Below are 57,671 nucleotides of genomic sequence, written 5' to 3' on the forward strand. Positions count from 1 at the left end.
ATAAACGTAAGAAAGATTTACATATTTTGTTTTTTCTGTTAAGTTTTTCATTATTTTTTCTTGATCAGGGGTTAAATGTAAATGATTCAATGCTACCTTGGCTTCAATATACATTACTAATTTACTTGTATATTCAAGTGGATGGTCATTACTATCGAATTTGTTAATAACCAGTCCAATAGCATCGCGAATAGGACGATAGCGTCCAATATTCATTTCATTATAAATATTGCTGAAAAAACTATTATAGAATTTTTTTAAATCTTGATAAACCTCTTTGGTATCTGAGCTATGTTTAAAAATGCCGAACATCATAATCACTCCTTTAAAACCGGTAGGATTTGTGTTTTATGATTAAACCAACTTCTCTGCTCATTGGTTAAAGGAGTATCTGTTATTAAGACATCCACCTTATCCAATGGAGCGGACATATATGGAGAAGATGAATCATTAGTGAATTTATATTTTTCTGCTACTAAAACAACTTGATTAGCGCGTGCAATTGCCGTACGTACAATTTCCGCGTCTTCCATTTTTGGCGCATATACGCCATCTGCTCTAATGCGGGAAGCACCAATGAAAGCTGTATTGAAATGAATCTTACGAATCGTTTCAAGAGCGACTTCCGAGTAAATGTAGCGCTGCGACTTATTGATTAATCCGCCTAGCAATCTAACAGAAGGGATTTCGGTTGTTAACATGCTTAAAGCATTGTCGATTGAATTAGTAACTACTTGCATATCGATTCCGTTAAGCATAGGACAAAGTTGCTTCAAAATAGTAGAAGAACCAATAAAATCACATTGACCAGGATGAACGAATCGTTTAGCCATTTTAGCCATCTTGAGTTTGATTGGAGATTGGACTTCGTTTCTAGCTAAAAAATCAGGTACGCTATTTTGATTGATTTCCATCAGCCCGCCGTGTACTCGGATTGCTTGTCCAGTTGTCGTTAAATGAATTACATCACGACGTGCAGTATCAAAAGATACATTAAAATGTTGGGCAATCATTCTAGTTGAAAGCTGATGTTTTTCTTTCAATAGCTTTTTAATTTGAATTAATCGTTCTTCTTGAGTCATTTTCTCTCTCCATGAATAAATCTAGCATTTTTATAATAAATTGTAATTGCTTAATCAGTACTTTATATTTATTAATCAGTGCTTTTAAGCATATCAAAGTATAAACACTTATATTCAATTATAAAAAGATGATCAGTTCAACTATAAGGCTATTCGGATTTAAAAATTAAGACTTATTTAAATTGGTAGGATCCAATTATAAAAATGATTGAATTATGAATAATAATTGGTATGATATAAGTATAAAGAAAAGGATTACAAAATAGAGTACTTAAACTTGCTCAAAGGAGAAAAAATGACGAATTACGACTCAAAAGAATATTTAAAGAGCGTCGATGCTTACTGGCGCGCTGCCAATTATTTATCAGTTGGACAATTATTCTTAATGAAGAATCCACTACTTAAGAAACCTTTGACAGCTGAAGACGTTAAGCCAAAGCCAATTGGTCACTGGGGTACCATTGCTCCACAAAACTTTATTTATGCTCACTTAAACCGTGTCCTTAAGAAATACAATTTGGACATGTTCTACATTGAAGGTTCAGGTCACGGTGGCCAAGTAATGGTTTCTAACTCATACCTTGATGGTTCATACACTGAACGTTATCCAGAAATTACCCAAGACGAAAAGGGTATGGCTAAGTTGTTCAAACGCTTCAGTTTTCCAGGTGGTGTTGCTTCTCACGCTGCTCCTGAAACCCCGGGCTCAATCCACGAAGGTGGGGAATTAGGTTACTCACTTTCACACGGTGTTGGTGCTGTTTTGGATAACCCAGACGTAATTGCTGCCGTTGAAATTGGTGATGGTGAAGCTGAAACAGGCCCACTTGCAGCAAGTTGGTTCAGTGACAAGTTCATCAACCCAATTAAAGATGGTGCTGTTTTACCGATCCTTCAAATCAATGGCTTCAAGATTTCTAACCCAACTATCGTTTCACGCATGAGTGATGAAGAATTAACCGAATACTTCCGTGGTATGGGTTGGGATCCACACTTTGTTTCAGTATTTAAGGGTGGCCGTTTCGATGGTGAAAAGGATCCAATGCAAGTCCACGAAGAAATGGCTAAGACCATGGACGAAGTAATCGAAGAAATCAAGTCCATTCAAAAGCATGCTCGTGAAAATAACGATGCAAGTTTGCCACACTGGCCATTGATTATCTTCCAATGCCCAAAGGGTTGGACTGGTCCAAAGAAGGATCTTGATGGTAACCCAATTGAAAACTCATTTAGAGCACACCAAATTCCAATTCCTGTCTCACAAGGTGATATGAAGCATGCCGACATGTTGACTGATTGGCTTGAAAGCTACAAGCCTGAAGAATTATTCAACGAAGATGGTTCACCTAAGGAAATTGTTACTGAAAACACTGCTGAAGGCGACCACCGTATGGCAATGAACCCAATCACTAATGGTGGTAAAGATCCTAAGCGTTTGAACTTGCCAGACTACCGTGACTTTGCTCTTAAGTTTGACAAGCCAGGTTCAATGGAAGCTCAAGACATGGTTGAATGGGCTAAATACTTAGATGAAGTTGCTAAGCTTAACCCAACCACTTTCCGCGGCTTTGGTCCTGATGAATCTAAGTCAAACCGTTTGTTCCAACTTTTGGATAACCAAAAGCGTCAATGGGAACCAGAAATCCACGAACCAAATGATGAAAACTTGGCTCCAAGTGGTCGTGTGATCGATTCACAATTATCAGAACACCAAGATGAAGGCTTCCTTGAAGGCTACGTATTAACTGGTCGTCATGGTTTCTTCGCAACTTACGAAGCATTTGGTCGTGTAGTAGACTCAATGCTTACACAACACATGAAGTGGCTTAGAAAAGCTAAGGAACAATACTGGCGTCATGATTACCCATCACTTAACTTTGTTGCTACCTCAACTGTGTTCCAACAAGACCACAACGGTTACACTCACCAAGATCCAGGTATTTTGACTCACTTATACGAAAAGAATCGTCCAGATTTGATTCATGAATACTTGCCATCAGATACTAACACTTTGCTTGCTGTTGGTGACAAGGCCTTTAAGGATCGTGAATGCATCAACGTTTTGGTAACTTCAAAGCAACCTCGTCCACAATGGTTCTCAATTGAAGAAGCTCAAAAGTTGGTTGACAAGGGCTTAGGCTACATTGACTGGGCTTCAACTGATAAGGGTGCAAAGCCAGATGTTGTCTTTGCTTCAACTGAAACTGAACCAACTATCGAAACTTTGGCAGCCATTGACATTTTGCACGACAAGTTCCCAGATCTTAAGATCCGTTACATCAACGTTGTCGACGTGATGAAGTTAATGTCACCAAAGGACAACAAGAATGCTATTTCTGATGAAGAATTTGACCGCTTATTCCCAAAGGATGTTCCAGTAATCTTTGCATGGCATGGCTACAAGAGCATGATGCAATCAATCTGGTTCGACCGTAAGCGTTACAACGTTCACATCCACTGCTACGAAGAAAATGGTGACATTACCACTCCATTTGACATGCGTGTCTTGAATCACCTTGACAGATTCGACCTTGCAAAGGATGCTGTTGAAAGCGTTGAAAAATTAAAGGGCAAGCATGCAGACTTTATTAGTCACATGGATGACTTGCTTGAAAAGCACCACCAATACATTCGTGATAATGGTAAAGATATGCCAGAAGTTACCGAATGGAAATGGAAGGGCTTGAAGTAATTTCTAAATAAGAATAAATTAGACCTATGTTAGAAACATAGGTCTTTTTGTTTTTGGAAAGGAAAATATGGCAAGCGGATTGGTTCTAGAAGGTGGCGCAATGCGGGGACTTTTTACTGCAGGCGTGCTCGACGTGTTAATGGAAAATAACGTTACGTTTGACGCAGCGGTTGGCGTTTCAGCTGGTGCAGCTTTTGGCGTGAATATGAAGTCAAAGCAAATTGGAAGAGTATTGCGTTATAATCTGCGTTTTGCTGGCAAGCCTTATTATGCTAGCTGGAAGTCATGGCGCAGATCAGGCAATTTATATGCGGGGAATTTTTGTTTCCATATTATTCCTGATAAGTTGGATGTGTTTGATAAGAAAACTTTTGTTGAAAATCCAATGCAATTTTGGTGCGTGACAACGGATGCGGCAACGGGTGAGCCGGTTTACCATAAGTTGAGAGATGCTGGCTATGTTGACCTAGAGTGGATTAGAGCATCATCATCGATTCCATTTTTTGCTAATCCTGTTGCAATAGGCGGCAACTACTATTTTGATGGTGGTGTCTCGGATTCTGTTCCGTATGATTTTTTAATGAAAAATAATTTTGATAAAAAGGTAGTAATTACGACACAGCCTAAGGAATATCGCAAGAAGCAGAGCAAGCTGTTTCCGATTGAAAAGGTAGTTTTGCGTGAATATCCTGCTGTTTTGAAGAAATTGGCGACTAGAGCGGAGGACTATAACGCTGTTTTAGACGAGATACAGCGAGATGAGGATGATGGCCAGACTTTTGTAATTAGACCGCCGTATCCGCTTAATATCGGTACTGTCGAGTCAGATAAGAGTGAGATCAAGCGTGTGTATGAAGTTGGGCGTGAAGAAGGAAAAAAGATTTTGCCAGGATTGGTGGAATATTTGAAAGATTAATAGATAAAAAATGACCGAATTAGAATTCTTAGTCTTATTCTGAGCCAATAATTAGATAATAATGTTGAGCAAAGAAAAAGGAGAATGTAGATTGATGGATATAAAAAAGTGGAATATCTGGCTTAGGGCACTTGAAGCAGGAATTTTTGAGGAAACCTTCCGCTATTGATGATTATCGCATTGATTGCCGGTTTAGCTAAAAATAAGTATCGGCTGGAATGGACAATTATTATTAGTTCGGTGATTTTGGGGTTGATGCATTTTACCAACTTAGGGATGCAAAAATTCGCTGCAACCTTATCTCAGGCAACTTATGCTGAGCTGCAGGATTATTGTTTGCTGTCTTATATTTGTATACTGGCAAAATCCGGGTACCAATGTTGTTCCACTTTGCTAATGATTTCTTGAATTATGCTCAAGTTGGCGGCATGACGGCGCAAACTTGGAGAGGGGATGCAAACGACTGGCTCAATTTATTAGTTCAAGTGGTTGTTCCTATTGCCATAACTATTTGGATGCTAACAGGGCAAAGAAGATTGGTAATGGAACAAAATATTAGCGTTTGCTAGAAAAGTAGTTAATTGAATAAATAAAGAAACGAGTGTGAAATTTTGCACTCGTTTCTTTTGTTTCAGATAAACCGAAATATTTTGCATTTATTTTTATGTGTATTGATAGCTTATATGAATAGCATATTTCTTGACAGACCAAAAGCGTATGTAAAGCAAAATGTTAAACATAGACCAGTAAAGGGCTGAAAGACCTTGAAATAATTGGTCTAGATGGGCCATAAGCGTCGAAATAAATTTCGGCAAGTGAAATAATCCCGCAATGCTATGAAACACCAAGTCAGCATTTGTAAAAACGCTTACATAAGGAAGGAACTATGGTATAAATAAAATGTAAGCTAGCTACGAGAGATAGAGCAAGATCTAAATTTGATATCACTTAGGTTTCTATCTCGATCGATTTATTCGAGGAGTAATACTTATGAGCTATTTCATAAGTAGATGTTAGTTGTTCTTGAGCACCTTCCAACTAACTGGATTTAATGAAATAAGATATAGGTGTAAGTGCAAGAATCAGTTAATTTATTTAATTTCTTTCTTTGAGAGGTAAATTATTATGATGCAAAAGATTCAGCGGTTTGGGGCCGCTATGTTCGTCCCAGTTATGCTGTTCTCGTTTGCGGGTATTGTCGTAGCTTTAGGTAGTTTGTTCAATAACCCGACTCTGTTTGGTTCACTTGCCAACCCGGGAACTACATGGAACTCAGTTTGGGACACAATTTCAGCTGGTGGTTGGACAGTGTTCAACCAAGAAGGTATTTTGTTTACTGTAGGTTTGCCAATCGGTTTAGCCAACAAGGCTAGAGGTAGAGCAGCCATGGAAGCAGTTATTGCTTACTTGACTTACAACTACTTCATCGGTGCAATGCTTACCCACTGGGGTGCAGCATTTGGCATTCCTAACTTTGACAAGATTCAAATTGTTGCTAACGCTACTAACCACGGTTTAACTAACATTGCTGGTATCAAGACTCTTGACACTAGTATCTTAGGTGCCTTGGTTGTTGCTTTGATCGTTGTATGGTTACACAACAAGTACTTCGACAAGAAGTTGCCTGACTGGCTTGGTACTTTCCAAGGTTCAACTTATGTCTACGCTTTAGCATTCTTTGTAATGATTCCTTTAGCACTCATTACTTGCTGGGGCTGGCCAAAAGTTCAAATGGGTATCACCAGCATGCAACACTTCATCGTAGGTAGTGGATTTATCGGTGTTTGGATTTACCAATTCTTGAACCGTGTATTGATTCCTACTGGTCTTCACCACTTGGTATACATTCCATTCCAATTCGGTCCAGCCGTTGTTGCCGGCGGTTTGCAACCATACTGGTTGAAACACCTTGCTGAATACGCTGCAAGTACTAAACCACTTTCACAAATCGCTTCAGTTGAAGGATTCCAACTTTACGGTAACGAAAAGGTATTCTTAGTACCATTTATCTGTCTTGCCTTCTACGCAACTGCTAAGAAGAACAAGAAGAAGCAAACTTCAGCTTTGCTTATTCCAGCTGCTTTAACTTCTGTTTTAGCAGGTATTACTGAACCTATTGACTTTACTTATTTGTTCGCTGCACCTGTACTTTGGGTAGTTTACTCAGTATTGTCAGCTACGATGAACACTGTTATGTGGGCATTCGGCTTAAGAGGTTTCATGTCAGACGGTGCCATTGGTATCGCATCAATGAACTGGTTGCCACTTTGGGAACACCACTGGCAAACATATGTAATGCAATTTATCGTTGGTATTATCTTCGGTATCATTACTTACTTCGTATTCAAGATCATGATTGAAAAGTTCAACTACATCACTCCAGGTCGTGAAGCTGATGACGAAGACGTTAAACTTATCAACAAGAAAGAATACAAGCAAAAGATGGCTGCTAAGGCAGCAGGTAAGGATGCAAACGACCCTTACATCGCAAGAGCTACTGCATACCTTGACTTATTAGGTGGTGCTTCAAACATTACTGAATTGTCATCATGTGCTACTAGATTACGTGTATCTGTTGCTGATCCAAGCAAGGTTGCTCCAGATTCACAATTTAAGGCTAACAAGGCCGTTAACGTTGTTCACCACGGTAAAGCATTACAAGTTATTGTGGGTCTTGACGTTCCTCAAGTTTTGGACGAAATGACTCAATTGATGCAACAAAGCGGCGGTGACGCTAAGGTTTCAACTGAACAAGATAATCCATACATTGAGAGAGCTACAGGTATCGTTGACCTTCTTGGTGGTAATGAAAACATTAAGGACGTTATCGCTTGCTCAACTAGAGTAAGAACCCACGTCTTTGACACTAATAAAGTGGCTCCAGATTCTGAATTCAAGAAGATCGCAGATTCATACGAAGTACAACGCAGAGACGACAACGAAATTGACATTGTTGTTGGATTGGATGCCGATCAAGTTGTTGATCAGATGAAACAATTACTATAACTGTAAGCGCTTGTGGTATTATTAATATATAAATTATATATTGATAAGGACACAGCAATTATGGCAAATTTAAGATCAATGGTCTATAACAGTAATACTAAACTGAATGACTCTGAAAAACAGATCATTCAGTACGTATTAAATAATCCAAATGACTGTAGCAAATTAAGTCTAGCCAAGTTAGCTAAAAAGCTATATGTATCCGAATCAGCAATATTTCGTTTATGTAAAAAGCTTGGCTTGAGTGGTTACAGTGAACTGAAATTTGATTTAGTGGAACTCGCTGAATCAAATCAAAAGCCAATCAAAATTGAAAATAATTTTGCAAAAGAGCTTAGCAAGGTAAATATAGATGTCTTAAAGTATTTCAAACAACGAGACTTCAATAGTTTGTATCGTGATTTGGATAATGCAAGTACTATCTACATTTATTCTACTGGTTGGCAGCAAGAACTGATTGCACAATACCTAGCTCACGAACTCTTTGTGGTAGGTAAGAATGCAACAGTTTTGCCATCAGCTCTTGATGAGTTAAAAGCAGCAGCCCGTTTTGCTAAAAAAGGCGACGTCTTATTCATCATCTCTTTCACTGGTGATAACAACACCATCAATGAAGAGATTACGAAGTTGGAATTAATTAACGATAAGTTTAAATATGTTTCCTTCACTAACATGATGCAAAACAAATTAGCTTCGCTTGCTCAGCATAATATTTATTTTCCAACAATCGCTTTTACTGACGACGCTGATTTTAAGAGTGGCAAGGTTGCTTTTACTCCTGCTTACTATCTGATTGACTTGCTTATTAGTGAATATGTAGCTTGGCAACAAAACCAAGGAGAGGATGTTGAGATTAATGTGGGCAATTAGCAAACAAAAAGTGGAAAACTTTTTCGGCCGAATGACACAGAGCATGCATTTGGATGCCAAGAAAATTATTAATTGGTATTCTTACATACTTTTCATTGCTCCATTATTATTCTGGGCATTGATCGCGATGCGCAGTGGAGCTTCGAGAGAATCGATTCAGTCGATTATTATGAAGCAGCCGGCCGTCGCAATTGGGACAATCATTGCGATTATAGACTTTGTGTTAGGTTACTACTTACTGCTTAATAAAAAGAAGTTCATGGTTAACCGCCAGACTTATCGCTTCTTTATGGTGAGTCAGTTAATTGGACAGATTGTTGTCGGCAACTTGCTTTGTGCAATTTTAGCTGTCTTGGGAATGTACAAGGCAACTGCTTTGAAGAAGACGCAAGATAATGTAAATCCCGTGATTATAGCTATTTCAATCGCATCAGCTGTAATCCTTGCCGGATGTCTTGTGTTGATATTGTTACTTGAATTTTAGAAATCCAGAGGTTATGAATTATGTTTAATTTCTTTAAGAAAAAGAATAAAGGTTTAGAAGTAGATGCAGTAGTTGATGGTACAGTAATGCCAATTACTGATGTAAATGATGATGTCTTTTCAACAAAGATGTTGGGTGACGGTTTTGCAATTAAGCCTAATGATACTCAAATTTATGCACCAGTTGCTGGTACTATTTCAACGCTTTTCCCAACCAAACACGCCATTGGCATTAAGACTGACGAGGGATTGGAAATTCTGATCCACTTGGGTCTTGATACAGTAGAATTAAAAGGTGCTCCGTTTACAGTAGATGTTAAACAAGGCGATAAGGTGGAACAAGGCCAACCTTTAGCAACCATGGATTTCAAGCAAATTACAGATAAGGGCTATGATGATAGCTGTATCGTTGTTTACACCAACATGGATATGGTTAAATCAGTTACTCCTGTTGAAAAGGGTACAGTTGAACATTCCCAAAAAGTACAAACTGTTGAATTTAATTAGTTGCTTTCCCCCTCTCTTATATAGAACTTTTTATAGTGCTAATTAAAAAAAGATAGTTGAAAAGCTTAGCTTCTTAATGGAAGTTAAGCTTTTTTTTGGCAATTTTTGTTAAGATATAGGTAATATAGGAAGCGAGGGTTTAGCCGATGAAAAAATATCGTCCAAATACTAAGGCAATTATTGTAGGAATAATCTTTATGCTGGCAGGGATTGCTTGCTGGGTCATTAAGGCCTCATTTATACCCAATGGTGCCGTATTTTTATTTCCAGTAGGATTGCTATTAATTTGTATTGGCGGACTGACGATGACTATTACTGCTTTTGTTGCTATGCGTAAAAATGATCGGGCAATGAGTGCCTTTTTAAAGAAGCAAGAGCAAGAACGAAAAGAAGCAGAAAAAAAGTAAATATTGTCGAGTAATTTTTTAGAAAGATTTGGTGAAAAATGAATTTTAAAGAAGTTTTTCAAAATGAACATGTAACACGGAAATTTACCAACAGGAAAGTGCCTGAGAAAGCTATTGCTGAAATTGTTGAACAAGCACAACAATCTCCATCATTGCTTAACTCTCAGCCTTGGCGTGCATATGTCTTGATGGGGGATGCTTTAGCAGAGTTTAAAAAGGCCGCAATCGAAAATTCTGATAACAAGGTTAAGCCAAACGAAGATTTTGCTTCAATGCTTTCACTTGATTGGGATACTTTCCCAAGCAGCAATATGGCTACTATGGGTGCATCCCAAAGTTTCTTCTTTAGAAACAAGTTGAACTTGTTTACTGAAGCTAATAAGAACATGTTTAATGCACCAGCAATTATCTTTTTAACTATTCCAAGAAAATCACCAGCTTGGTCAGTTTTTGACTTAGGGATTTTTGCACAAAGCATTATGTTGTTAGCTGTTAACCGCGGTTTAGGTATTATGCCAGCTCACTCAATGGTGTCATATCCTGATTTGGTAAGAAAATATGCTGGTATTCCAGAAGATGAATACGTAGGAATGGCCATTGCCGTAGGCTACATCGATAAAAACGCGGAAATCAATGATCCAGTCTTTATTCCTAAGCGTGTACCATTTAATAAAATTTATAAAGTAAGTAATTAGAAAGTATAAAAGCAAGCTCTGTAGAATGAACTTTTTTGGTCATAAATGGTAAAATATAGATTAGTTAATGTTTGTAAATAATTTGTAAAAAAAGGTGAGAATGTTTTGAGTACAGCTCAAATAGTAACTAATTTAGTTGCAACTGTATTAATTTTTATAGTTGCTTCATTCTTTGTTGCTGCAGAATTTGCTTTAGTACAAACAAGACCAAGTCAGCTTGAAGATATGTTGGCTAAGGGTCAAGGCAATAAGAAAAAGCTGCAACGTGCACTTCATATGACGCACAACTTGAATGAATATTTGTCGACCACTCAGGTTGGTACTACTCTTGTTGGTGTAGTATTGGGTTGGTTCTCTGCAGATACGTTTGCAGTTATCTTGGAAGATTTATTCCATTTAACTCCAATGAGTGAGTCACTTATTAAGTCAGTAAGTGCCATTTTGGGTGTGATCTTGTTAACTTACTTGGAAGTTGTGTTAACAGAAGTCGTACCTAAGAATATTGCGATTGATAAGCCTGTGGGCATGATGATGATGATTGTAACGCCGCTACATATCTTCCACACAATCGTTTATCCATTTGTTTGGCTGCTTAATACTAGTTCTAACGGTATTTTGAAGTTGATGGGTTTTGCCCCAGCCGATGAAGAAAACGAAGTATATTCTCAATCCGAAATCATCAAATTGTCACGTAACGCTGTGCATGGCGGCTCTCTTGATAAAGAAGACCTCACCTACATGGAAAGAGCCTTCGAGTTAAATGATAAGATCGCCAAGGATATCATGACAGACAGAACTAGATTGTCTGTTCTTGATTCCACTGATACGATTGCCTATGCTTTGAAGAAGTACCTAGAAGAAGGCTACAGCCGTTTTCCTGTTGTCCGCGACAATGATAAGGATGATGTTGTAGGTTACGTCTACGCTTACGATATCGTCCAACAAAGCCAAATTGATGCTAAGGTTCCCGTAACAAGAATCATCAGAACAATCATTACTGTGCCAGAATCAATGCCAATTCAAGATATCTTGCATTTAATGATTTCTAAGCACACGCCAATCGTCTTGGTTGTTGATGAATACGGTGGTACCAGTGGTATCGTAACGGATAAGGATATTTATGAAGAACTCTTTGGTTCTGTTAAAGATGAAATTGATGATGTTTCTGATGACTACATCATCAAGGATAAGGAAGGTAATGTTCACGTTTCTGGTAAAACTACCTTGTATGACTTTGAACGTTACTTCCACACTGATTTGAAGGCCTTCCAAGATAGCGACATCATTACTATCGGTGGTTATATGATGGAACATTATCCTAATTTAAAGAAGGGCGAATCAGTTGAGCTTGAAGGCTACAAGTTCGTGCTTGACAGTATTGAGCAAGGATTCATGCGTTGGTTTATTGTGGAACCAATTAAGAAGAATAAGAAAGCCGATTCCGATCAATTCAAGACGGAAAAATAATGAATATTCAGTGAAAGCGTCGAATTTAACGCTTTTTTTGTATAAAGATGTTATAATTTCAATTATCAGAATAGTTAATTATATAGGATTGAAGGGTAGATTAAATGGTTAAAGGCGACAATATTAACGATATTATTGATCACAAGTTATTTTCTGAAGACGATATTCATGAAATGTGCGTGCGACTTGGCAAGCAATTAACTGAAGATTATGCTGGCAAGAAGCCATTAGTTGTTGGTGCACTTAAGGGCGCAATTTATTTCTTAACAGATTTAACCAGACAAATGGATGTTGCTCACCAATTAGATTTCTTAGATGTATCTAGTTATGGTGATGGCTTTGAATCAACTGGTAAGATCAAGGTTGTTACAGACCTTGCAGCTGATGTAAAAGATCGTGATGTATTAATTATTGAAGATATTGTTGATACTGGTCTTACTTTAAAGTTCATGAAGGATCTGATTAAGGGGCGTGGCGCTAAGAGTGTTAAGTGCTGTGCTATGCTTAATAAGGAAGCTCGTAGAAACGTCGATGTAGACGTTGATTACTATGGCTCAAAGGTTGGTAACGAATTCGTAGTTGGTTACGGCTTGGACTTCTTGAATATGTATCGTAATCTTCCTTACGTTGGTGTATTGAAACCTGAAGTTATCCAAAAATACGTTAACAAGTAATTTTAAAGAGCAAAAAAATATCTATCGCAAATTTTGCGATAGATTTTTTTAATTGCGATTTTGTTTTTGTTTGTAGTAGTAAATTGGCAAACCTAGCAAAGTCAAACCAATACCAATAAGCGATAGGATGAACTGATTGATAATCGTGGAAACGACGATGAAGATACCACCTATAATTGAAATAAGTGGAATGATTGGATACCAAGGTACTTTAAATGGACGAGTAAGTTCTGGTTCACGCTTGCGCAAAATGATCACGGCAATTGAAAGCATGGTGTTGAAGATCCACATAACGAAGACCAACATGTCGGTTAAGACTGTGAAGTTGCCTAGCAGAATCATGATGATGGCAATTGCATCGACGATTAAAGCACCAAAGACTGGCACACCGGTATGAATATTGGCCTTACCGATTTTTTCAGAGAATGGCAATAAGTTGTCTTGAGCCAAAATGTAAGGTGTCCGCATCCCCGTGAGCATAAAGGCATTAACAGCCCCGTAAACCGAGATCAGAATTCCTACCGTTACCAATTTGCCGCCGAACTGACCAAACAATTTCATCGAAGCCTCAAAGGCCGCATTATTGTTGTTAACAAGTTCGTGGATTGGCAAGATCGTCAAGAAAGTATAGTTGATTAAAATATAAATCAATGTGATCGCAGACAGACCAAAGATAATCGCTCTTGAAAGGTCACGTTCTGGATTTTTAACTTCGTTAGCCAAATTAGTAACGACGATCCAGCCTTCAAAAGCAAATAAAGCAGAAAGCAAACCTTGGCTGATTGCACCTGAGAATGATTTGCCGGCGCCAACTGTTAATGGCAAGAGCGGAGCAGCAATCTTATTTTGATTAAACATTCCCCAAATGATGATTAAAGCAATAGGGATGATCTTTAAAACAGTAATAACCGACTGCATTTTGCTTGAAAATTTAGTTCCAATTAGGTTGATGCCTAGTAAAAATAATACCAGTAAAATTGCGACTAGATTCGCATACTTGGCCTCAATGCCAAATAAGGAGACAAACTGTACGCCAAAGATTGAACTCAGCGCCCCGATTTGTGCAGGAAAGTAAACGATCATTTGCGCCCAGCCAAATAAGAAGCCCCAGACGCGGCCATAAGTATAATCTAAATACTTAATCGCACCATTAATTTTTAAACTCGCCGCAATTTCTGAAATGGTTAAGCCAGAAGCAATTGAAATAATCCCGGCTAGCACCCAAACAAAAATCGTCATGGAACTGCTGCCAGTTTGGGCCGTAATTACGCCGATCTTGAAGAAAACACCGGCTCCAATTACGGATCCAACTACAGTTGCCAATGCTTGACCAAAAGAAATTTGTCTTTTCACATACTTCACCTTCGTAAAATAAATATCTAAATTATTTTAGCACATCCATGTTACAAGTATTGGTGTGACGATTAGGTTCGGGTAAAATAATAGCAGGGGGAAAAGAAATGAAAAGGTATCATCATAAATATACTTTGCCAGCAATTATAACTTTACTGTTATTAGCGATTGCATTTCTTTTAATTGGCTTTTTTAATTTTAAAAGACAAACCACTCTTCCGCCGAATTCTAACTCGAGTGCAATTGGGATTCAGCTTAACCAAGATGTTGACTATGTGGATTTGCATAAATTGCAGGCGAACGGTATTTCCTTCGTTTATTTAAAATCAACGCAAGGCAGATCATACTTTGATGAAAATTATCTATCCTATCGTGATCAGATTTTGGGAACCAAGCTTGCTTTTGGCAGTATGATTCTATATAGTAATGAATCGACGCCCTTGCAGCATTACCGCTACTTTTTTGAAAAAGTGGGCGATAACACGGGCAGCCTGCCAATCCTGCTTGAGCCGGCCGTAACTAGCCGCAGCAAGCGTTATTTAGAGTCGATGAGCCAGTTTGCCAGCATGCTTGAGCAGCGCAAAAAAGAGGTAATTGTTGACGTGGACTATAAGTATCATAAATACTTCACGCCACAAACAAAATTTATGTCAGTCGATGGAAAAACGCCGGATAAATTGAAGTATTCATTTTGGCGTTATACAACTAACGGACGCGTCAAGAACGTCAATGGTCTAGAAAAAGGCGTTACAATGTATGCGTATAACGGAACCGTTGGTCAATATAGACAGAAATATGGACAATTAACACAATAATGTATCAAGAAGAAACAAAACAAGTATTAATTAAGCAACATAAAGAAAAGCCGACTTTGATTCAAAAAGAAACTTATGATGCCATTAGAAATGGTGCTTCTTTAGTCGGTTTAGCTAAAACTGGAACGGGTAAGACTTTGGCCTATGCACTGCCTAGTTTGGAAAGAGCGCAAAAAGGCAACGCCAACAGTGTAGTCATTATCGCGCCAACAACTGAACTGGCCGTCCAGATTCGCCATGCCATCAATCCATTTGTGCACGCGTTAGGCTTAAAGGGTGCAAGTCTAGTTGGTGCCGGCAACCGTAAGCGCCAAGAAGACAACTTGAAGAAAAAGCATCCAGAAGTAATTGTGGCGACGCCAGGAAGATTTTTTGATTTCTTTTCTAGTGGCCGAATTAAGCTTGGTCAGATTAAGACTTTAATTATTGACGAAGCTGATGATATCTTGGAATTTACCAAACTAGAATTATTGTCTTCATTAGGACAAAACTTGGGTCCCGACAGCCAAGTATTATTGTTTGGAGCTACTGATTCTGAAATCACTAGGGATGCAGAAGAAATCTTTAACCGTAATTTTCTTTTAGTCGATGTCAGAAATGAACAAAAATCTACAACAAAGCATTATTTCTTGCAAGTTGATAACCAACACAAGATTGAATTTTTACAAAGAATGACCAAGCTTGATCAATTCAAGGGGATTTTGTTCTTTGATTCAAACAAGACAATGATGCGTTTTGCCGGAATCTTTGGTCATACTAAGACTCGATTTGAATTATTATCAAACGAATTTGGTAAGCAAAAGCGTGAGCAAGCTTTGCAAGATTTAGCTACAGGTAAAACTAAATTGCTTTTGGCAACAGATTTGGCTGCACGTGGTTTGGATATTCCTGATCTTACTTATGTGATCAATTATGAAATTCCAAGTGAAACCAATACTTATTTGCACCGTGCCGGTCGTACTGGCCGTATGAATGCGGAAGGTTATGTCGTTACTTTAGGTGATGATCACGACTTCAGAGATTTAAAGAAGCTATTGGCAGATCAAATAAAATTGGAAAGAGTCTACTTTGCAGGCTACCATTTGACGACTACTAAGCCGAAGGATAAAAAGCAAAAAGACGAAGAAAAAGAAAAAGCGGCTAATGCTAACAAGGTAGTTAAGAATAAGAAAAAGAAGGGCAAAAAGAAGCGTAATAAGAATAAGGGTTATCACCCACATTATTTGAAGGTGAATAAATGAGTCGGTTAGTAAAGTGGCTAGAAGATTACGTGTTGCCGGTAGCTAACAGATTAGGCCAGGTAAGATGGTTAGTGGCATTGAGGGATGCCTTTATTTCTCTGATGCCAATTACAATTGCTGGCTCGCTGGCAGTCTTAATCAAAAGTTTAATCACGGCGGCTAAGGTTCATTTAGGCTGGAATACTTTTGCCTTTGCGATGCAGCCACTAGTTTCAATTAGCGATTTAGTTTGGCGTGGTACCTTTTCACTGTACGCCTGCTTCTTTGCACTCGCATTAGGTTATCAACTAGCTAAAAACTTTGAAGGCAATCGACTGGCTGCGGCAATTGTTTCACTGTCATCTTTTTCATTGAGCATTGCCAACTATGCCAAGGTTAGATTTCATGGTGAAAGCGTCGTAATTAAAAGCGCCTTTGATATCAGTCAATTTTCAACGACAGGTTTGTTTACGGCGATCTTGTTTGGCTCACTGGGGTTTGCTATCTATTATGCCTGCTACAAGGCAAGGTTTATGTTGCATTTGTCCACCAATTTGCCTCATGCGGAACAGGCTGCCTTTGATTCGTTGATTCCAGCGATGGTGTCTATTTTTAGTATCGGTGGAATTAATTATCTGTTCCAAGTGGCAACGGGCAACTATTTTGGCGATTGGCTATTAACTACCATCCAAATGCCATTAGTAAAATGGGGTCAAGGCTTCGGTACCGTATTATTAGTTACCTTGATGGTTCAAGTCTTTTGGTTCTTTGGTATCAATGGCTTGGGTGTGTTATCACCAATTCTTGATTCTATTTGGCTGACAGCTCAAAACGGCAACATCACGGCTGCGACTAGTGGAAAAGTGCCACCTTACGTTTGGGTAAGAGGCTCGTTTGACGTATTTGCCTGGTTTGGTGGTGCCGGTGGTACCCTGATGTTGATTGTCGCCATTTTGGTATTTTCAAAGCGAAGCGATTATCGTACGATTGCTAAAATTACGTTAGCACCAGGTATCTTTAACATTGGTGAGCCGATCTTGCTGGGACTGCCCGTAGTGCTTAATCCGGTTTACTTAATTCCATTTTTGCTGACGCCGGTTGTAAACGTTGCTTTTTCATACTGGGTTAGTGTCATGGGCTTGGTCAATCCGGTACAAGTGGCGGTGCCAAGCATCATGCCGCCGATTATTGGACCGTTTTTGGCATGTAACTATGACTGGCGTGCAATCGTTTTGAGTATTATTGATATGTTAATTGCGTTTGCTATTTGGAGTCCATTCGTAATTGCGGCTGATAAGATCGCAGATACCAACAATCCTAAGACTTTCTTTACTACACAATTTTAATTTAAGAAAAAAGATTAACTATTTACCTAATTTCTGGTAAAGTTAATCTTGTGTTTTGGCCCCGTAGTTCATCTGGATAGAACAATGGTCTCCTAAACCGTAGAGGTGAGTTCGAATCTCACCGGGGTCATCGAAAAAAGCCATCTGATTTTTTCAGATGGCTTTTAATTTAGCCCATTGGATTGAGCATGATAAAAGTAATTAGTCCCCAAACAAGGAATACGCAAATTAATGCAGTGTAAAGCAGTCTTCTTCTTGTTCTAGGTAGCTTGGATTTATCTAAGCCGAAGACTAAACAGAAACAACCGATGATGATTACAAGTGCGGTTGTAATTAAAACTAATAAACCATTATTCATAAATATACCCGTCTTTCTTTAGTGACATATTCATTAAAGCATATTGTATAAATGGAGTGCAAGATAGTCCTAAATCAGTTATAGTAAGATTAGGTTTTCGGAGGATTTTTTTATGCAAAAAATTAAAGTAATGACTGTTTTTGGCACGCGTCCAGAAGCAATTAAGATGGCACCACTTGTTTTGAAATTAAAAAAAGACGATCGCTTTGAAGAAGTGACCGTTGTTAGTGCACAGCACCGTGAAATGCTTGATCAAGTGCTTGATATTTTTAAGATTAAACCTGATTATGACTTCAATATCATGCATAAGAATCAGACTTTGGAAGAAATTACTTCTAAGGTAATGATTGATTTATCTAAAGTGATTAAAGAGGAAAAGCCAGATATTGTTTTGGTTCACGGCGACACGACTACAAGTTTTGCGGCAGCTCTTGCGACATTTTACCAACAAACGACTTTGGGTCACGTGGAAGCAGGGCTGAGAACTTGGAATAAGTATTCGCCATATCCTGAAGAAATGAACCGTCAAATGACTGACGATTTAACTGACTTGTATTTTGCGCCAACCGAATTGTCCAAGAGTAATTTGCTTAAGGAAAATCATAAGGCTGACAATATTTTCGTAACTGGTAACACTGCAATTGATGCTTTGGAACAAACCGTGCAAAAAGATTACCACCACGCAGTAATGGATGATATTACTCCTGGCAATAAAGTAATCTTGGTTACTATGCACCGTCGTGAAAACCAAGGTGAGCCAATGCGTCGCGTCTTCAAAGTGATGCGTCAAGTAATCGATTCACATCCTGATGTGGAAATTATTTATCCAGTGCACTTGTCGCCAAGAGTGCAACAAGTAGCTAACGAAGTTTTAGGCGGCGATCCTCGCATTCACTTGATTGAACCGCTTGACGTTGTTGACTTCCATAACTTGGCTAAACGCAGTTACTTTATCATGACTGATTCAGGCGGCGTACAAGAAGAAGCGCCTAGTCTTGGTAAGCCAGTGCTTGTATTGCGTGACACAACTGAACGTCCAGAAGGTGTGAAGGCTGGTACTTTGAAGCTGGTTGGGACTGAAGTAGATAAAGTAAGAGAAAGTATGCTTAAACTTCTTGAAAATAAAGAAGCATATGACAAGATGGCTAACGCCAAGAACCCATACGGTGATGGTTATGCTAGTGATCGCATCATGGATGACATTTACTACTACTTCCATAAAGACGAAGTAGCTAAGCCAGCAGATTTTGAATAGAAAAAAGAAGCAGTTTTTACTGCTTCTTTTTTGCTTTTTGTTCTTGAATGCGCCTTTTTGCACGTTCAATCATGGTATGTTCTTGTTTTTGAAAGACAGATCTAGTAGTTAGATAATTGAAAATTCCGACTAAAACTTGGTCAATAATTTTAACTAAGAGGGCATTTAAGTGAAGCCAGGACAAACCAACCAACATGATTAAGGTATCGGGAATTAAACTGATTACTCTGTAAGTAAAGAAAACAATTAGCTTGTGCCACGTACTGTGTTCATGATCTACGTTGTTAATAAAAACGGCTTTTTGGTTAAAGTAAAACGAAGCCAAGTTGGAAATGATGAACGCAATGGTGTTGGAAATCACCATTACGTTGTGCCACCAAGAGTGTAGAACCATGAAGACTACAGTATTGATCAGCGCAGCTACAAAGCCAAAAATCGTGTAGACCCATAAATTACGGTGCCTTTTGATTAGCTTTTGTCCTAATTTGCGAATCTGAGCTTGATCACCAATAGTAACTTCTTTTTTATTTTTAGTCATTTAATTTATCGGCCATTTCTTTTGCAGCTTGATCGATTAAATCGATCGCATCATCGTCAGGTGCGTTTTCGATGGTAACAGGTTTGGTGATTTCTGTGGCATGACAAGCCTTGAATGCCTTTTCGAAGTCGAATACATTCTCACAGAAGTGTTCGCCATAAGTCTTGTCACCTGATCCCATCACTGCAAAGTACTTATCGGTAAGATCAAGCTTCTTTAATTCGTCATAAAAGTCTGCAATTTCGTCGGTCATTACACCTTCACCGTAAGTGTAAGTGATGAAAATGCAAAGATCGCTATCTAAATAATCGCTTGCATCGGTGAAACCTACATCGCTTGTTTCAACATCAACGCCATAATCTTGTAGATCTTCCTCTAAAATATCTGCCATATCTTCATCATTACCAGTCATACTGGCGTAGACAATTCTTGCTTTCATGATTTTTCATACCTTTCACTGCGTTATACGACACCTTATTATACATGAAACTAGGCGTTTTTAGCTAAACTTTTAAAAATCTTCATTAAAACGTTATAATAGGAGAGAATATATTTTTTTAAAGGAGAAATTATTTTGATTACAATTAAATCAATTCGTGAACTTAAAGGCATGCAAGCTTCAGGCCACCTTCTTGCCACAATGTTTGAAGGCTTGCGCGATGTTATCAAGCCAGGCATCTCAACCTGGGAAATCGAAGAATTCTGCCAAGACTTCGTCAAGAGCCGTGGCGGCCGTCTTTCAGAACAAGGTTTTGAAGGCTACAAATACGGTACTTGTATTTCAGTTAATGATGAAATTGCTCACCAAACTCCTAGAAAAGACCGCATTTTAAAGGAAGGCGACATTGTTAAGGTGGATGTTACCTGCAACTTGAACGGTTATGAATCAGACTCATGTACTACTTACCCAGTAGGTAAAATTTCAGACGCTGATAAGAAGTTAATTGAAGTAACTAAGAAGGCTATGTATCTTGGTATCGATCAAGCCGTTTTAGGTAACAGAATTGGTGATATTGGTGCCGCAATTCAACACTGGGTTGAAGACGAAAACCATTACGGTGACGTTCGTGAATTAATCGGTCACGGTATTCAACCATCAATCCACGAAGATCCAGAAGTACCACACTGGGGTAAGGCTGGTCACGGTATCCGTCTTCGTGAAGGTATGACTATCACCTGTGAACCAATGGTTGAAGCAGGTGGCGATTGGCACATTGACCAAAGAACTGTTGATGATCCTAACGATGACTGGGTTTACTACGCAACTCCAGATGGTTCAAACGCAGCTCAATTTGAACACACCTTTGCCATTACCAAAGATGGTCCTAAGATTTTGACTTTACAACGTCCTTACGATGGTTTAGAAAAGTACATTCCTCACTTTGACGAAATGGACGATTAGGTTTTTGAATGAAAAATAAGAATCGACTCGATTCCAAGCTGGGCCAATTTTTTCTTACTTTACGTACCATTCTGTCTCAAGGTGAAATTCTCGATAGTTCGATCGTCATCGCCTACTATATTTTGTTTTCGATTTTTCCCATCATCATTATTATTGGGAACATTTTGCCGTTGTTTCACATTGATACGGCACCGATTGCTAATTATTTGGACTTTGTGTTTCCAGATCAGATATCAAAGTACATTATGCCGATTATTAATTCGCTGCTAAAAACGACTTCGACCGGATATATGTCTTTTGGTATTGTGTTGGCCGTTTGGTCGTTTTCCAGTTTGGTTAACGCGATTCGGTTAGGCGAAAATAGATTATATGGCGTCCGACAAATTGAACTTAAACTTTCCATAGTTAATTTCCTTTGGACTAGAATGATTACAATCGCATTTACGACGCTAATGATCATACTTTTTACAGGCGCTACTTTAGCATTAGTCTTTGGTCAGCAGCTATTGCATTTTTTGAGTCCAATTTTTCAATTGCCTGTAGAAGAAATCGACAAGATTTTTAGTTATCGTTATCCAGTTGTGCTTTTAATGATGATCTTGGCTGTTTACTATCTCAACTATGTATTGCCAAATATTAAGCTGAAGAAAAGAGTAATTTGGCCAGGGGTAATTGTAACTGTGATTGGCTGGCTAGCACTGTCGTTTTTATTTAGCTTTTATTTGCATCACTTCCCGATTACCTGGGAAAATTACGGCATCATTGGTACTTTTATTATCTTTATGCTGTGGCTAAATATAGCGGCAATCTTATTCCTGCTTGGCGTAGGCGTAAATGCGACAATCGTGCACAATCGCGAAGGAGAGTTAGAATATTCTGCTGGTAGGGTAGCAAGTTATATTCAAGATAGAAGAAAACAAAAGTAGCTGAAGATTAATAAATTTGCTATGATTATTTCATAAGATAGAAAAAAGAAAGTGTATTTGCATCAATGAAAGTAAGAAAAGCTGTTATTCCTGCAGCCGGCTTAGGTACTCGATTCTTGCCTGCTACTAAGGCTTTACCTAAGGAAATGCTGCCAATCGTTGATAAACCAACTATTCAATTTATCGTTGAAGAAGCTAAGAAGTCTGGTATCGAAGATATTTTGATCGTTATCGGCAAAAACAAGCGCCCAATTGAAGATCACTTTGATTCTAACCCAGAACTTGAACAAGACTTAGCTGAAAAGGGCAAGAACGAACTTTTGAAATTAACTCAAGGCATTACTAATCTTGGCGTTAATTTATACTACACTAGACAACCACATCCAGCTGGCTTAGGTGACGCTATTTACCGTGCTCGCAGTTTCGTAGGGGATGAACCATTTGTCGTTATGTTAGGTGACGACTTGATGGACGATGAAACGCCACTTACTAAGCAATTGATTGATCGCTACAACAAGACTCATGCATCAACCATTGCCGTTATGCCAGTACCACATAAGGAGGTTTCAAAATACGGTGTAATTGAACCAGAAAACGAAATTATGCCAGGTTTGATCAACGTTAAGTCATTCGTTGAAAAGCCAGACATTGATAAGGCACCTAGTGATTACGCAATTATTGGTCGCTACCTCCTTACACCAGAAATTTTTGGTATTTTAGCTCATCAAAAACCTGGTCGTGGCGGCGAAATTCAATTGACTGATGCCATTGATACGATGAACAAGACGCAAAGAGTTTTTGCTCATGTATTTAAGGGTGAACGTCACGATGTTGGTAACAAGGAAGGCTACCTTGAAACTTCAATTGAATATGGTTTGAAGCACCCTGAAATTAAGGAACAACTTCGTGCTTATATTCAACGCTTAGGCAAGCAATTTGAAGCTGAAGATAAAGCCAAAAAGTAAATGATCTTTAAAGATTCTGACAGACTACACGAAAGCGTAGTCTTTTTTATGTATTCTTAATAATTTTTTGTTATGATCATGTTTATCGAATTTTACATGATGGAGAGAATAAATAAGTGAAGGATATATATATTGTTGCAGCCAAAAGAACACCTTTTGGCAAGTATCGTGGCTTTTTTAAGGATACTTCCGCAATTGAGTTGGGAGTAATGGCATTAAAGGGGACTTTGAAAGCGGGAAATATTAATCCGCAAGATGTTCAAGCTCTTTTTATGGGTAATGTTTTAGGTACAGGTCTTGGTGAAAATATGGCCCGTCAAGTTGCTCTTAGTTCAGGGATGAAGCAAGAGTCAGCTGCAGTGACAATCAATGAAGTTTGTGGTTCAAGTTTAAAGGCTGTTCGTTTGGCCCAAGGTCAAATGGAAATGGGCGACTTGGATTTGGTAGCTGTTGGTGGTAGTGAAAACATGACACGCGCACCATACTTTGTTAAAAAAGAATACAAGGCTGATCCAGCAGATCACTTAACCAGTACGATGATCAACGATGCCTTAATGGATGCTTTTTCTGGCAAACACATGGGAATTACAGCTGAAAACGTTGCTGAGAGATATCATGTTTCGCGCAAAGAAATGGACGAATTCAGTTTACGTTCACACCAACTTGCAACAAAAGCAACTAAATCTGGCTTTTTCAAAAATGAAATTTTAAAGGTTGAACTTAACGGTCAAACCTTGGATCATGATGAATCAATTTGTCCTGATACTAGTCTTGAAGCCTTAAGCAACTTAAAGCCCGTCTTTAAGGAAGATGGTCAAGTAACAGCCGGCAATTCATCCCCATTGAATGATGGTGCCAGCATGTTAGTACTTGCTACTAAAGAAAAGATGGAAGAATTGCATTTAACTCCAATTGCTAAGTTAGGTGCATTTGCGGAAGCCGGTTTTGATCCGGCTTACATGGGCTATACTCCTTACTATGCCGTTAAGAAGTTGTTAGCTAAGACTGGCCGCAAAATTGATGATTACGACATCATCGAATTAAACGAAGCTTTTGCTGCTCAAGGCCTTGCAGTGGCAAGAGACTTGCACATTCCAATGGATAAATTGAATATTATGGGCGGCGCGATTGCATTAGGTCACCCATTAGGTGCAACAGGTACGCGTTTAGTAGCTTCCGCAATTAGTGGATTAAAGAATAGAAATGGCAAGAGAGCTTTGGTTACCTTGTGTATCGGTGGTGGCCAAGCGGTTGCTTATGAAATCGAGAATGCCTAATGAAGTTTTATCAATTACAGCCTGAGCAAAGAAGAAAACTTTTACAAGACGAAGGCCTTGAATTAGAAGATATTGATGACCAGGTATTAAAACGTTTGGATGAATTGAGCGAAAACGTGATTGGTCAACTGCGTTTGCCATTAGGTGTAGTTCAAAACTTGATTATTGATGGACAAAAATACATGGTGCCAATGGCAACCGAGGAACCATCTGTAGTCGCTGCTGCAAATCACGGTGCCAGTATTTTTGTCAAAAACGGCGGCGTAAGTACTGTCAGCCATAGGGATGGGATCTATGGTCAAATTGTTTTAAAGGTTGATGAACAATTTTCTTTGGCAGACTTGAAAGATGAATTTTCTAATTTAGTTGATTTGGCTAATCAAAAATTTGCCAGCTTGGTTGGTCATGGTGGTGGTACTCGCTCTATTTCGGCTAGACAACAAGGTAATTTAGTTTATCTTAAAGTTTTGGTAGATCCAGCCGAAGCTATGGGAGCTAATAAGACTAATTCAATTCTTGAATTTTTGAGTGCAAAATTAGGACAGTTGGATCATGTTGAAGAAAAACTTTTCGCCATTTTGTCTAACTATCCGAGTCAATTGACCAAGGCTGAAGTAAAAATTGATCCAGCGACTATCGGTGGCGAAAAAGTGGCTGAACGGATTGTTTTGCTTAGTCAAATTGGCTATGAAGATCCGTATCGTGCGGTAACCAATAACAAGGGGATCATGAATGGCGTCGACGCTGTTTTAATAGCGACCGGCAATGACTACCGAGCAATTGAAAATGCTACTGCCGTTTTAGCAAATCAAGACGGACAATATCGCAGTTTGTCAAAATGGACAATGAAGGATGACAAGTTGGTGGGTGAATTAACCTTACCGATGGCAATTGGTGTTGTGGGTGGTTCAATCAAGGCTCGCCGCGATGTCCAACAAAGCTTTGCCATTTTAGGTAAAGATATCACCAGCAAAGTTTTGGGTGAAATTATCACCAGTATTGGGTTAGCCAATAATTTGGCTGCTTTGTTAGCTATTTCAACAGTGGGCATTCAAGCAGGTCATATGAAATTGCAGGCTCGCAACGTAGTAGCTGAGCTGAAAGCGACTAAAGAAGAGAAAAAGACTGTTTTAAATAGGATGATTCAAGAAAAGAATTATTCAGAAAGTCATGCAAAGGATATTTTGGAGAAATTAAGAGAGGAAAAATAATGCAAGTAGGTATTGATAAGATTGGATTTTTTACGCCAAATAAGTATGTCGATATGGTTGATTTGGCACATGCAAGAAACCAAGATCCTAACAAATTCTTGATTGGAATTGGTCAAAATGAAATGAGTGTTGCTGACCAAACTCAAGATGCAGTTTCAATGGGGATCAACGCCACCATGCGTTATATTAACCGCATCGACAAGGATAAGGTTGGTCTGTTGGTCTTTGGTACAGAAAGTAGCGTTGACCAATCTAAGTCTGCTTCTTTATTTGTCAAAACCGCTTTGAAGTTAAAACCAGAAGTTAGAACTTTTGAAGTTAAGGAAGCTTGCTTTGGTTTAACTGCCGCCTTGATGATTGCGCGTGACTTTGTTAGAGTTCATCCTCATCAAACCGCTATAGTAATCGGTAGTGATATTGCGCGTTATGGTGTAGGTACTCCGGGTGAAGTTACGCAAGGTGCCGGCAGTATCAGTATGTTGATCAAGGCTGATCCAAGCATTGTTGCTTTAAACGATGGTCACAGTGCTTACAGCGAAGATATCAATGACTTCTGGCGACCAAACTTCTCACGTGTAGCGATGGTTGAAGGAAAATATTCAACTCAAGTTTACTTGGACTTCTTTACTAAGACTTTCAATGCCTACAAAAAGCAAAAGAATCTTAAGACTAGTGATTTTGATGCGATTACTTATCACATGCCATTTACTAAGATGGCGCTTAAGGCAAACAGAATTGCGGTAGAAGGTCAAGATGAAGAGACGACTAAGAAACTAGAAAATAGTTTTGAAGCTGCCAAGCAATTATCACGCCGCGTTGGTAATGTTTATACTGCATCATTATATTTGAGTTTGCTTAGTCTGCTTGAAAATGCCAACTTGGCCGCAGGTTCATTAGTTGGGCTATTTTCATATGGCTCAGGTGCGATGGGTGAATTCTACAGTGGCAACTTGGTCACAGACTATGAAAATGAAATTGATCAGGCCAAGGATATGGCACTACTCGACCGTCGTAAGAAGTTGACTATTCCTGAATATGAAGATGTCTTCAATGCTGCCTTAGAAGATCCAGAAGATGGTCAGGAATTAGATAGTGATGATGAAAAGGGTACTTGGTATTTCGCAGGTACTAAGGACCATGTACGTCAATACAAAGAAAAGTAGCATAAAGATAGAAAAATAAAACGTTTGGCTTAGCCAAACGTTTTTTATTAGAGCAAGATTGCTTTGCGTTCATCTTCAACTATTTGCAGGCCAAAAAGAGGATATTCTTTTTCGGCTACTACGGCGATAAGAGGGATGCCGCGGCCATGCATTTTGCCCACTAATTTTACTATTTTCTTTTTGGTTAAAGCTTTTTGTCCTGGATAAAGCAGACATTTTTCTCCTGCTAAAGTTAATTTGCCCCAGGGCATAGTTTTACCAGCTATTTTTAAATAAAAACTTGTATTGAGATTAAGATCATCAATTAATTGTAATAAGTCCGTTAAGCGCATTTTTCTCGTATAATTAAAGTAAAAATATTCAATATTCAATATTCTTTTGATAATTATAAAATAAAACAGCTTAATTTATTTAGAAAGTGCACGCATATGAAGAAAAAGCTATTATTAACATCACTTCTAGTAGCAGGTACTGGTTTTGCAATTGCTAGTGACTATTTCTTTAAGATGGCAATGACGCCATTTAATAAAAAGCCGGATTCAAAAAAGTTATCAGGTAAAGATTCACTTTATCGCAATAAAGTTTGGTTTAGAGATTTTCCAAAAGAAAAATGGAGTCTTGAAACTAAAAGTGGCTTGACGCTATTTGCCCAATATTTAAATCATGATTCAGATAAAACGGCTATTTTGCTACATGGTTTTATGAGTGATAGCGATAGCATGGGCGGTTTTGCCAAAATGTTCTATGATTTTGGTTATAATGTGCTTTTGCCTGATGCTCGTGCGCAAGGCAGAAGTGCTGGTAAATATATCGGCTATGGCTGGGTTGAAAAAGAAGATATTCGCAATTGGATTAGGCAAGTGATTGCCAAAAATGGTCAAGATAGCAAGATTATTGTGATGGGCCAAAGTATGGGCGGTGCTACTACAATGATGGTCAGCGGTATGAAATTGCCTAGCCAGGTTAAGGCATTTATCGAAGATTGCGGCTATTCAAGCGTTAAAGAGGAGATCATGTATCAAGCCGGTAATTTGTGCAACTTAAATAAGATTGCTCGTATGCCTTTGGTTGAAGCTGTTAGCGGAATCAATAAAGTTAAGAATGGCTTTTTCTTGGGACAGGCTTCATCGGTTGAGCAGTTAAAGAAGAATACCAGACCATTCTTGTTTATTCACGGTGGTAAGGATCATTTTGTGCCGACCGAAATGGTTTATCAAAATTATGCTGCAACTGATGCGCCAAAGGAAATCTGGATTGCGCCTTTAGCAGGACATGCCTTGTCTTATCCAATGTATAAAAAGGAATATCAAAAGACAGTTAAGGCTTTTTTGGATAAATATAAGCTCTAATTATTGCAAGCGGTTACACAACCGGATATAATTAATAGTGTGGAAGAGGTAGAAATAAAGTTAACAAATGTAAAATGAACAATAAGTTTTTATCTCCAGAATTGTATTATTGGAAACTTGAAAGATTCTCTATATGTAGAGGTGTCAGCCATAAATCACTTAATTAAATGTTATTTATTAACTGTCAGTGGCTGTTCGCAGAAAACTCCAATTCATTAAAAAGTTACGTTTTATGTAAAGACCCGAACAAGTGAATGTTAATATTGGTTGCGATAGCCATTGTTTTAACACAAATCAAACAACTGAAAATCGTGACTATCAATTGATGAGCTGCCTCATCCACTTGAAATTGCGGCTGCAAAAAGACAGTATTGTCCGGCAGCTGCTTTTTTATGGCACAAAAAAAGCCTAGTCGTTTGACTAGGCTTATTATTGTTATTATTTACGTAAAACTAATTTAGCAATAGCTTCACAACGAGGTGTTTGTGGCAACATATCGACATTTTGGATTAAGCGAACGTCGTATGCTTCGCTAAGTAAAACTAAATCTTGAGCTAAAGTTGAAGGATTACATGAAATGTAGACAAAGGTTTCTGGTTTAACGCGTAAGATTGTCTTGATCAAACTCTTTGCTAAACCAGTTCTTGGTGGGTCCACGATCAAAGCGTCGATTGATACGCCGCTGTTTTGCAATTCAGGCAATACCTTTTCGGTAGCACCTTGAATGTAATCAGCGTTTTTAATGTGGTTCAATTCAACGTTGTGTTGCGCATCCTTAACTGCTTCAGGAATAGTTTCAATACCGATAACTTGCTTAACGCGATCAGCTGCTAAAATGCCGAGTGTACCTACACCACTATAGGCATCGATTAAAGTTTGATCTGGAGTTAAGTCAAGGTATTTTAAGGCTTCTAAATAAAGGTTAACGGTTTGAACAGGGTTGAGTTGGAAGAAAGCACGTGGAGACAAAGCGAATTTCTTGCCCAAAATTTCTTCGACGATTTGGTTTTTGCCCAATAACTTTTCAGTCTTGTTGCCCCAAACTTGTGGGTTTTGCCATTCAGTTTCGTTTTGATAAACGCTGACTACATGATCGAGCTTCATGATTTCTTTTGCAAGTGGGATCAAGTTCTTGAGCTTGTGGTCGATAGTAATTAAGGTAACTTGAATTTCTTTAGTAGCTTCTGATTGACGAACAACCACTGTCTTAATACCTGGCAAGTGACGACGATAGTTTGCGACTGGAACGTGCAATTTTTCGATTAATTCCTTAATTTCACGTTCTGTTTTTTGGGTGTCTTCATTTTGGGTTGGCATCTTAGGCAAGTCGATTAGACGGTGAGAATTTGGTGCAAAAAGACCCAACTTGGTTTTGCCATGGACGCTTTCAATTTGATATTGTGCCTTGTTGCGGTAGTGCCATGGATCTGGAGCAGGAATAGTCTTTTTAACCTTGTATTTAGCGTAGCCACGTGGGTGATATTTCTTAAGTGACTCAAGCATATTGTTGCGCTTGAATTCAAGTTGCTTGTCGTAGGACAAATGTGATAGCTCTAAACCGCCGATTTCTGGATCAACGCCTTCAGGGAAGTCCACACGATCAGGGCTTTTTTCTTTAATGCGTACTAATTCGCCTTCAATGTAATGAGGGTAGCTCTTCACGATTTTGGCTACGACTACTTCACCTGGCAAAGCACCAGGGATGAAGATGATCTTCTTTTTGTAATAACCGATGCCTTCACCATTGATGCCTAAGCGTTTAATGGTAATGATGACATCTTTTTCGCGTTGTTTATTCTTGGAAAATTTTCTATTCATTATCCTTATTCTTTCTACTAAAAACTAAATTACATTGCTACTAATTGTACTACCTAAAAAAAGTTCTTAGCAAGCATTACAAAAATTTGCTAGCATGTAATTTAGAATATTGCGAGGTGAAAACAAGTGTTGATAACCAAAGTAAGTGCACAACGGCGCCCAGGACGTTATAATATTTTTTTGGATGGCAAGTATGCTTTTTCTGCTAGTGAAAAGACTATAGCTGAATTTGTTTTACTAAAAGGAAAAGAACTAAATGATGATCAAATTGAACAAGTTCGTCAATTTGATGCAGATGCTAAAGCCAGTGATTTAGCCGCTCATTTTTTGAGTTATGAGCCTCGAACCGTGTTTGAAGTTTTACAGTATTTGAAAAAGCACGAGATTTCTGATGAAGCAGCCAATAGCGCTGTTAGTCAGTTAAATGAATTGGGCTATTTGGATGACCGACAATATGTTAGACTTTTTATCAAAAATGACCTTCGTGTTGGTTCCGATGGTCCTAAGAGCCTGCTCCGCAAATTAACGCAAAAAGGTGTTGATCCCGAAATTAGTCAGGTAGAGCTTGATGAAATAGATGATGAGGATTGGATTGACGTCGGCCAGAGAGTGATTAAGTCAATGGTGCATCAAGTAGGAAAAATCTCACAAAGAGAAATTGAACGCAAGATGAGAAGCAAACTGCTGGCTCATGGTTTTGATGGCGGCATTAGCAGCGAAATCATTTCTTCTTTGGATTTGGCAGATGATGAAGATATGCAAATGGAAGCTTTAAAAAAGCAGGGCATTAAGGCGTATAAGAGATTCCGTCGTTTTGATGAAACAGAGCGCAAATTTAAGATCAAAAAGTATTTATTCAGTCATGGCTTTTCATCAGGAGAAATTGATGCTTTCTTAAATGGCGAAGTAATTGATTTAAGTGAATTAGCTGAATATTAGTTGAGGAGAAAAAATGAAGAAAACTATCGATGAAAAAATATTTGTAGGTCGTCCTTTTCCATCTAGCTTGATGAATGCACAAAAGAGTTTCATGGAAGCTAACCAACAAATGGAAAATGATGAAACTTTTCAAAAGTTTTTAGCTGACAACGACTTAGAAAATAAACGTACTGCATTGATCGTCTCAGGAGAAGATAATTTCATGTACTGGTACGGCGTGATCGCTAATGCAGATAGCAAAGTGCCAACTGGCTTGATGAAATTTGACTTGCCTAAAGCTGAAGTTGATGAAGAAGTTCAAGAAAATCAAAACCTTGTTTTCTTCAATTTGCCTTTAACTAGCACGGTTTCTACTTTTGTTAAAAAAGTAATGGACAACGGTGTTAAGGTTTACCAAAACTTAGGTGACAGCGATACACCATACATGGTTTGGGATCTTGATCTGGATACAAAAAGACTGACCCAAGATTTCTACTTAAAGGTCAGTAAATAAATAAAAATTAATGTTGTTGCGGATCGATTGATAAGTTGTCGTATTCGACGTAAGCTCCAAGACAAGTTGAAACGAACATAATCAACAACACGAATCCGATTGAATTGCCTACGATTTGGTCTAGGGTCATAATTGAACGGACTAGATATGTTGATGCAAAGCATAAAATGAAGTCTAGAACAATATTAGCGAACAGCAAGAAGTAGCGTCGTCTAATACTGAAGAAACGCAAAAGTTGTTTTAACAAGCCATCATTGGTTTGAACGGCTAATAAATCAACTGGACGTTGAATTGTTGCCTTAACAGCAAACATGATGATTGAGCCAACTAAAGCTCCGATGATCGTACGGCAGATCTCTGCTGAGTGCAGTACCAATGCATTATAGCCAATACCAATAATTGCTAGACTGCAAATATATGGGATAAGCAATAAAAATGTGAAAACAAGCAAGACGTGGCTTTTTTTCATTGTATCCAACCTCCTTAGTCTTATGTGCTATTTTAACATAATGACACTTGCTGTATGCTATAATATCTTTATTTAGATGACTTTTTAAGAAAGAGAGTATACAAATGAGTAGTGATCCTGGAGCGGATAATTTTTTTGACCGCTTGAAAAATAAACTATCAGGCGATAAAAAAGAAGAAACTAAAGATCATTTAGAAAAAGAAATCGTTAATTTACATGATAGTCATAAAATTGACGACAAAGAATTTTCAATGCTTGAAGGAATCCTTGAATTTCAAGGTAAAACGGCCCGTGAAGTAATGGTGCCAAGAACGGATGCATTCATGGTTGATGCGGAAGTGAGCCTTCAGGATAATTTGGATGAGATTTTACGTGAGCCTTATTCACGTGTCCCAGTTTATAAACGAGATAAAGATAAGATCGTTGGCGTCATTCATATCAGAAGCGTTTTGCGCATGGCTAAGCAAAAAGGCTTTGAAAATCTCGATTATGAAGACGTAATGATCGAACCATTATTTGCACCTGAAACAGCTGAATTAGGAGACTTGCTGATGGAAATGCAGCAGACACAAAGGCAGTTGGCTATTTTGATGGACGAATATGGCGGTGTTACTGGTCTAGCAACAATTGAAGACTTGGTTGAAGAGATCGTCGGTGATATCGATGATGAAGTCGATCATACAGAAGTTTTGTATAATCAAATTGCACCTCATAAATACATTATTTACGGCAAGATGCCACTTGATGAATTTAACGAGCAATTTGGTACGCATCTTGAAATGGAAGATGTCGATACAGTAGCTGGGTACGTTATCAATACTCTAAAGGTAATTCCAGCAAAAGGGGAAAAGTTGACAGTTGATATTGGAGATGGCAAGACGCTTACCACCAGAAGAATGAAGGGCTCGAGATTGTTGACAGTATTGCTGTCAGAAGATGGACTAAAAAAGGAAGAAGATAAAAAGGACTAATGGATAAAGAGTTAGCAGATAAAGTAAATAAAAGAAGAACCTTTGCGATTATTTCACACCCTGACGCAGGTAAAACGACTATTACTGAACAAATGCTGCTTTTTGGTGGGGTAATTCGTAAGGCAGGTACCGTTAAGGCACGTAAGACAGGTAACTACGCAACTAGTGACTGGATGGAAATCGAAAAAAAGCGTGGTATTTCCGTTACTAGTTCAGTTATGCAGTTTGAATATAAGGGCAAGCGGATCAATATTTTGGATACGCCAGGTCACCAAGACTTCTCTGAAGATACTTACCGTACATTGATGGCCGTTGACTCAGCAGTCATGGTAATTGACTCAGCTAAGGGTATCGAACCTCAAACTAAGAAATTGTTTAAGGTTGTTAAAAAACGTGGTATTCCAATTTTTACCTTTATGAACAAGCTTGACCGTGATGGTCGTCCACCACTAGATTTGATTGCTGAACTAGAAGATTTGCTTGGCATCGAAGGTGTGGCAATGAACTGGCCAATTGGTTCAGGTCAAACCTTGAAGGGTCTTTACGATATTGCTAGCAAACGCGTTGAACTTTACCGTAAAGATGGTCAAGATCGTTTCTTACCATTGAATGATGAAGGTACTTTGCCTGATAGTGAACCACTTAGTCAAGATCCACAATTTAAGGATACCCTTGATGAAATCGACTTGATTAAGGAAGCTGGTAACAAGTTTGACCGTGAAAAGATTGCGATGGGTGATCAAACTCCTGTCTTCTTTGGTTCAGCTTTGACCAACTTTGGTGTAGAAACATTCTTGAATAGCTTCGTTGATTTGGCTCCAGCTCCAGAAAGCCATACTGTAAATGGGGATGAAGAATTGAGCCCAGAAGATCCTGAATTTTCAGGCTTTGTCTTCAAGATTCAGGCTAACATGAACCCACACCACCGTGACCGTATTGCCTTTGTTCGTATTGGTAGTGGTGAATTTAAGAAGGGCTTGGATGTAACCTTAGCTAGAACTGATAAGCCAATCCGTTTGAATAATGCAACAGAGTTCATGTCTAGTGAACGTGTGCAAGTTTCAGATGCGGTTGCAGGTGATATCGTTGGTTTGTATGATACTGGTAATTTCCAAATTGGTGACAGTATTTATGCTGGCAAGCGTAAGATTGTTTATCCACCACTTCCGGAATTTACCCCTGAATTGTTCATGCGTGTAACTGCTAAGAACGTGATGAAGCAGAAGTCATTCCATAAGGGGATGAACCAGTTGGTTCAAGAAGGTGCCATTCAGCTTTACCGCAATTACCAAACTGATGAATACATTTTAGGTGCTGTTGGTCAATTGCAATTTGAAGTATTCCAATTCAGAATGAAGAACGAATATAATTCAGAAGTTGAAATGAACAGTATCGGTCACCGTGTGGCTCGTTGGATTGATCCAGATCAACTTGATCCAAGAATGTCTAACAGCCGTAACTTGCTGGTTAAGGACCGCTATGGCAATCCATTATTCTTATTTGAAAATGAATTTGCAGAACGTTTCTTCCACGACAAATATCCAGATGTTAAATTAACTGAAAAGTTATAATAGACGTAAAAAAGGAGAACTACGTTTGTAGTTCTCCTTTTGTTATCTTTAAATTCTGTAATTATTTGTCAACGTGAATTTCAATTACGTGACGGCTCTTATCAACAGTTAAAGTGTATGAAGAATCATAATTCTCGAGCAAACGTTTAATAATGAATTCAACTTCATCTTCACGAACGCGGCGATTGTGGTTTTCAAGCGCAATACCGATTGCATTTTTGCTTTCAGTATAAATGACTGAAGTATTGCCTAAAGAATATACCTTAACGTAGTTGGCATCAGTAGTGTTAAGCTGACTTTGAACCAAATCAGAATAGTTATTGGTTACATCGATTAAATGCATGGATTTCACCTGTCTCTCTTAGCTTTTTCTCTTAATTTTAGTATACCGCAAAACAAGATACATATATTTATTTTTACTTATAAAACTTGTATTAATTTTAGTAATTAACAAAAAAGGTTCTAAGATATTAATCTCGGAATCTTTTTGCGTATAACTTGAATGAGTTTGTTTATTTGTTTGTTAATTATTCTTCGCTAATTACGATCTCGCCATCTTTGACATCAGCCTTTAAGTTCTTGCTGTCAGTGTGGTCGAGCTTGTAGTCAGCAACCTTATCTTCGATTTCTTCTTGAATGGTACGACGAAGTGGACGTGCACCTAAAGCAGGGTTGAAGCCTTCGTCAACTAATTTTTCTTTAGCTGCATCGGTAACATCAATGTACAAACCTTGATCCTTAACCATGTTGTTCGTGTTAGCAAGCATCAAGTCAACAATCTTAAGTAAGTCAGGTTTAGTCAATTCGTTGAATTCAATGACGTCATCAAGACGGTTAAGGAATTCAGGCTTGAAGAATTGACTCATGTTGTTTCTAGCTGATTCATTACTTTCGTCTTCATTTTCAGCAGCGAAACCAACGCTAGCATTCTTGATGCCTTGACCTGCGTTAGAAGTCATGATGATGATTGTATCTTTGAATGAAACAGTTCTACCTTGTGAATCAGTCAAACGACCATCATCTAAGATTTGCAAGAAGAGGTTCAAAACGTCTGGGTGAGCTTTTTCAATTTCGTCAAGCAAAATCAAGCTGTATGGGTTGTGACGAACTTGTTCAGTCAATTGACCAGCTTCTTCGTAGCCAACGTAACCAGGAGCTGAACCAATCAACTTAGATACAGAATATTGTTCCATGTATTCAGACATATCGAAACGAATCATGGCATCTTCTGAACCAAACATTTGCTTAGCAAGTTGTTTAGCAAGTTCAGTCTTACCAACACCAGTAGGTCCTACGAATAAGAAGGAACCAATTGGACGACCAGACTTGTTGAAACCGATTCTGTTACGACGAATAGCACGAGCAACTTTGTCAACAGCCTTGTCTTGACCAATAACGTGAGCTTTCAAATCACTAGCCAAATTTTGCAATTGATTTTCTTCTTGCTTTTGAATATCGCCGACAGGGATGCCAGTCTTTTCTTCAACAATCTTGTTCATGATCTTGCTGGTAATAACTGGGGATTTGTCAGGGTCAACTTTTTGATCCTTTACCTTTTTGTATTTATCAATTTGATCACGGTAGTAAGCAGCCTTTTCGTAGTCTTCATTCTTCAAGGCTTCTTCCTTTAATTGTTCAGCTGCATTGATTCTTTCTTGCATCTTATCCTTATCAATATAAGGAATAGTTAAGTTCATTCTTGAACCAGCTTCATCAAGTAAGTCAATGGCCTTGTCAGGCAAGAATCTATCTTGAATGTAGCGAGCAGAAAGCTTAGCAGCAGATTCAATAGCATCGTCTGTGTAGTGAACGTGGTGGTAATCTTCGTAACGCTTTTGAATACCCTTTAAAATACGGGTAGTTTCATCAATTGAAGGTTCCTTAACTTCAACAGGTTGGAATCTTCTTGCTAAAGCTGAATCCTTTTCAATATCGCGGTATTCCTTAATAGTAGTAGCACCTACTAATTGCAGTTCGCCACGAGCTAGGGCAGGCTTAATAATGTTGCCGGCGTCCATACCGCCTTCAGCATTTCCGGCACCAACAATTTCGTGAATTTCATCAATAAATAGGATGATATCGTCATTTTGTTGTAATTCCTTGATCAATTGTTCCATTCTTTGTTCAAATTGACCACGGATACCAGTACCTTGAACAAGTGATACTACATTTAAGGAAATGATACGCTTTTTTTGCAGTTTAGCTGGAACAGAACCGTCAACGATTTCTTGAGCAAGTCCTTCAACTACAGCAGTCTTACCAACACCAGCTTCACCAATTAAAACTGGGTTGTTTTTAGTTCTTCTGTTTAAAATTTCAATGACACGGGCGATTTCTTTATCACGGCCGATTACTGGGTCGATTTTGCCTTTCTTAGCAAGGGCGGTTAAATCTGTACCATATTGATCAAGCAAGCTTCTGCCGCCTTGACCACCGTTTCCGTTGCCACCACCCATTTGCATTCTTGGGTCGTTGTTTCCAATATTATTGTTGTTTGCGGCATTGTTGTTATTTCCGTTTAATGCGTTGAATAAATCATCAAAGTCGCCAAAAAATTCGTTATTATTGTTATTCATATTTTCTAGATTTCCTTGTTGATTTCTTAATTCTTGATAACAGTGTTGACATAAATTAATCTCTCGGCTTTGGCCGTTCACCTTGGTAAAAAGATGAATAGAGGCAGGCCGTTCATGACAATTTTGGCAAAGCAAATATTCTTACCGCCTTTCATTTAAACTGTACCAAAATTATATTATTAGCACTCGCCTTAGTCAAGTGCTAAGCACTAATGAACTTATTTTTTGTAAGGATAGACAAAATATTAATATTTTTGAAAATTTAGTATAAAGAGTAGAATAAAGTGTAAAAAAATTATAAAATCTGGAAAGTGTGGTGATGTTTTTGGATTATCAAAAGATTTTGGACCAATTGGTTTCAGGCGAAATCAAAGAGTATGAGGTCAAACCTGAAGATGCCTTTGAGCTTCAAAAGACTATAAGGAATTATGGCAAGCGACAGTATATTACTGGTAGGGCTAAAAGAGGCGGTTCTATTGTTTATACCGCGACGAATACTGGTAAGCAAATGATGTAAACTGTTACATTATTGTTGTCTTAACCGTAAAAACATGATAATCTAGTACTCGAATGGGTATTTATTACCAGTTTAATTTTTCAATTTTAAAGGAGATATTCATAATGGAAAAACGCGATTTTCATATTATTGCAGAAACAGGTATTCATGCACGTCCAGCTACTCTTTTAGTACAAGCTGCTTCAAAGTTCGGTTCAGATGTTAACTTGGAATACAACGGCAAGTCAGTAAACTTGAAGTCAATCATGGGCGTTATGTCACTTGGTGTTGGCCAAAACGCAGACGTTACTATTACTGCTGAAGGTGACGACGAAAAGGACGCATTAGACGCAATTGCTGACACTATGAAAAAAGAAGGTTTAGCTGAATAATGACCAAGACTTTAAAGGGAATTGCTGCAAGTGATGGTATTGCCATTGCTCCAGCATATCTTCTTGTAGAGCCTGATCTTTCATTCTCAAAATCTTCAATCAGTGATGTTGATTCAGAAGTATTACGTTACAAGGATGCTATTAAGGAATCAACTACTGAAGTTGAAAAGATTCGTGATACAGCTAAGAAGAGCTTGGGTGAAGAAGAAGCCCAAGTTTTTGAAGCTCACTTAATGATTTTAAATGACCCAGAATTTACTGGTGCTATTGAGAATGAAATTAAGGACTCCAAGATTAATGCAGAAGCTGCTCTTGATGAAACTGCTCAAAAGTTCATCTCAATTTTTGAAGGCATGACTGATAATCCTTACATGCAAGAACGTGCTGCTGATGTACGTGACGTTTCAAAGCGTATTATGGCTCACCTTCTTGGCAAGGAATTACCAAACCCAGCTTCAATTGATCATGAAGTTATTGTTGTAGCTCATGACTTAACTCCTAGTGACACTGCTCAACTTAACAAGAAGTACGTTAAGGGCTTTGTTACTGATGTAGGTGGTCGTACTGCTCACTCAGCAATTATGGCCCGTTCACTTGAATTACCAGCCGTAGTTGGTACTGATTCAATTACTAAAGACGTTAAGAACGGCGATATGTTAATTGATGACGGTCTTGATGGTACTGCAATCATTGCTCCAAGCGATGACCAAATTGCAGACTACAAGAAGAAGGGTGAAGACTTCCTTAAGCAAAAGGCTGAATGGAAGAAGTTGAAGGATGAACCTTCACTTACTGCTGATGGTAAGAAATTTACCATTGCTGCTAATATCGGTACTCCTAATGACATGCCAGGTGTACATGAAAATGGTGCTGAAGCCATTGGTTTGTACAGAACTGAATTCTTGTACATGGATTCTTCAGACTTCCCAACAGAAGATGATCAATTCGAAGCTTACAAGAAAGTTATCGAAGGCATGAACGGCAAGCAAGTCATCATTAGAACTATGGATATCGGTGGTGACAAGCACCTAGATTACTGGGACTTGCCAGAAGAAATGAACCCATTCTTAGGTGTACGTGCTATTCGTCTTTCACTTAAGAACGAAAAGATCTTCCGTACCCAATTAAGAGCTTTGCTTCGTGCTTCAGCATACGGTAAGCTTGGTATTATGTTCCCAATGATTGGTACATTGGCTGAACTTCGTCAAGCTAAGGCTATTTTGAATGACGAAAAGCAAAAGTTAATCGAAAAGGGCGTTAAGGTCGGCGATGACTTACAAGTTGGTATGATGATCGAAGTTCCTGCAGCTGCTGTTTTGGCTGATCAATTCGCTAAGGAAGTTGACTTCTTCTCAATCGGTACTAACGACTTGATCCAATACACTATGGCTGCTGACCGTGGTAACGACAACGTATCATACTTGTACCAACCATATAACCCATCAGTACTTCGTTTGATCAAGCACACTATTGATGCTGCTCACGAAAATGGTATTTGGTGTGGTATGTGTGGTGAAGCTGCCGGTGATAATACCATGTTCCCAATCTTACTTTCAATGGGACTTGATGAATACTCAATGAGTGCAACTTCAATCTTACGTATCAGAAGCTTAATGAAGAAGTTTGATACTAAGGATCTTAAGGAATTGGCTAATGAAGCATGCTTCGTTTCAGAAACTGCTGAAGAAAATGAAAAATTAGTCGAAGACTTAATGAAGAAGATTAACAAGTAATTTTCATATTAGATCACAAAATGAGACCAGTTTTGGTCTCTTTTTTGTGTCTATTTGTTAATTTTTAAATAAAACAAATAAATTCTTCACAAATAATTCACGCTTTTTATTTAAGATATACTAGGAAATTAATATAAAAGATAAAATAGGCACTTACAAAAAAGAAGTTAGTGTGTTATACTGGTTATAAGTTAAAGAACGTATACAATTATTTGTTCTGAGGAGCGTGATTTTTATGGTAGATTTATATGTATCTCCTAGTTGTACCTCATGCCGTAAAGCCAGAGCTTGGCTTGAAAAGCACAATATTCCTTTTAAGGAAAGAAACATCTTTTCTGAGCCATTAACTAAGAAAGAATTGTTGAGAATCTTGCGTATGACCGAAAATGGTACAGAAGAAATCATTTCTACCCGCTCAAGAGCTTTTCAACAATTGAAAATCAATTTAGATGATTTATCAATTGATCAGTTACTTGATTTAGTAGAAAAGAATCCAAGTCTTTTGAGAAGACCAATCATCATGGATGATCGTCGACTTCAAGTAGGTTATAATGAAGATGAAATTCGTCGATTCTTGCCACGCAAGGTGCGTCGCTTAGAATTGGCTGAAGCACAAAAGATTGCAGATTTATAAAATTTTCGAAAGTGTTAGTGTTAATGCTAACACTTTTATTTTAGACAAAAAGTACGCTACAATATACTATAATGATTCATGGAGGTGAGATCCTGTGCAAGTAGATCATATTAATAAAAATACAATTAGGGTCAGAATTGATAAGGAAGAATTAGCACGTCGCGGCCTTAAAGTCCTTGATCTTTTGGGTGATAAAGATAAGATTCAACAATTCTTTTACTCAATCCTTGCAGAAGTTGATACAGATCATACCTTTACCAAGGGTGTGCCTGTAACTTTCCAAGTAATGCCAAATAATGGCGGCCTTGATTTAATGATTACTAAAGTTCAACCCGAAGACGCAAATAATTTGCGTAAGATGATGGGTGATTCAATGAGCGATGATAGTGATTCAACACAGGCGGACTCCGATTCAAGAAGAAGCTTTTTCGATCTTGATCCCAAAGACGATTTAAATACCGAAGTTGATCCGCTAACGCAAGAAGAAAATGAAGCTAATGTCAGTGCAGCTGGTAATAATAATGAATATTGGAAGTTCCAAAAGCGTCACGCATATCAATTTACTGAGTTAGGCAATGTAATTGAACTAGCTGATAATTTGAGAGTGAGCGATTTGGCTTCAAGTTTGTATTATCAACGTGGTCAATACTATTTGGAATTGGCTTTTCTTGATGAAGATTATGCTGAATTAAAGCCTGCTGATGCTTGGGCAATTGCCAATGAATACGGCATTAAGATTGATGATGAAGAAATGAACACAGTTAAAGAAACTGGTAAGTGCTTGATGAGTCAAGACGCTTTAGGTCATATTCGCTATTACTTTCTTAAACAAGCTAAATGATTAAGAATTTATAAAGAAAAAGAGACGGAAGAAAAATCCGTCTCTTTTTTGCGTAATAAAACATGGGTGAAAAAATATGTATGCAGCCATGTTAGATAAAAAATTAGTGCTTGCGGTAAGTGAAGCTTACCTTGTTAATTCAAGACAAAAGAAATTAAATCAAGAAATATATCGTTGTCCGCACTGCAATAAGAAAGTAATTCTGATTGTTTCGGAGAAAAAATCTGCTTTTTTTAAACATTTGACTAGTTACACTAATTTAATGGGTGAAAAAGAAGAACATCATCAATCAAAAATGCTGTTTAAGGCGGCATTAACTGCTGCGGGATTTGATGCGGCAGTAGAAATACCACTAGCCGATGGTCAGCTTAGAGCAGATGTGTTAGTTGCTGAAAATTTAGCATTCGAAATTCAGTGTGCACCGTTAAGTGATGCTGAATTTAAACATCGGCATTCTTTATATCAGAAAATTGGCGTAACTGATATTTGGGTCGTAGGACAGCTCCACTATTTAAAGCACAGTTTAAAACATACGCAATTGATCTTTTTTAGGAGAAACAAAAGATGGGGTAACTATTATTTAGAAGTTAATCCAGCAAAGAATTGCTTTTGTCTAAAATTTAATGTTTTGCAAGAAGCAGTTACGAAAAAGCTTCGCTATCAAACTAAATATTTCGTACTCGATGAAATAGGTATTAGACAGTTCTGGAATTTTAGGCCGAAGTTGAAAAAGTATGTGGGCAATCCCGTTAACCAAAGAAAATATGTCCAGCGTCAGATTAAGCAGAAAAGCAAATTGGGTTTAAAAGTAGCAGAGCTGCTTTATCAACAGAAATTAAGCTTAGAGGATTTACCTAATAGTATCTTTATTAAATATCGCAATCCTGGAGATGAGAATGTATTAATCAATTACCTACAAAAAAAGCGTCTTAATTAGATGAGACGCAAGTGATTTTGTAAGGGTAGAAAATCGGAAAAGTCTTTTTCACAGCCCGGCATTAGTAGGGTAACCAAATCTTGTTGACTAACTGGGCCATCCAATAGCACGCCGTTTTGATCATCATTTTCATCAAATAAAACGATGGTTGGCGTAGATTTAACGTTCCATTGGTTGGCTAGTTTTTGATCGTCTTCAATTGAGGCTTTTAGATAATCTCCCTGTTTAATGGCATTAATCGTTGACGCTTTAATGTTCAACTTGTCGATGATTTTTTGGAACAATTCCGGTGTATATACTGAAGCATCTTTACTTAGATGTTTTTGCAATTCGTATAAATATCTGCGTGCCTTCTTGTTGCCATAGCTTAATTTAATAGCATGGTAGTTGCGCAAAGCTTCGTAAGTTGCAGTAGAAATACTGCTGATATCCGATGATTTTTGGCCATCTTGGCGTCTGCGAATCATATCATCTTTAACTAAACAAACATTAGCAATGGGAACGTAGTGGTAGCAAACATCAATCCCTAATTCATCAACAGTATTGCGAATTAGTTTTTCTGTATCAAAACAGTAAATCCCTATTGGATTGATGAATAGAAAAATCTCAAACATACTCTCGACCTCTTTGTGGTTTATTCATTGTTACTTTAGCAAGAAAAAAAATCAGTGACAAAAAATATGCTTTATTTTCTATATACTATTTTCTGTGAGCGCTTGCGCGGGCAATTTTATTTTGATTAGTGTTGGCTTTTGTTTGCTTAAAGCCATAATCATGCTCAAGTTCAGTTTGCACTTGTTTGATTAAAGCCGGATCGGTGTTTTCAATTTCCAATTCAAAATCTTGATAGCCATCAGGATAAGATGTAGCATCTAAAGTTAGTTCACAATTTTGTAGGCCGTTCATTAAAATACGACGGGTTTTACTCCAAGTGAAAAGTTGTAGTTGCTCTTTTTGGTCAGAGAAGTGTTGGTCAAGGTAGTCTCCAATGTTGCCTTGAAAATCAACGTGTTCTTGTGCAACTAGCTTTTTGGCTTGGTCATGAGTTAAATTGTCGTTGATTTCGATAACTTCATGGAATTTCTTTTGGACAGGATTAAGGTCAGGCACCTTCATTGTTTGTTCCGCATGATCAGCGTAAATTCTAATTCTGAGGCTGATGCGATGATCTTTTAACAAGTCGTCTGGCGTATCAAAATAATAATTTTCCTGAACAAAATCTGCTCTAATGGGAAAACTATTGACGATTTTTTGATAGACATCTTGTGATAATAACGTTTTTGCTTCGATTTCACGATTTTTACTCATAATTTTTCCTCCAAACTTATGACTTAATTATATGTTAAAATTATATTGTTTGCTAAGAAAGGGATGTTTTCTCATGGACATAGATTGGGATACTTTCTTGTGGCCTTATAATGAAGCAGTTCGCGAATTAAAGGTTAAATTTCGTTCCCTTAGACAAGGCTTTTTAACTAGGGGAGAACATTCACCAATTGAATTTGTAATTGGTAGAGTAAAAACAGTAGATTCAATTAAAGAAAAAATGACTCGAAGAGTAATCAGTCCTGATGTAATTGAGACTGACATGCAAGATATTGCCGGAATTCGAATCGTTACTCAGTTTGTGGATGATATCTACAAGGTAGTTGATTTGATTCATGCTCGCGATGACATGGAGGTAGTTGAAGAGCGTGATTACATTCAAAATGCCAAGCCTTCAGGTTATCGTTCCTACCATATGGTAATTAACTACACGGTATATTTGCCAGAGGGTCCTAAGACTTTAATTGCAGAAATTCAAATCAGAACTTTAGCAATGAATTTCTGGGCTACTGTTGAGCATACTTTGAATTATAAATACAAGGGTGTTTATCCAGACGATATTTCTAAGAGACTAAAGTCTACCGCTGAAGCTGCTTATAAGCTTGATGAAGAAATGTCATCAATTAAGGATGAGGTCCAAGAAGCTCAAAAGATTTTTACCAAAAACAAGGGTAAGGAAAAATCATGAAAGTAACAATTGCGCATAATAACTATGATAAGACGCTGCAAACAGTGGCCTATTTGAAAAAATTGCTTAAAGAAAAAGGCGTCATTTTTGATGCTAAATATCCGGATGTGGTAATTAGTGTTGGAGGAGACGGGACACTGATCAACGCTTTTCATCGTTATGAAAATCAAGTTGATTCTGTGCGCTTTGTTGGTGTTCACACAGGGCACCTAGGCTTTTATACTGATTGGCGTAATTATGATGTCGATAAAATGGTTGACGCATTGCTGTTAACTGATGGCGAAGTTGCTAAATATCCATTGCTTGAAATTAAGATGCTAACGGAATCTGGTGAAACGCGTTATCATCTAGCAGTCAATGAATCTGCCGTTAAAAGAGTATCGCATACGCTGGAAGCTGATGTTTATATCAACGATGAATTGTTTGAAAACTTCCGTGGTGACGGCCTCTGTGTTTCAACTCCTACAGGTTCGACTGCTTACAGCAAGTCGCTAGGTGGTGCGGTTATCCATCCTCGCTTAAAAGCACTGCAAATGACAGAAATTGCTTCAATCAACAACCGTGTGTTTAGAACATTGTCTGCTCCAATCGTGATTGCACCTGATCAATGGATTACAATTGTTCCTAACGCAGATCACTTTGTAATGACAGTAGACGGGGCCAGAATTGATGTTAGAAATGCCAAGAAGATTGAATATCGTATTTCACATCATTCAATTCAATTTGATCGTTTTGGCCACCATCATTTTTGGTCACGTGTACAAGATGCATTTATTGGAGATAGCAAGAATGACTAGTTTATTTAAACTAATTGTGCAAGAAAGAGACCCAAAAAAATTGGGCTCTTTTTTGTTAAAAAAAGGATTTTCACATCAAGCATTGAAACATGCTCGATACAATAATGGCTTAATTTTGGTCAATCATAAAAGACGATATACCAGCTTTCACTTGAAAACGAATGATGAAGTGATTTTTGTGACTGGCGAAGAAAAGAAAAATGATTTTTTAAAGCCGTCTAATAATCCGGTAGAGCCAGTTTTAGAAACGAAGAATTATATTATTTTGAATAAACCAGCAGGTGTGTTGTCAATTCCATCACGCTATGAGGATAATGATGCCATCGTTAATCGTTTGATGGGCTATTTTACTCGCAAGGGAGCAAAAGATTTAAAGCCGCACGTAATTACTAGGCTAGATCGTGATACGTCAGGTTTAGTGCTGGTCGGTAAAAATGCTGTAGCCCATGCCCGTTTTAGTAAGATTGGCAAAGAGCGATTTATCAAAAAATATCATGCGATTGTGCATGGCAACTTTGAATCTACTGAATTAACTGGTTTAATTGATGAACCAATTGGCAAAATCGATTCAGGTGTAAAACGAGGGGTAATTCCAGATGGTAAATCTGCTCAGACAGAGTACAAGGTGCTTAAACAAGTGCCGGGAGCTAGTCTAGTGGAATTGCGCTTATTAACTGGTAGAACGCATCAAATCCGTGTTCATATGGCCTATTTAGGTCATCCCCTTTATGGCGATCAATTATATGGAGTAAAGGATTCTTTTTCCCGTCAGGCTTTAAACTGTTTTTATTTAAGCTTTCCTGATCCTGTTAATAGCGAAAAAGATAAAACCGTTGAAATTTCTGATCCAAGTGATATGCAAAATCTCTGGCAAAAGCTAATTAATAAAAAATTCTAAAGCTATTAGAATTCACTACTAAAAAGCTTGCATAAAGAAAACGTTTTCTTTAAAATTAGAAGTGTAATATAAAACTATTCGTGTACAGAAAAGAGGACATCTTTATGTATTATTCCAATGGTAATTATGAAGCCTTCGCAGATCCTAAAAAGCCTGAAGGTGTAGATAAAAAGTCTGCTTACATTATTGGTAGTGGATTGGCTGGTCTTTCTGCAGCAGTATTCTTAGTACGTGATGCCCAAATGAAGGGCGAACGTATTCATGTCTTAGAAGAACTTCCTGTAGCAGGTGGTTCACTTGACGGTGCTGATCGTCCAAATGCCGGATTCGTTGTTCGTGGTGGACGTGAAATGGAAAACCACTTTGAATGTTTGTGGGATATGTATCGTTCAATTCCAAGTTTGGAAATTCCAGGTGCATCATACCTTGACGAATACTACTGGCTTGATAAAGAAGACCCTAACTCATCAAATTGTCGTTTGATTTACAACCGTGGTGATCGTTTACCAAGTGATGGTCAATATGGTTTGGGCAAATGCGCTAACGAAATTGTTAAATTGATCATGACCCCTGAAAAGGAACTTGAAGGAGAAACAATTGAAGAATTCTTCAGCGATGACTTCTTTAAGACTAACTTCTGGTCATACTGGTCAACTATGTTTGCCTTTGAAAAATGGCACTCAGTAGCTGAAATGCGTCGTTATGCAATGCGTTTTATCCACCACATTGATGGTTTGCCAGACTTCACTGCTTTGAAGTTCAATAAGTACAACCAATATGAATCAATGGTTAAACCACTTCTTGCTTATCTTAAAGATCATGGCGTTCAATTTGAATATGATTGCCATGTACAAAACGTCGAGGTAGATCACGAAGGCAATGAAAAGATTGCTAAGAAGATCATTATGACCCAAAACGGTAAGGAAACTGAAATTCCATTAACTCCAGATGACATTGTCTTCATTACCAATGGTTCAATTACTGAAAGTTCAACTTATGGTAACCAAAATACCCCAGCTCCAATTACTCACGCTAAGGGTAGTTCTTGGAAGTTATGGGAAAACTTGGCCAAACAAGATCCTGAATTTGGTCACCCAGATGTCTTCTGTGAAAACATTCCAGAACGTAGTTGGTTTGTTTCTGCGACGGCAACTTTGGAAAACAAGAAGCTTGCCCCATACTTTGAACGTTTGACTAAGCGTAGCTTGTACGATGGCAAGGTTAACACTGGTGGTATTATCACTATTGTTGACTCTAACTGGGAACTTAGCTTCACCATTCACCGTCAACCACACTTCAAGAGTCAAAAGCCAAACCAAATTGTTGTTTGGATCTACGCACTTTACTCAGACACTGAAGGTAACTACATCAAGAAGAGAGTTGTTGACTGTACTGGTAAGGAAATTGCAGAAGAGCTTTTGTACCACTTAGGTGTTCCAGAAAGTCAAATTAGTGAAATGGCTAGTGAAGAAAATATGAACACTGTTCCTGTTTACATGCCATACATCACTAGTTACTTCATGCCTCGTCATGATGGTGACCGTCCAGCTGTTGTTCCAGATGGTTCTGTAAACATTGCCTTCATTGGTAACTTCGCTGAATCACCAACCAGAGATACTGTCTTCACCACTGAATACTCAGTAAGAACTGCTATGGAAGCTGTCTACACACTTCTTAACGTTGATCGTGGTGTTCCAGAAGTATTTGACTCAATCTACGACATTCGTCAACTTCTTCGTGCTATGTACTACATGTCAGACAAGAAGAAGTTGGTTGATCAAGACATGCCACTTCCTGAAAAATTAGCTGTGAAGACCGGGATGAAGAAGATCAAGAGAACTTGGGTTGAAGAATTACTCAAGGAAGCTAACTTGATTTAATTTGAAATAAACCATAAATAAAAAGCTTGAGCGATGCTCAAGCTTTTTTTGCGTGCTTTTTAAGACTTTTCATGATTAATAAAATTACTGCGGCAATCAAAGCAATGACGATAAACATGATCACGGCCTTGATGATACGGCTGCTGTCTAAGTGCAGGATGGAGTCGCCACCGTAGGCGTAAATATAAGCAAATGGGGCAACACCAATGATAATTGGAATGATTTGCTTCTTGAATTGTTTTTTGTTAATCATGACATTGACATAACTAACCGTCGCACTCGGGATGAATGGAATCAGATAACCAATCGTTAAAGCAATCATTGGATATTTTTGTGTCGTTAGCAATTTATAAATCTTGCTGTGCGAGATGTTTCTCAGATCATATAATTTCCGCAATAGTTCCATCAGAATGATCTGACCTAAGATATCACTGATCCAATTAATAATAAAGCCAAATGCCGGTCCGTACAAAATACCGTTTAACACACAGAAGATACCATTGGATAAACCAGGAATGGCTACGCAAATAGCGTTTAAAACGAATAGAAAAGCTAGATCTTCAATACCATGGCTACGGACCATTTTTACTAGCAGCTCTTCATTGTGGTGATCAAAGTTAGTCAATAATCTTAATTCAGGCAGGTAGCTTAAATACAGTTTATATAAAAGAAGCAAACCTAATATGCCGCCTAAAATAAATAAACTAATACGAATAATTTTTCGTTTCACTTCGTCACCTTCTATACATAGTCTTTAACTCTATTCTACTTTAATTTTTGACAATAAAAAAGCTATGACGCTTTTGCCATAGCTTGAAAAAATTATTTAGTGAATAAAACGCGGGTACCTTCAGGCACTTCGATATCTTTTTGAATAGGGGTTAAAGTTCCAGTACCGCCGTTTCTCAAATAAAGAGTTGCGTTATCAGAATTTTGGTTTGCTGCTACTAGGTATTTTTCGCTTTCGTCCCAGTTGAAGTCACGTGGGAAGTCGCCAAAAGTTGAAACGCGTTGAACTAAGCTCAAAGTATGATTATCGCTTACTTTGAAGACGACGATTGAGTTGTGGCCGCGGTTAGAAACATAAATGTATTTGCCATCGTTACTGATGTAAACGGCAGCAGCACCGTTATGGTCGGTAAAGTCGTCTGGAATAGTCTTGTAAGTAGCAATATCTTCGAAGTCCCAGGTGTTTTCGTTGAATTTAACTACATTAATCTTGCTAGAAAGTTCACCAACAACGTAGAAGTAGTTGCCATCTTTAGAAAATACGATGTGACGATCGCCAAAACCAGCTTCGTTTTTGTATTGTGCCAAGTGCTTTAATTCATTATTTTCAAGGCGATAAAAATCAACGGTATCATTGCCCAAGTCGCAGCAAACTAAATTGCCGGCAGGAGTTTCGTCGAAGAAGTGTGGGTGAGGACCATCTGCTTGTTCTGGACGAGGGCCTAAGCTTTCAGGCTTGTGGGTAGTGGTAGTGATCAAGTCAAGCTTGCCACTGTCATTATAATGAAATACTGATAGAACTGCGGTGTGGTAGTTAGCAGTGTAAAGCAATTTCTTATCACGGTTGATGCCTACGTAAGCTGGTGAAGAGCCAGATGTTAAGTAGCGATCAACTTCGTTTGAGCCGCCTTCATTTACTTTAAAAACGCTAATGCCGCCCTTGTCACCGGCATTATTGATTGCAAAAATTAAATCGCTATCTTTTTGGAAATAAGTAGGTCCGCCAACGCTGACAATGTTTTCAGCCTTGCCTAAACGAGCATCGTTATTTTCACCAGTAAAGGGCAATTCGTAAATTCCTTTTGAAGTTTTTTTAGTATATCCTCCGATTAAAACCTTCATATATGGCCTCCATTTTGATATAAAGAAATATTAACTAAAACAAGTATACCATGGGAAATGGAGGCCTGATTATGACTATTTCGAATAAAAAGTGATACAGTTAGAACTATAAGTGTAAGCGAATAATTTTTGTTAGGAGGCGTATGTAGAATGGACGAAAAAAGATCCGTGAACTATATGCTCAAACTGATATTAAAGACGTTTTTGACAATCTACATTCCTCTGCTGATGGTTTAACGTCAGAAGAAGCTGACAGGCGACTGAATAAATATGGTGAAAATACCATTAAAAAGGCTGCTGCAGAATCTGAATGGAAAACATTTTTTAAAACTTTATTAGTACAATGGAAATTTCGCTTTGGATTTCAAGGCTGATTGCCATCATTTCAGGTACAGTTGAATTAGGTATTGCTATTTGGTTAGTTAATGTCATCAATGGTTTGTTTAGTTTTTGGCAGGAACGTGCTGCTAAGAAAGCCACAGATGTGCTGAATAACATGCATCCAACTTATGTTGATGTAATTCGTGACGGTAAAAAAATACAGATTGATAGTAAAAAGCTGGTTCCGGGGGATGTGTTTGTCCTGCAGGCAGGTAATTCAATCCTAGCGGATGCCAGAATTATTTCGGCAAGTTCAATGCAAGTCGATCAAAGTGCATTGAATGGTGAATCAGTACCAGAATCCAAGACTACTAAATATGATCCTGGTGAAGGCAGTTATGCGGAAAGCAACTTGGTGTATTCAGGTACTACCGTTGGTGCCGGTACTGCACGAGCAATTGCCTTTGCGACAGGGATGAACACCGAGTTTGGTCGAATCGCTAGTTTAACACAAAAGCAAACTAAGACGACTAGTCCATTAACGGCTGAACTTAATCGTTTGACCAAGCAAATTTCAATTATTGCGATTACGATCGGTGTCATTTTCTTAATCGCGGCAATTTTCTTTGTTAAGTATCCTTTCGCTAAGGCTTTTATCCTTGCCTTAGGGATGATCGTTGCGAAGGATTGTTGCCTACGGTAACGCTGAGTCTGGCTCAAGGAGTAAGAAGAATGGCCAAAAAACACGCTTGGGTCAAGGAGCTAAATTCCGTAGAAACCTTGGGTGAGACGACAGTTATTTGTTCAGATAAAACGGGTACGTTGACTCAAAATCAAATGACTATTCACTATATTTGGACACCAAGCAACGAATATCATGTAACAGGCAATGGCTATGTGAATAATGGGCAAATTAAACTAAACAATAAGCAATTGTGGTATGAAGAAAATCCAGATTTGCATAAATTAGTTCAAATTGCAGCTTTGGACAATGACACTTCTGTTCAACCCGCTAAAGATGGCGGCAAGCCAAAGATCTTGGGTACGCCAACAGAAGCTTCATTGATCATCATGGCTGAAAAAGCCGGTTTTGATAAGCAAAAAGTTTTGGTTAAATACCCACGTTTGCGTGAATTGCCATTTGATTCTGATCGTAAGAGAATGTCAACGATTCACCGTTGGAATGATACACAATACATTATTTTCACTAAGGGGTCATTTAGTGACACGATTAAGCAATGTGATCGTATTCAGGTTGATGGTAAGGTTCGTGAAATGACCGATGATGATCGTCTTCGTGCTAAAAAAGCAAATGCCGAATATGCTTCACGTGGCTTGCGTAGTATGGCATTAGCTTATCGTGTAATTGATCGTGATGTAGATATTAACAAGATGCCAATTGATGAGGCAGAAAGTCATTTAATCTTTGTTGGTTTGACTACAATGAGTGACCCACCTCGTCCAGAAATTTATGATGCTGTTAAACGTTGTCACCAAGCTAAGATTAGAATCATCATGGTAACTAGTGACTCTAAGTTGACTGCTAAATCAGTTGCGGTTCAAATTGGTTTAACTTCAGATAAAGCTCGCGTTATTTCAGGAAACGAACTTGAAAAGATGAACGATGATGAGTTGCGTAAGGCTCTGAAGGGCGAAGTAATTTTTTGCCAGAGTAGCACCTGAACAAAAATACCGGATTGTTAAGAACTATCAGGCTAATGGCGAAGTCGTTGCTTCAACTGGTGACGGGGTTAACGATGCACCAGCCTTGAAGCAAGCCGATATTGGTATTGCGATGGGCCAAACTGGTACGGCCGTAGCTAAAGAAGCAGCTAATATGATTCTGACAGATGATAACTTTGCTTTAATCGTGGCTGCTATTGAAGAAGGCCGTGCTGTTTATAGTAATATTCGTAAGTTCTTGACTTACATTTTGACTTCAAATGTGCCAGAAGCTGTGCCATCAGTTTTGTTCTTGTTCTCAGCTGGTCTTATTCCTTTGCCAATGACAGTTATGCAAATTTTAACCGTTGACTTAGGTACCGATATGCTTCCTGCATTAGGATTAGGTGCTGAAGCTGCTGACCCAGATATTATAAATCAGCCGCCACGTAAGCGCAGCGAGCACCTGTTAAACAAGAGCGTAATGATTAAATCATTCTGCTGGTACGGTTTGTTATCAAGTCTGATTTCAACTGGAGCATACTTCTTTGTTAACTGGCAAAATGGTTGGCCAACCAAAGCTTTAGCTGCAAGTGGTTCAGTTTATATGCGTGCTACGACAATGGTTTTAGGTACGATTGTCTTTACTCAGATTGCTAACGTTTTGAACTGTCGTACTGATAAGACTTCTGTCTTCAAGAAGGGCTTGTTTAGCAATAAGAACATCTGGTACGGTATTATCTTTGAAATCTGCTTGTTCTTTGTATTGACGGTAACTCCAGGCATTCGTCAGTTGTTTAATACGACGCCATTATTCGCTTCAGATTGGCTATTCTTGTTCTTATTGCCAATCCCATTAGTACTTCTAGAAGAAGCAAGAAAATGGTTAATGTACCATAAGAAAAATAATTAAAAATATTCGCTTGTTTTGGGCCGCCTAAGTTTTTAAGCAGCTTTTCTTATGCTAAAATTATTTTTAAGGAGAGAATTAATATGAAGTGGATTTCAACTATTAAAAAGATTGGTAAAAAAGCTGTCGATAACAAAGACGGCATGGTAATTTTATTTGGCGAAGGTGCTAACAAGGAATTGGAAGACGTTTCAGTCATCCAAAAGTTTGATGAAAGCACCCCAGTTAGCGGCTTTGTTTTTAAGAAGGGCGACACCATTACTGTTGATGGTCAAACCTATGTAGCAAATTATGTAGGTCCAATGGTTGAAAGCAACATGAAGGCCTTGGGTCACGCTACTTTATTCTTTAACCGTCCAGTATCAAAGGCTCCATTGGCTAATGCTGTTTACTTTGATCCAGATGTTGCTCAACCAATGCCTAACTTTAAGGTAGACGATGACATTGTTTACGAGCACATTTAATAATTAGGACAGGTAGATGGATTATAAACGAAATCATAGGGGCGGAACAGTATTTAAAAAATGGTTTTTAAATAACCGTTTTAGCATTGTTTTATTAAACATCTTATTGTTCTTGTTGATTATCTGGGTTTTCAACAAGATATCATTTGTCCTAAATCCAGCATGGGTTTTCTTTAGTGCGGTTTTGCCACCACTATTATTGGCGGTTATTCAGTACTATATTATGAATCCCTTGGTTGATTGGCTGGAGAAAAAGGCGAGGGTACCGAGAGTATTAACAATTGTTGTTCTGTTCTTATTCGTAATTGTTGTCCTGATTTGGATTATCAATATTTTGGTACCTATTGTTCAAAACCAGATCAATTCTTTGATTAAGAATTGGCCGCATATTTGGGATGATGCTGTTAATGCAACGCAGAATGCCTTGAGTGATCCGCGTTTGCATCCCGTAAGAGGCAGCATTAAAAACATGATCGACAATACGCAGAAGACTTTATTTAAGTCAGGTCAAAGTGCGATTAACACTACTTTAGGCAATATTTCATCTGCCGTAAGTATTATTACGATGGTCGTGATGACTTTAATCACTGCACCGTTTATTTTGTTCTTCATGTTAAAAGACGGTCACCAGCTTCGTCCATACATTACAAAATTCGCACCAGAGAAATGGCAACCTAGTTTCAGCAAATTGCTTTATGACATCAACTATGCATTAGCATCATATATTCGTGGTCAGATTACTGTTGCCTTCTGGGTTGGCGTAATGTTTGCAATTGGTTATTCAGTTGTTGGCTTGCCTTATGGGGCAGCACTAGCAATCTTAGCTGGTTTCTTAAACTTGATTCCATACTTTGGTACGCCGATTGCTTTGATTCCGGTAATCGTAATTGCGATCATGACTTCTGGCTCAATGCTGGTTAAAGTTTTAGTTGTCTTTGTAATTGAACAAACAATTGAAACAAGAGTTTTGAGTCCATTGGTGATGGGCAACAAGATGGCCATGCACCCTGTTACTACGATCTTGCTTTTGATCGGTGCAAGTTCCGTTTGGGGACTTTGGGGCGTAATTTTTGGAATTCCAATTTATGCAATCTTGAAGATTATTGTGTCTCGCGTGTACAATTATTATCGAAGAGAATCTGAAATTTTTAGCGAAACGGATGCTGCTTCTTTAACCACGGGGGATGCAGATAAAACAACGAAAAATACTGCTAAATAGTTTTAAAGCGTGGCTTAAAAGCTACGCTTTTTTGATTAAGGAGCTGTTTGAATGACAAATCACGTAGTTTTATATGAACCATTAATGCCAGCAAATACTGGTAATATTGCACGTACCTGTGCTGGTACAAACACTGTCTTAGATTTGATTGAACCATTAGGCTTTCAAATTGATAATAAAAAGATGAAGCGTGCAGGGCTAGACTATTGGGATAAAGTTGAAGTGCATATGCACGATGACTTAAATGCATTTTTAAAGACATTGGGTCCAGACGATGAAATGTATCTTATTTCTAAGTTCTCATCAAAGAATTATTCTCAAGTGGATTACACTGATAAGAATAAGAATTATTACTTTGTTTTTGGTAAGGAAACTACTGGTTTACCTGAGACATTTATGCGTGAATATTACGACCGCAATTTAAGAATTCCAATGTCTGATAATATTCGTTGCTATAATTTATCCAATTCAGTGGCCATGGTTTTGCTTGAAGCACTTCGTCAACAAGGCTTTCCAAACATGGAAACAACCCACCACTATGAGAATGATAAGTTAAAAGACGATTATGACCGTCCAGAAAGATATGAACGTAATTTAGGAGAAAATAAATAATGGATTTTGAAAAACAAACACCCGTAACAGTACAATCATTTCACTATGATTTAACTGACGAAAATGCCAAAGCTAAGAGTGAAGTTAACCCAGGAATCAGAAAATTAGACGTCAGTGGTGATGATGAACACTCAGAAGAAAATGGTAGCTACTACGATGTTGCTGTCTTCTTTGACGTAATTCCTGAACCAGTTGAATTCGAAGTAAGCGGAGCAATTCACCAAATTGTTCAAATTAAGGATTATCACGGTGATGGTTCTGATATTGATAACGCTGACTGGCAATTACTTAGCAGACCACTAGTTGAATATATTGAAACTTTGACTTACGAAGTTACGCAAGTTACATTCGATAAACCTGTCAACTTGAACTTCAAGGCCAACTTTTAGTCACTAATTAAGGTGAGTACATGCCTGTAAAAAGGAAAAAGAGAAAGATAAAAACTAAAAGAAAATATAATAAAAGCAAGGCTAAAAAGCAGAGCTTAAATTGGAGCATTGTAGGACTGGTACTAATTTTAGTATCAGTTTTGGCGTTTATGAGGTTCGGCATTTTAGGCAAGCAAATTGCTAATGTGATTCGTATGCTTTTTGGTGACTCATATCTGTTTGCAAGCGGCTTATTGGCATTATTTGGCCTAGTAAACTTGATTTATAATCAGCCGATTCATTTAACCGTTAAGCGTTCTATTGGTCTGAGTTTAACTTTTATTGGGGTGCTGCTATTACAAAGCAATTTATACTTTGAACATGAACTGGTTAATAGCGGTTTTTTGAACTCATTTTGGCATGCAATGTCTGCAGAATTTGGCCGAGCTGGCGTAACTGAAAGCGTCGGGGGCGGTTTTGTAGGTGCATTAGGCTATCAAATTTTTTATCCATTGCTTGGGCAAATCGGCATCAACGTTTTTGCCGTGCTGCTTTTGCCGATCGGTGTTCTCATGTTCTTTGACGTTAAGTTCAGAACGATTATTGAGAAGTTTCAATCGATCAGTCAACTCTTTATTCAGAGAAATAAAGAAGCCGGAGCCAAATTAAAGGATAAGTATGGGGATGCCATTGAAAAGAGAAAGCAGGCGCATTTAGCCAAAAAAGAAGATGAGCCTGCCGATCCAGATAAGCCAATCTTTCCTGACGTAGCTGATTTTGATCCTGATGATGACGATGAAAAGGAGAACACGGAAGATACTACGCCAGCTGTACAAGATGTTGCTCCTGAACCCGAACCAGAGCCAGAACCGCAGATTCAAATTGCCCCTCAACACGGTGAGGCTGAAAAGGATTTGCCTAAATCTCATTCATTTGCCGATGAAGATAAAAAATTAGAGCAAGAATTAGGCCAGGTAGATCATGGGGAACTCAAGACAAACGAACCCGTTAATAAGGCATATAAAATGCCGCCGCTTAGCTTGCTTGATCCAATTAAGTCGACCGACCAAAGTGCTGATCGTGATTTGATCAAGAAAAATACGCAGATCTTGCAATCTACGTTTAAGAGTTTTGGCGTCAAAGTTATCATTAAAAAGGCTATTTTAGGACCAACAATTACGCGGTATGAAGTTCAGCCTGCCGTTGGTGTAAAAGTTAGTCGAATCGTTAACTTGGCAGATGATTTAGCCCTTGCTTTAGCAGCTAAAGATATCAGAATTGAAGCGCCTATTCCAGGCAAACCTTTTATTGGTATCGAAGTTCCTAACCGAGCAACTTCCGTAGTATCCTTTAAAGATGTAATGGAACATCAAGATAAAAAGGCTAAAAAAGTTCCAATGGATGTGCCTTTGGGTAAGGATGTTACAGGAAGCATCATTTCAGCTAATTTAACTAAAATGCCGCACTTGCTGATTGCCGGTTCTACTGGGTCAGGTAAGTCTGTAGCGATTAACACGATTTTAGCCAGCATTTTGATGAAGGCTAGACCAGAAGAGGTTAAGCTGGTTTTAATCGATCCTAAAATGGTAGAATTGTCGGTTTATAATGGCGTACCTCATCTGCTGATTCCAGTCGTAACGGACGCTAAACTAGCTTCTAACGCTTTACGCAAAGTCGTTAAAGAGATGGAGCGCAGATATAAATTATTCGCTGCTGGCGGCGTTAGAAATATGGATGAGTACAACCGCAAAGTTGCTGAAAACAACCAGGATAAAACTAAGCCAGCTATGAAACCATTGCCTTATATTTTGGTCGTGGTTGACGAACTTAGTGATTTGATGATGGTGGGTGGCCACGATGTTGAAGGAGCAATCGTTCGTTTAGGTCAGATGGCCCGTGCTGCCGGAATTCATATGATCTTGGCTACTCAGCGTCCTAGTGTTGATGTTATTACTGGTTTAATTAAGGCCAACGTCCCATCACGTATTTCATTTGCCGTTTCCAGTGGTGTAGATTCAAGAACTATTTTGGATCAAACTGGTGCGGAGAAACTACTGGGTCGTGGTGATATGCTTTATATGCCAATTGGTGCTTCCAAACCTGAACGTGTTCAAGGAGCTTATATTGCTAGTGATGAAGTTGAACGCGTGATTGATTGGGTTAAGAAACAGCAAAAAGTCGATTACGATGAAACAATGATTCCTAAAAAAGGTGAGAGTACATCAAATGATGTAGGCAATAATGACGAACCAGAAGATGAGTTCTATAATCAAGCTGTCGATTTGGTTCGTCGTCAGCAAACTGCCAGTGTATCAATGTTGCAAAGACGCTTTAGAATAGGCTATAACCGTGCGGCTAGAATCGTTGATGAGATGGAAGCCAAAGGAATCGTTGGCCCATCAGAGGGATCAAAGCCGCGCCAAGTATTGGTGCCACCAGTAAAGAATGAAGGTAACTCAAACAATGCTAACAACTAATATTGAAATTAGAAAAAATAAAAAATTTACAACAGCCGTAGTGGGCTGTTTTTTGCGTTTGCCACTTACTAGTCATAATCTTGCCTTTTCTAGTTTGCTTGCACGCTTGCAGATGAACACTTCATTGGCTTATCCAACGATTGCTACTCAGCAACAGAAGTTGGCCCAGCTGTATGATCTGCAATTTGATGTATTACCACAGCTTTTTGGTAAAGAGATCATTCTTACTTATTATGCTAATTTTGTAGAACCAGCTGAAATTCTTGATCCGGATTATACATATGACGAAATAATTGAGACGCTTAGTCAAATCATTAAGTCGCCTTCATATAATCAAAATCTACTTGCTTA

The 57,671-nt window shown here is 38.3% G+C and carries 57 protein-coding genes, 1 tRNA gene and 1 pseudogene (1 of these 59 running past the window's edge); 44 read left to right on the forward strand and 15 right to left on the reverse strand.

Annotation, left to right across the window (positions count from 1 at the left end; all coding sequences use genetic code 11):
* Both WS44_RS01600 and WS44_RS01605 read right to left on the reverse strand, forming a co-directional pair.
* Positions 1–312 (reverse strand): bacteriocin immunity protein (locus WS44_RS01600; RefSeq protein ID WP_046432766.1); only part of this gene is annotated, 312 nt, incomplete at its 3' end.
* 5 nt (positions 313–317) lie between these two features.
* Positions 318–1,082 carry a DeoR/GlpR family DNA-binding transcription regulator gene (locus tag WS44_RS01605; protein WP_022087397.1) on the reverse strand — a complete coding sequence of 255 codons (765 nt, stop codon included), beginning with the start codon at positions 1,080–1,082 and terminating at the stop codon, positions 318–320.
* Between the two features lie 295 nt (positions 1,083–1,377).
* On the opposite strand from WS44_RS01605, the gene WS44_RS01610 reads away from it, so the two are divergent.
* The 11 genes from WS44_RS01610 to hpt all read left to right on the forward strand — a co-directional run bounded on the left by WS44_RS01610 (position 1,378) and on the right by hpt (position 12,799).
* Positions 1,378–3,774, forward strand: coding sequence for a phosphoketolase family protein (locus WS44_RS01610; RefSeq protein ID WP_046432696.1), 2,397 nt, complete (start codon positions 1,378–1,380; stop codon positions 3,772–3,774).
* A 67-nt stretch (positions 3,775–3,841) separates the two neighbouring features.
* Positions 3,842–4,690: a patatin family protein gene (locus tag WS44_RS01615; protein WP_013437411.1), complete on the forward strand. Its 849-nt coding sequence runs from the start codon at positions 3,842–3,844 to the stop codon at positions 4,688–4,690.
* A 332-nt stretch (positions 4,691–5,022) separates the two neighbouring features.
* Entirely contained in the window at positions 5,023–5,259 is a 237-nt protein-coding gene (locus WS44_RS01620; RefSeq protein ID WP_288145669.1) for an immunity protein, read from the forward strand.
* A gap of 556 nt (positions 5,260–5,815) precedes the next feature.
* A complete protein-coding gene (locus WS44_RS01625) occupies positions 5,816–7,696 on the forward strand; it encodes an alpha-glucoside-specific PTS transporter subunit IIBC (protein WP_046432698.1) in 1,881 nt (626 codons plus the stop codon).
* A gap of 60 nt (positions 7,697–7,756) precedes the next feature.
* Positions 7,757–8,566: a MurR/RpiR family transcriptional regulator gene (locus WS44_RS01630; protein ID WP_013437414.1), complete on the forward strand. Its 810-nt coding sequence runs from the start codon at positions 7,757–7,759 to the stop codon at positions 8,564–8,566.
* Positions 8,553–9,050 (forward strand): hypothetical protein, encoded by a 498-nt coding sequence (locus WS44_RS01635; protein ID WP_013641630.1) that lies wholly within the window; start codon positions 8,553–8,555, stop codon positions 9,048–9,050. The genes WS44_RS01630 and WS44_RS01635 overlap by 14 nt, the downstream gene beginning before the upstream one ends.
* Before the next feature lie 20 nt (positions 9,051–9,070).
* A complete protein-coding gene (locus WS44_RS01640; protein WP_013437416.1) occupies positions 9,071–9,556 on the forward strand; it encodes a PTS glucose transporter subunit IIA in 486 nt (161 codons plus the stop codon).
* 146 nt (positions 9,557–9,702) lie between these two features.
* Complete coding sequence (locus WS44_RS01645; RefSeq protein ID WP_013641631.1) at positions 9,703–9,963, forward strand: hypothetical protein; 261 nt, start codon at positions 9,703–9,705, stop codon at positions 9,961–9,963.
* Positions 9,964–10,001: 38 nt separating this feature from the next.
* Positions 10,002–10,658, forward strand: a complete 657-nt coding sequence (locus tag WS44_RS01650; protein WP_013437418.1) for a nitroreductase — start codon at positions 10,002–10,004, stop codon at positions 10,656–10,658.
* A 105-nt stretch (positions 10,659–10,763) separates the two neighbouring features.
* Positions 10,764–12,125 (forward strand): hemolysin family protein, encoded by a 1,362-nt coding sequence (locus WS44_RS01655; protein WP_046432700.1) that lies wholly within the window; start codon positions 10,764–10,766, stop codon positions 12,123–12,125.
* 104 nt (positions 12,126–12,229) lie between these two features.
* Positions 12,230–12,799 carry a hypoxanthine phosphoribosyltransferase gene (gene hpt / locus WS44_RS01660; protein WP_013437420.1) on the forward strand — a complete coding sequence of 190 codons (570 nt, stop codon included), beginning with the start codon at positions 12,230–12,232 and terminating at the stop codon, positions 12,797–12,799.
* Between the two features lie 48 nt (positions 12,800–12,847).
* On the opposite strand, the gene WS44_RS01665 is transcribed toward hpt, so the two are convergent.
* The gene (locus WS44_RS01665; RefSeq protein WP_046432702.1) at positions 12,848–14,152 is read right to left on the reverse strand and encodes an amino acid permease; all 1,305 of its coding nucleotides are present in this window, start codon (positions 14,150–14,152) and stop codon (positions 12,848–12,850) included.
* 107 nt (positions 14,153–14,259) lie between these two features.
* On the opposite strand from WS44_RS01665, the gene WS44_RS01670 reads away from it, so the two are divergent.
* From WS44_RS01670 to WS44_RS01685, 4 genes are all read left to right on the forward strand, one after another.
* Positions 14,260–14,967, forward strand: a complete 708-nt coding sequence (locus WS44_RS01670; protein ID WP_013437422.1) for a GH25 family lysozyme — start codon at positions 14,260–14,262, stop codon at positions 14,965–14,967.
* The gene (locus WS44_RS01675; protein WP_046432705.1) at positions 14,967–16,208 is read left to right on the forward strand and encodes a DEAD/DEAH box helicase; all 1,242 of its coding nucleotides are present in this window, start codon (positions 14,967–14,969) and stop codon (positions 16,206–16,208) included. Before WS44_RS01670 ends, WS44_RS01675 begins: the two co-directional genes overlap by 1 nt.
* Positions 16,205–17,533, forward strand: a complete 1,329-nt coding sequence (locus WS44_RS01680; RefSeq protein ID WP_013641635.1) for a PTS transporter subunit EIIC — start codon at positions 16,205–16,207, stop codon at positions 17,531–17,533. Before WS44_RS01675 ends, WS44_RS01680 begins: the two co-directional genes overlap by 4 nt.
* A gap of 57 nt (positions 17,534–17,590) precedes the next feature.
* Positions 17,591–17,663: transfer RNA gene (locus WS44_RS01685), tRNA-Arg, on the forward strand.
* Positions 17,664–17,702: 39 nt separating this feature from the next.
* Here the strand turns inward: WS44_RS01685 and WS44_RS09800 are convergent.
* Entirely contained in the window at positions 17,703–17,891 is a 189-nt protein-coding gene (locus tag WS44_RS09800; protein WP_013437425.1) for a hypothetical protein, read from the reverse strand.
* A 112-nt stretch (positions 17,892–18,003) separates the two neighbouring features.
* Between WS44_RS09800 and wecB the strand changes: the two genes are divergently transcribed.
* Positions 18,004–19,146: a UDP-N-acetylglucosamine 2-epimerase (non-hydrolyzing) gene (gene wecB, locus WS44_RS01690; RefSeq protein ID WP_046432709.1), complete on the forward strand. Its 1,143-nt coding sequence runs from the start codon at positions 18,004–18,006 to the stop codon at positions 19,144–19,146.
* Between the two features lie 16 nt (positions 19,147–19,162).
* Here the strand turns inward: wecB and WS44_RS01695 are convergent, their stop codons facing one another.
* Both WS44_RS01695 and WS44_RS01700 read right to left on the reverse strand, forming a co-directional pair.
* A complete protein-coding gene (locus WS44_RS01695) occupies positions 19,163–19,684 on the reverse strand; it encodes a GtrA family protein (protein ID WP_013437427.1) in 522 nt (173 codons plus the stop codon).
* Positions 19,677–20,123 carry a flavodoxin domain-containing protein gene (locus tag WS44_RS01700; RefSeq protein WP_013437428.1) on the reverse strand — a complete coding sequence of 149 codons (447 nt, stop codon included), beginning with the start codon at positions 20,121–20,123 and terminating at the stop codon, positions 19,677–19,679. Before WS44_RS01700 ends, WS44_RS01695 begins: the two co-directional genes overlap by 8 nt.
* Positions 20,124–20,258: 135 nt before the next feature.
* Between WS44_RS01700 and map the strand changes: the two genes are divergently transcribed.
* The 6 genes from map (at position 20,259) to WS44_RS01730 (ending at position 26,628) form a co-directional block, all read left to right on the forward strand.
* Positions 20,259–21,086, forward strand: a complete 828-nt coding sequence (gene map, locus WS44_RS01705; RefSeq protein ID WP_013641639.1) for a type I methionyl aminopeptidase — start codon at positions 20,259–20,261, stop codon at positions 21,084–21,086.
* Between the two features lie 8 nt (positions 21,087–21,094).
* A complete protein-coding gene (locus WS44_RS01710) occupies positions 21,095–22,012 on the forward strand; it encodes a YihY/virulence factor BrkB family protein (RefSeq protein WP_013437430.1) in 918 nt (305 codons plus the stop codon).
* 65 nt (positions 22,013–22,077) lie between these two features.
* Positions 22,078–22,977, forward strand: coding sequence for a UTP--glucose-1-phosphate uridylyltransferase GalU (galU, locus tag WS44_RS01715; protein WP_013437431.1), 900 nt, complete (start codon positions 22,078–22,080; stop codon positions 22,975–22,977).
* Positions 22,978–23,093: 116 nt separating this feature from the next.
* Complete coding sequence (locus tag WS44_RS01720) at positions 23,094–24,254, forward strand: thiolase family protein (protein WP_046432712.1); 1,161 nt, start codon at positions 23,094–23,096, stop codon at positions 24,252–24,254.
* On the forward strand, positions 24,254–25,465 hold the full coding sequence (locus tag WS44_RS01725) for a hydroxymethylglutaryl-CoA reductase, degradative (RefSeq protein WP_013641641.1): 1,212 nt from the start codon (positions 24,254–24,256) through the stop codon (positions 25,463–25,465). Before WS44_RS01720 ends, WS44_RS01725 begins: the two co-directional genes overlap by 1 nt.
* Complete coding sequence (locus WS44_RS01730) at positions 25,465–26,628, forward strand: hydroxymethylglutaryl-CoA synthase (protein ID WP_013641642.1); 1,164 nt, start codon at positions 25,465–25,467, stop codon at positions 26,626–26,628. The genes WS44_RS01725 and WS44_RS01730 overlap by 1 nt, the downstream gene beginning before the upstream one ends.
* A 47-nt stretch (positions 26,629–26,675) precedes the next feature.
* Here WS44_RS01730 and WS44_RS01735 read toward each other — a convergent pair whose 3' ends face one another.
* Positions 26,676–26,960, reverse strand: coding sequence for a hypothetical protein (locus tag WS44_RS01735; protein WP_013437435.1), 285 nt, complete (start codon positions 26,958–26,960; stop codon positions 26,676–26,678).
* Positions 26,961–27,056: 96 nt separating this feature from the next.
* Here WS44_RS01735 and WS44_RS01740 point away from each other — a divergent pair, with 96 nt between their 5' ends.
* Entirely contained in the window at positions 27,057–27,977 is a 921-nt protein-coding gene (locus tag WS44_RS01740) for an alpha/beta hydrolase (RefSeq protein WP_046432716.1), read from the forward strand.
* Between the two features lie 438 nt (positions 27,978–28,415).
* On the opposite strand, the gene rlmD is transcribed toward WS44_RS01740, so the two are convergent.
* Entirely contained in the window at positions 28,416–29,795 is a 1,380-nt protein-coding gene (rlmD, locus tag WS44_RS01745; protein ID WP_046432719.1) for a 23S rRNA (uracil(1939)-C(5))-methyltransferase RlmD, read from the reverse strand.
* Between the two features lie 126 nt (positions 29,796–29,921).
* Between rlmD and recX the strand changes: the two genes are divergently transcribed.
* Both recX and WS44_RS01755 read left to right on the forward strand, forming a co-directional pair.
* Entirely contained in the window at positions 29,922–30,734 is an 813-nt protein-coding gene (gene recX / locus WS44_RS01750; RefSeq protein WP_013437438.1) for a recombination regulator RecX, read from the forward strand.
* 13 nt (positions 30,735–30,747) lie between these two features.
* A complete protein-coding gene (locus WS44_RS01755; protein ID WP_046432722.1) occupies positions 30,748–31,227 on the forward strand; it encodes a hypothetical protein in 480 nt (159 codons plus the stop codon).
* Positions 31,228–31,234: 7 nt separating this feature from the next.
* Here the strand turns inward: WS44_RS01755 and WS44_RS01760 are convergent, their stop codons facing one another.
* Positions 31,235–31,696: a hypothetical protein gene (locus WS44_RS01760; protein WP_013437440.1), complete on the reverse strand. Its 462-nt coding sequence runs from the start codon at positions 31,694–31,696 to the stop codon at positions 31,235–31,237.
* 104 nt (positions 31,697–31,800) lie between these two features.
* On the opposite strand from WS44_RS01760, the gene WS44_RS01765 reads away from it, so the two are divergent.
* Positions 31,801–32,667 (forward strand): hemolysin family protein, encoded by an 867-nt coding sequence (locus WS44_RS01765; protein ID WP_013641644.1) that lies wholly within the window; start codon positions 31,801–31,803, stop codon positions 32,665–32,667.
* A complete protein-coding gene (locus WS44_RS01770) occupies positions 32,667–34,238 on the forward strand; it encodes a peptide chain release factor 3 (RefSeq protein ID WP_013437442.1) in 1,572 nt (523 codons plus the stop codon). The genes WS44_RS01765 and WS44_RS01770 overlap by 1 nt, the downstream gene beginning before the upstream one ends.
* A 61-nt stretch (positions 34,239–34,299) precedes the next feature.
* Here WS44_RS01770 and WS44_RS01775 read toward each other — a convergent pair whose 3' ends face one another.
* Both WS44_RS01775 and WS44_RS01780 read right to left on the reverse strand, forming a co-directional pair.
* Entirely contained in the window at positions 34,300–34,581 is a 282-nt protein-coding gene (locus WS44_RS01775) for a DUF1827 family protein (protein WP_014565666.1), read from the reverse strand.
* Between the two features lie 184 nt (positions 34,582–34,765).
* On the reverse strand, positions 34,766–36,949 hold the full coding sequence (locus tag WS44_RS01780) for an ATP-dependent Clp protease ATP-binding subunit (RefSeq protein WP_046432724.1): 2,184 nt from the start codon (positions 36,947–36,949) through the stop codon (positions 34,766–34,768).
* Between the two features lie 190 nt (positions 36,950–37,139).
* Between WS44_RS01780 and WS44_RS01785 the strand changes: the two genes are divergently transcribed.
* The 6 genes from WS44_RS01785 (at position 37,140) to WS44_RS01810 (ending at position 41,847) form a co-directional block, all read left to right on the forward strand.
* Entirely contained in the window at positions 37,140–37,331 is a 192-nt protein-coding gene (locus WS44_RS01785) for a hypothetical protein (protein ID WP_271869616.1), read from the forward strand.
* A 104-nt stretch (positions 37,332–37,435) separates the two neighbouring features.
* Positions 37,436–37,702 carry a phosphocarrier protein HPr gene (locus WS44_RS01790; RefSeq protein ID WP_005718606.1) on the forward strand — a complete coding sequence of 89 codons (267 nt, stop codon included), beginning with the start codon at positions 37,436–37,438 and terminating at the stop codon, positions 37,700–37,702.
* Entirely contained in the window at positions 37,702–39,435 is a 1,734-nt protein-coding gene (gene ptsP / locus WS44_RS01795; RefSeq protein WP_046432732.1) for a phosphoenolpyruvate--protein phosphotransferase, read from the forward strand. Before WS44_RS01790 ends, ptsP begins: the two co-directional genes overlap by 1 nt.
* A 235-nt stretch (positions 39,436–39,670) precedes the next feature.
* A complete protein-coding gene (spxA, locus tag WS44_RS01800; RefSeq protein WP_013641647.1) occupies positions 39,671–40,069 on the forward strand; it encodes a transcriptional regulator SpxA in 399 nt (132 codons plus the stop codon).
* Between the two features lie 94 nt (positions 40,070–40,163).
* Positions 40,164–40,910 (forward strand): adaptor protein MecA, encoded by a 747-nt coding sequence (locus tag WS44_RS01805; RefSeq protein WP_046432735.1) that lies wholly within the window; start codon positions 40,164–40,166, stop codon positions 40,908–40,910.
* Between the two features lie 76 nt (positions 40,911–40,986).
* A complete protein-coding gene (locus WS44_RS01810; protein ID WP_013437450.1) occupies positions 40,987–41,847 on the forward strand; it encodes a competence protein CoiA family protein in 861 nt (286 codons plus the stop codon).
* Here WS44_RS01810 and WS44_RS01815 read toward each other — a convergent pair.
* Together WS44_RS01815 and WS44_RS01820 are read right to left on the reverse strand one after the other, a co-directional pair.
* Entirely contained in the window at positions 41,844–42,461 is a 618-nt protein-coding gene (locus tag WS44_RS01815) for a DsbA family protein (protein ID WP_013437451.1), read from the reverse strand. The genes WS44_RS01810 and WS44_RS01815 overlap by 4 nt on opposite strands.
* Positions 42,462–42,546: 85 nt before the next feature.
* Positions 42,547–43,155, reverse strand: a complete 609-nt coding sequence (locus WS44_RS01820) for a CYTH domain-containing protein (RefSeq protein WP_046432738.1) — start codon at positions 43,153–43,155, stop codon at positions 42,547–42,549.
* Positions 43,156–43,228: 73 nt separating this feature from the next.
* On the opposite strand from WS44_RS01820, the gene WS44_RS01825 reads away from it, so the two are divergent.
* From WS44_RS01825 to WS44_RS01840, 4 genes are all read left to right on the forward strand, one after another.
* Entirely contained in the window at positions 43,229–43,861 is a 633-nt protein-coding gene (locus WS44_RS01825) for a GTP pyrophosphokinase family protein (protein ID WP_013437453.1), read from the forward strand.
* Positions 43,858–44,658, forward strand: coding sequence for an NAD kinase (locus tag WS44_RS01830; RefSeq protein WP_046432741.1), 801 nt, complete (start codon positions 43,858–43,860; stop codon positions 44,656–44,658). The genes WS44_RS01825 and WS44_RS01830 overlap by 4 nt, the downstream gene beginning before the upstream one ends.
* Positions 44,651–45,556 (forward strand): RluA family pseudouridine synthase, encoded by a 906-nt coding sequence (locus tag WS44_RS01835; RefSeq protein ID WP_014565671.1) that lies wholly within the window; start codon positions 44,651–44,653, stop codon positions 45,554–45,556. The genes WS44_RS01830 and WS44_RS01835 overlap by 8 nt, the downstream gene beginning before the upstream one ends.
* Before the next feature lie 104 nt (positions 45,557–45,660).
* Positions 45,661–47,436 (forward strand): oleate hydratase, encoded by a 1,776-nt coding sequence (locus WS44_RS01840; protein ID WP_013437456.1) that lies wholly within the window; start codon positions 45,661–45,663, stop codon positions 47,434–47,436.
* A 37-nt stretch (positions 47,437–47,473) separates the two neighbouring features.
* Here WS44_RS01840 and WS44_RS01845 read toward each other — a convergent pair whose 3' ends face one another.
* Positions 47,474–48,166, reverse strand: coding sequence for a VTT domain-containing protein (locus WS44_RS01845; RefSeq protein WP_013437457.1), 693 nt, complete (start codon positions 48,164–48,166; stop codon positions 47,474–47,476).
* Between the two features lie 92 nt (positions 48,167–48,258).
* Positions 48,259–49,287 carry a lactonase family protein gene (locus tag WS44_RS01850; RefSeq protein WP_046432744.1) on the reverse strand — a complete coding sequence of 343 codons (1,029 nt, stop codon included), beginning with the start codon at positions 49,285–49,287 and terminating at the stop codon, positions 48,259–48,261.
* 164 nt (positions 49,288–49,451) lie between these two features.
* On the opposite strand from WS44_RS01850, the pseudogene WS44_RS01855 reads away from it, so the two are divergent.
* The 7 genes and pseudogenes from WS44_RS01855 to WS44_RS01885 all read left to right on the forward strand — a co-directional run.
* A pseudogene (locus tag WS44_RS01855) lies at positions 49,452–52,183 on the forward strand (cation-transporting P-type ATPase).
* 80 nt (positions 52,184–52,263) lie between these two features.
* A complete protein-coding gene (locus tag WS44_RS01860; protein WP_046432745.1) occupies positions 52,264–52,644 on the forward strand; it encodes a PTS glucitol/sorbitol transporter subunit IIA in 381 nt (126 codons plus the stop codon).
* 16 nt (positions 52,645–52,660) lie between these two features.
* Positions 52,661–53,863, forward strand: a complete 1,203-nt coding sequence (locus WS44_RS01865; RefSeq protein ID WP_046432747.1) for an AI-2E family transporter — start codon at positions 52,661–52,663, stop codon at positions 53,861–53,863.
* Between the two features lie 51 nt (positions 53,864–53,914).
* Positions 53,915–54,475 (forward strand): tRNA (cytidine(34)-2'-O)-methyltransferase, encoded by a 561-nt coding sequence (locus WS44_RS01870; protein WP_013437462.1) that lies wholly within the window; start codon positions 53,915–53,917, stop codon positions 54,473–54,475.
* Positions 54,475–54,864: a DUF1149 family protein gene (locus WS44_RS01875; protein WP_013437463.1), complete on the forward strand. Its 390-nt coding sequence runs from the start codon at positions 54,475–54,477 to the stop codon at positions 54,862–54,864. The genes WS44_RS01870 and WS44_RS01875 overlap by 1 nt, the downstream gene beginning before the upstream one ends.
* A gap of 20 nt (positions 54,865–54,884) precedes the next feature.
* A complete protein-coding gene (locus WS44_RS01880; RefSeq protein WP_013641652.1) occupies positions 54,885–57,320 on the forward strand; it encodes a DNA translocase FtsK in 2,436 nt (811 codons plus the stop codon).
* Positions 57,307–57,671 carry the 5' end (the start) of an insulinase family protein gene (locus WS44_RS01885; protein WP_046432749.1) on the forward strand. Its footprint extends 850 nt past the window's final position, so only the first 365 of its 1,215 coding nucleotides appear in the window; it begins with the start codon at positions 57,307–57,309; its stop codon lies off the right edge, out of view. Before WS44_RS01880 ends, WS44_RS01885 begins: the two co-directional genes overlap by 14 nt.

Origin of the sequence: Lactobacillus sp. N54.MGS-719, from assembly GCF_000980505.1 — a bacterium.
Lineage (GTDB): Bacteria > Bacillota > Bacilli > Lactobacillales > Lactobacillaceae > Lactobacillus > Lactobacillus amylovorus.

What these genes read in the sequence shown, in the direction of transcription:
- WS44_RS01605 (WP_022087397.1), bottom strand. Translation starts at nt 1,082, where the DNA reads ATGACTCAAGAAGAACGATTAATTCAAATTAAAAAGCTATTGAAAGAA.
- WS44_RS01610 (WP_046432696.1), top strand. Translation starts at nt 1,378, where the DNA reads ATGACGAATTACGACTCAAAAGAATATTTAAAGAGCGTCGATGCTTAC.
- WS44_RS01615 (WP_013437411.1), top strand. Translation starts at nt 3,842, where the DNA reads ATGGCAAGCGGATTGGTTCTAGAAGGTGGCGCAATGCGGGGACTTTTT.
- WS44_RS01625 (WP_046432698.1), top strand. Translation starts at nt 5,816, where the DNA reads ATGATGCAAAAGATTCAGCGGTTTGGGGCCGCTATGTTCGTCCCAGTT.
- WS44_RS01630 (WP_013437414.1), top strand. Translation starts at nt 7,757, where the DNA reads ATGGCAAATTTAAGATCAATGGTCTATAACAGTAATACTAAACTGAAT.
- WS44_RS01635 (WP_013641630.1), top strand. Translation starts at nt 8,553, where the DNA reads ATGTGGGCAATTAGCAAACAAAAAGTGGAAAACTTTTTCGGCCGAATG.
- WS44_RS01640 (WP_013437416.1), top strand. Translation starts at nt 9,071, where the DNA reads ATGTTTAATTTCTTTAAGAAAAAGAATAAAGGTTTAGAAGTAGATGCA.
- WS44_RS01645 (WP_013641631.1), top strand. Translation starts at nt 9,703, where the DNA reads ATGAAAAAATATCGTCCAAATACTAAGGCAATTATTGTAGGAATAATC.
- WS44_RS01650 (WP_013437418.1), top strand. Translation starts at nt 10,002, where the DNA reads ATGAATTTTAAAGAAGTTTTTCAAAATGAACATGTAACACGGAAATTT.
- hpt (WP_013437420.1), top strand. Translation starts at nt 12,230, where the DNA reads ATGGTTAAAGGCGACAATATTAACGATATTATTGATCACAAGTTATTT.
- WS44_RS01670 (WP_013437422.1), top strand. Translation starts at nt 14,260, where the DNA reads ATGAAAAGGTATCATCATAAATATACTTTGCCAGCAATTATAACTTTA.
- WS44_RS01675 (WP_046432705.1), top strand. Translation starts at nt 14,967, where the DNA reads ATGTATCAAGAAGAAACAAAACAAGTATTAATTAAGCAACATAAAGAA.
- WS44_RS01680 (WP_013641635.1), top strand. Translation starts at nt 16,205, where the DNA reads ATGAGTCGGTTAGTAAAGTGGCTAGAAGATTACGTGTTGCCGGTAGCT.
- WS44_RS09800 (WP_013437425.1), bottom strand. Translation starts at nt 17,891, where the DNA reads ATGAATAATGGTTTATTAGTTTTAATTACAACCGCACTTGTAATCATC.
- wecB (WP_046432709.1), top strand. Translation starts at nt 18,004, where the DNA reads ATGCAAAAAATTAAAGTAATGACTGTTTTTGGCACGCGTCCAGAAGCA.
- WS44_RS01695 (WP_013437427.1), bottom strand. Translation starts at nt 19,684, where the DNA reads ATGACTAAAAATAAAAAAGAAGTTACTATTGGTGATCAAGCTCAGATT.
- WS44_RS01700 (WP_013437428.1), bottom strand. Translation starts at nt 20,123, where the DNA reads ATGAAAGCAAGAATTGTCTACGCCAGTATGACTGGTAATGATGAAGAT.
- WS44_RS01710 (WP_013437430.1), top strand. Translation starts at nt 21,095, where the DNA reads ATGAAAAATAAGAATCGACTCGATTCCAAGCTGGGCCAATTTTTTCTT.
- galU (WP_013437431.1), top strand. Translation starts at nt 22,078, where the DNA reads ATGAAAGTAAGAAAAGCTGTTATTCCTGCAGCCGGCTTAGGTACTCGA.
- WS44_RS01725 (WP_013641641.1), top strand. Translation starts at nt 24,254, where the DNA reads ATGAAGTTTTATCAATTACAGCCTGAGCAAAGAAGAAAACTTTTACAA.
- WS44_RS01730 (WP_013641642.1), top strand. Translation starts at nt 25,465, where the DNA reads ATGCAAGTAGGTATTGATAAGATTGGATTTTTTACGCCAAATAAGTAT.
- WS44_RS01735 (WP_013437435.1), bottom strand. Translation starts at nt 26,960, where the DNA reads ATGCGCTTAACGGACTTATTACAATTAATTGATGATCTTAATCTCAAT.
- WS44_RS01740 (WP_046432716.1), top strand. Translation starts at nt 27,057, where the DNA reads ATGAAGAAAAAGCTATTATTAACATCACTTCTAGTAGCAGGTACTGGT.
- rlmD (WP_046432719.1), bottom strand. Translation starts at nt 29,795, where the DNA reads ATGAATAGAAAATTTTCCAAGAATAAACAACGCGAAAAAGATGTCATC.
- WS44_RS01755 (WP_046432722.1), top strand. Translation starts at nt 30,748, where the DNA reads ATGAAGAAAACTATCGATGAAAAAATATTTGTAGGTCGTCCTTTTCCA.
- WS44_RS01760 (WP_013437440.1), bottom strand. Translation starts at nt 31,696, where the DNA reads ATGAAAAAAAGCCACGTCTTGCTTGTTTTCACATTTTTATTGCTTATC.
- WS44_RS01765 (WP_013641644.1), top strand. Translation starts at nt 31,801, where the DNA reads ATGAGTAGTGATCCTGGAGCGGATAATTTTTTTGACCGCTTGAAAAAT.
- WS44_RS01770 (WP_013437442.1), top strand. Translation starts at nt 32,667, where the DNA reads ATGGATAAAGAGTTAGCAGATAAAGTAAATAAAAGAAGAACCTTTGCG.
- WS44_RS01775 (WP_014565666.1), bottom strand. Translation starts at nt 34,581, where the DNA reads ATGCATTTAATCGATGTAACCAATAACTATTCTGATTTGGTTCAAAGT.
- WS44_RS01790 (WP_005718606.1), top strand. Translation starts at nt 37,436, where the DNA reads ATGGAAAAACGCGATTTTCATATTATTGCAGAAACAGGTATTCATGCA.
- ptsP (WP_046432732.1), top strand. Translation starts at nt 37,702, where the DNA reads ATGACCAAGACTTTAAAGGGAATTGCTGCAAGTGATGGTATTGCCATT.
- spxA (WP_013641647.1), top strand. Translation starts at nt 39,671, where the DNA reads ATGGTAGATTTATATGTATCTCCTAGTTGTACCTCATGCCGTAAAGCC.
- WS44_RS01810 (WP_013437450.1), top strand. Translation starts at nt 40,987, where the DNA reads ATGTATGCAGCCATGTTAGATAAAAAATTAGTGCTTGCGGTAAGTGAA.
- WS44_RS01815 (WP_013437451.1), bottom strand. Translation starts at nt 42,461, where the DNA reads ATGTTTGAGATTTTTCTATTCATCAATCCAATAGGGATTTACTGTTTT.
- WS44_RS01820 (WP_046432738.1), bottom strand. Translation starts at nt 43,155, where the DNA reads ATGAGTAAAAATCGTGAAATCGAAGCAAAAACGTTATTATCACAAGAT.
- WS44_RS01825 (WP_013437453.1), top strand. Translation starts at nt 43,229, where the DNA reads ATGGACATAGATTGGGATACTTTCTTGTGGCCTTATAATGAAGCAGTT.
- WS44_RS01830 (WP_046432741.1), top strand. Translation starts at nt 43,858, where the DNA reads ATGAAAGTAACAATTGCGCATAATAACTATGATAAGACGCTGCAAACA.
- WS44_RS01835 (WP_014565671.1), top strand. Translation starts at nt 44,651, where the DNA reads ATGACTAGTTTATTTAAACTAATTGTGCAAGAAAGAGACCCAAAAAAA.
- WS44_RS01840 (WP_013437456.1), top strand. Translation starts at nt 45,661, where the DNA reads ATGTATTATTCCAATGGTAATTATGAAGCCTTCGCAGATCCTAAAAAG.
- WS44_RS01850 (WP_046432744.1), bottom strand. Translation starts at nt 49,287, where the DNA reads ATGAAGGTTTTAATCGGAGGATATACTAAAAAAACTTCAAAAGGAATT.
- WS44_RS01860 (WP_046432745.1), top strand. Translation starts at nt 52,264, where the DNA reads ATGAAGTGGATTTCAACTATTAAAAAGATTGGTAAAAAAGCTGTCGAT.
- WS44_RS01865 (WP_046432747.1), top strand. Translation starts at nt 52,661, where the DNA reads ATGGATTATAAACGAAATCATAGGGGCGGAACAGTATTTAAAAAATGG.
- WS44_RS01870 (WP_013437462.1), top strand. Translation starts at nt 53,915, where the DNA reads ATGACAAATCACGTAGTTTTATATGAACCATTAATGCCAGCAAATACT.
- WS44_RS01875 (WP_013437463.1), top strand. Translation starts at nt 54,475, where the DNA reads ATGGATTTTGAAAAACAAACACCCGTAACAGTACAATCATTTCACTAT.
- WS44_RS01880 (WP_013641652.1), top strand. Translation starts at nt 54,885, where the DNA reads ATGCCTGTAAAAAGGAAAAAGAGAAAGATAAAAACTAAAAGAAAATAT.